We start from the raw sequence: 56,149 nt of genomic DNA on the forward strand, positions 1-56,149 counted from the left end.
CAACGCGGTCTGCAATAAGCTGAAAATGAAGTGCGTGTGGGTCGAAAATGCATTCGACGGATTGATCCCCGCGCTGCAGGCCCGCAAGTTCGACGTCATCAACTCGGCGATGAACATCACCGCCAAGCGCAAAGAGAGCATCACGTTCACACCGGCCATCTATGTCGTGCCGATCGTGATGATCGCCAAGCGCGGCTCGCCGCTCATGCCGGATACGAAGAGCTTGCAAGGCAAGCGCGTCGGCGTGCTGCAAGGTTCGTCGCAAGAAGATTTCCTCAAGGCCCATTGGGCGAACGCAGGCGTGACGGTCGTCTCGTATCAGGATCAGGACCAGGTGTACGCCGATCTCGTCGCGGGACGCCTCGACGCCGCCGTGCAGGAAGCGCAGACCGCCGAGGATGGCTTCCTGAAGAAGCCCGAGGGCCGCGATTACGCGATCGCGGGCGATGCGCTGAAAGACCCGGCCACGCTCGGCGAAGGCACGGGCTTCGGCATGCGCAAGGGCGACAAGGCGCTCCAAGCGAAGGTCGACGGCGCGCTCGATGCGCTGAAGAAAGACGGGACGCTCTCGGCGCTCTCGCAGAAGTACTTCCAGCGTGACATCATCGCGAAGTAAGCCGCGATCGCAACGCAATCGCCGAAGCAGCGGCCGGTCAGAACGGGTTGAAGGAGCCTATGGATTTCGACGTCATCGTGTTGGGCGCGGGCATTGTCGGCGTATCGTCCGCGCTGCATCTGCAGGACCGCGGACGGCGCGTCGCGCTCGTCGACCGGCGCGGTCCCGGCGAGGAAACCAGCTTCGGCAATGCCGGTCTGATCGAGCGCTCGTCGGTCGTGCCGTATGCGTTCCCGCGCAAGCTCGGCACGCTGCTGCGCTATGCACGCAATCACTCGACCGATCTCTACTGGGACTACAAAGCGCTGCCCTCGTTTGCGACGTGGCTCGCGCGCTTCTGGTGGGAGTCGTCGCCTGAGCGGCTTGCCGCCGCCGCGCGCGACATGCTGCCGTTGATTCGCCAAAGCGTGCTCGAGCACGATGCGCTGATCGCGCGTGCGGGTGTCGGCGAACTCGTGCGCGACAGCGGCTGGATCGAAGCGTTTCGCTCGCGCGAGGCGTTCGAAAGCGAAGCGCGGGCATTGGAGGCCGTCGCGCGCGAGCACGGCCTGAGAATGGTGCCGCTCGATGCGGCCGCGCTGCGCGCGAAAGAGCCCGCGATCGGCGAGGGCTTCTCTGGCGGGCTGCATTGGGAGGACCCGAAGAGCGTGCGGAATCCCGGCGCGTTGACGCAAGGCTATGCTCGCCTCTTCGTCGCCGAGGGCGGCACCTTGCTCAGAGGCGATGCGACGTCGCTGTGCGAGGGCGACCATGCTTGGACCGTCGACACGAACGAAGGCCGCGTCAGCGCGAAAGAGGTCGTCGTCGCGCTCGGCCCATGGTCGGACACCGTGTTCGCTCCGCTCGGCTACCGCATTCCGCTGCGCGCGAAGCGCGGGTATCACATGCATTACCGGCCGGCCCGGGCGATGCTGTCGCTGCCGGTCGTCGATATCGAACAGGGCTACGTGGTCGCACCGATGCAAGGGGGCCGGCTGCGCCTCACCACCGGCGTCGAAATCGCCAAGCGCGACGCGCCGCCGACCGGCATTCAGCTCGAACGCGCCGAGCGGCTCGCCAAACCGCTGTTCGGGCTTGGCGAGCGTATCGATCCCGAGCCATGGCTCGGCAGGCGGCCGTGTACGCCTGACATGCGGCCGGTCATTGGTCCGGCGCCGCGGCATCGGGGTCTATGGTTCGCGTTCGGCCACAATCATCATGGCTTGACGCTTGGGCCGGTGACGGGGCGCTTGCTCGCGGAGATGATGACTGGCGAAACGCCGTTTACCGACGCGCGCCCGTATCGGCCTGCGAGGTTTGCGTAGCGAAGACTGGGCGCTAAGCTGCCGGCAAATAGGCGCTGCGCCTCACATTCGCCGGACAGAAGATCCGAAACTCCACGGGCCCCTCGGGCGGCGCATCCTCGACCACCCCGCACGCGCGCAACAGATGTTGCAGCGCCGATATCACCTGCCCGTCCGGGTCCTGATCGATCGCGACATCCATCAGCCCCTCCTCGATATACGCGCGGTGCGTGTCGAGCATTTCATGGCCGACCCACACCACGTCGCCGCGCGCGCCGAATTGGCGTAGCGCCGCCTCCACGCCCGGCGACCCATAGCCGCTGTTGTAGATGCCCGTGAGCCCGCCCTGCTTGAGCGCGGCCGCCACCGCGCGATAGCAGCGGTCCGCATCGTCGTACATCTCGATGGCGAGCGGGGTGCACTCCAGCTCGGGGAACGCCTCGAGCGCCGCACGGCAGCCGCCGATGCGGTCGATGTGCGCGCGATAGTCCATGCGGCTCGCCAGCAGCAGCACGCGTCCGGGACGTTTCGCGAGACGTCCCACGAAATAGCCCGCTGTGCGGCCCGCCGCGATATTGTCGATGCCCGCGTAGTGGAGGCGTCCGGGTGTCGCGACGTCCGTCACCATCGTCACCACCTGCTCGCCGCGCTCGATCACGGCGGCGAGCGCATCGCGCACGGGCACCGTATCGTGCGTCGTCACGATCAGCCCCGCGCGCTTGTGGCGAGGCGCGAGAATCGCGGCGGCGATCACGTCGTCGTCGCCCTCGGGAAGCTGCGATCGATGCACGACGATGCGCCTGTCGAGCATCTGCATCGAACGCTGCAGCGCGAGCGTCAGGCGCTGAAAGAACGGCGAGCTGTTGTTCGGCAGCAGCACGTCGATGTGCAGCAACCCATGCCGGGTGTCCGGCAGGATGCGCGGCACCGCGAGCCGTTTCGCCGCGGCGACGACCCTTGCACGCGTCGCCGCCGATACACTGCCGCGCTCGTTGAGCACGCGGTCGACCGTCGCGATGCTCACGCCCGCCTCCGCTGCGATCTCCTCGAAACGCGCACTGCGCTTGCGCCGCGCGGGCGCGCGCAAACTGCTCTCGCTGGCTTTCGTCACACTTGTCTCCCGTCGACCAGAGTTGGCGCTTTAGAGCCTAGTCCCATCCCGCTCAAAGCTTTCGCCTTTATTCCAGCGCTTCGTGATGCGGCACACCGACCTCGCCGCGTTTATTCGTGACGCTAAGAGCTTGACGAAAAAACGTCAACTTTTCGTTGAGCCGGCCGCCTGCCGAAGCGTGGTGTGCGGGCGATGCGTGACGGCGCGCCCTAAGCGTGCCATTCCGCTGGCGCGGATGGTTTCAACGGCACAAGCTCTCCCAAACATTGGGAGAGCTCAGTCAATCCGCTGCAACGAAGTCAAAACTTATGGCGAATGCCCGCGATCACCAGATTTTGGCTCCGACTGGTTGACGGGGCATTGAGGAAAATGTCCGCCACGGCGAGCGGACCGCTGACACGCTGGTAGTCGTCGAACACGTAGACATCGGTGCGCTTCGACAATGCGTAGTCAATCGTGATCTGCCCTGTGTTCCAGTGAGGGTTGGCGTCGATCCCGCCATACGTGCCGTGTGTATAAACGTAGGACGCCGCAACCGACAACGCCGGCGTCAGCAAGTACGAAAACGAGACGTCGTAGTTGTTGAGGTGAAGACTGGAGTGGTCGAGATAGTCATACCGGATGTCGTCCACAAACGCGCTTAGCGTGGCCTTGTCTGTAATTCGGTAATTTCCGCCCGCACCGATATTCCGCTGTCGCTGAACACCCACCGCACTGTTGATCGGGCTCGTGCGGAACAGCCAGAACGGCGCGCCCGCATAGTCGTTCGTTACAGCACCGTTGGCGTTGGTCGTACCGGGGTACTGGAGGTCCACGTATGCCGCCGCGACGCTGAATCGATTTCCTGTGTACCGCACGCCCACACTCCATGCTCTGTTGAGGGCGAAGTCGGTCGAATTGCTCATGGCGTAAAGCGCTTCCGCTGAGAAGCCGTTCCAGATCGGCGTCGCGTATTTGATGCTGTTGTTATAGCGCCAGCTTCCCATCAGGTTGTCGGAGTCTCCCGGATGCGCTGCAAGCCCACCTGAGGCATAGGGCGCCGAGAACAAGGCGATATAGTCGAAAAACGCATCGTACTGCCGCCCGAACGTCACTGTTCCCAAGGTGTTGCTTTGCAGTCCAACCCAGGCCTGCCGGCCGAACATGCGCCCGTTCTGGCCCAGGCCGCCCGTTGTAATGTCGAAGCCGTTTTCGAGTTGAGCCACCGTCGCAAGACCGCCGCCGAGGTCTTCCCTGATCTTGAAGCCCCATCGATTGTTCTGGTTGGTTCCGGAGTAGAGGGCATATTCCTTGGCGCCGCCGGCGTTGCTCACATAGCCAACCCCCGTACTAATGAGGCCGTATATCGTTACGCTCGACTGCGCATGTGCCGAGAGCACGCTGCAAACGCCCATCGCTGCAACAGCACCGGAAATAAAGGTCTTTTTCATCAAAATTTCCAAACCAAGAGAAAGTACGAACGTGTAATTAGGATGACGATGCGGGTGTAGCACTTGCCACGCTTATATCGGGCGGCGTTTTTGCCGATGGTGATGCTTCGCGTTCGAGACTTGCGCGATAGTGGCGGCATCCGATATAGAGCAATGCAAAGGCGAGCACCGTCGCGATCGCATTGACCACGGCCATCGAATTTCCCACCGCGAGCGGAGAACCAAAAATCTTGTCGGTCACGAGGGCGACGAGTGTGGTTCCCAAGCCGAGTCCGATCAGATTGGAAACGAGCAGGAAAATGGCTGAGACCTGAGCGCGCATCTGGTTGGGCGCGAGATTCTGCATCGCCACGGCAGACGTGGGGAGTGGGAAGGAGGCGAAAAACATCGCGAGCACGAGCCACACCAGCGAGCCGCCCACCTCTTCCGCTTGCGTCATCACGACCGATGGAACGATCAGGAATAGCGCCCCGAGCCACGCGGCGCGCATCGGTGCATCCCGGTAGCCGCGACGCAGAAACCAGTCATTGAGCCATCCGCCGCAAAAAACCCCTGCCGTATTGGCGACGAGCAAGACGGCCCCGAGCTTGTAGCCGGCCTCGACCGGCGATAGCCCGAAGTGGCGCATGTAGAACGCGGGCGACCATGACATGAGGCAATAGAGCGTCATCGCGTAAAACGAAAACCCGACGAAGTGGCAGAAGAACGTCGCTCGATGTTTTCCGATGAAGCGCAAGGTATCCGGCAACGACACCTTCATGGCTTGACCGTTGATATCGCTGGCAAGACCCTTGCGCTGCGGATCGCGAATAGTCGCGAAAAACAAAAGCGCGATCAGGAGACCCGGCAAGCCCACGATGAAGAACGTGATCTGCCAGGCATGCACTTCGCCCAGGATGGGTAGCGAGAAAGCGGTCGCGTGCTTCAGCAGAGCGATGACATAGCCGCCGACCAGGAAGGCCATCCCGCCTCCGATGAACGAACCCAGCGAGTAAATGCCGAGCGCACGTCCAAGCCTTTCTTTAGGAAAGTAATCGGAGAGCATCGAATACGTGCTTGGGGATAAGGCGGCCTCTCCGACTCCGACGCTCAAGCGAGCGGCGAACATCTGCACAAACGTGTGAGCGGTGCCGCACCCTGCTGTGGCGATGCTCCATAACGCGATGCCGATCGCGATGATTCGCGGACGAGCGAAGCGATCCGCGAGGTAGGCGATCGGCATCCCCATGATTGCGTAGAACAGCGAGAAGGCGAACCCCTGCAACAAGCTGAACTGCGTATCGCTGAGATGAAGATCGTGCTTGATGGGCTCGATCATCAATGCCAACACTTGCCGGTCGACGAAAGAAAATATGTACGCAAGCATGCACACGATGACCACATACCACTCATATGTGTACCGCTTGACCGACTTGGGTTTTGTCGACGAAGACATCTTAGGTCTCCAATTCCGATGGTTATTAATGTTGCGATTACTGAGCGCACTTCCAGTCGCGATGTAAAGCGGAAATTTACTAAGGTGTCCGCACGACGGAGTGTCGAGCGGTCATATATTCACGTCAAATCTGCCTAAAAGGGGTAGGCATATCAGCATCGCAAATTTTGGAGCTAAGCCGCATTGTGTTGTCAGGAAATCCTGATAAAGAGGCCGCATCAAGGTAAGCAGAAACGCATCCATCAATTCAACAAATTGGAATGCGAATAAACAGATATGGACTACGATTGATTCGTGCTGGATTGAAGATTGCGCGGTCAGTCCGCGCCGGATCGGAGACGGTCGATACACAGAACCGGTGGTCGGTATGTGCTCGCCGGAAGAAGAGATTGGATGAGGATGTCGAGATGGGCGCACGCGCCGTTCGACGCTGCAGCCCAGCCGGTTTGTTATTTGCCTAGTGATGCCTTCGATTGGGAAAGACTGGATTCACGCCGCAAGCGCGGCCGGCAGGCGATGAAAATGTCTGTTGAAGTAGATCAGGCTATCGCCTCCGTTTTGAACACGGATTCTGGTGGCCTCGACAAACATGACCGAATGCGAGCCTACATTCTTGTAGTCGACGATCGCGCCTTCCAGACTTGCGAGCGCGTCCCGCAGAACGGGGACGCCGTGCTCACCATCGTCCCATGCGTTTAATTCAAAGCGCTTGTCCATGGGCATTTCGGTGAACCCCGCGAAATGCCGAGCCAGCAGTTCGTGATGCCCGGTGAGCACGTTGATGCAGACATTCCGATTCTTCTCGAAGACCGCGTGCAAGGCGCTCGACCGGTTAAGGCAGACCAGCAAGGTCGGCGGCGCATCGGTTACGGAGCAGACTGCGCTTGCAGTGATCCCGCAGCGTCCCGAAAGCCCCGATGTGGTGATGATGTTCACCGCCGCGCCCAGATGGGCCATGGCGTTCCGAAATAGTAGGCGCGCTTCATCGTTCGTTGCATTGGGGAGGTTGTGCTTGGCCATAGTAGTGAAGTTCCGACGCTGGATGGGACGTTAGGATGTAGCGTAGTCCACGGTATCGGCTGGCGAAATCGGCATCAACGCCACAAACATTGAAGCAGTTCCCTACGCATCTAAAGATTTCCCTAGGTCAGCCAACTGAAATCAATTTATTTGCGGTTGCGAGTTGGCCGCGATGCGCTCAAACTTGAGCCAACGCTGCAAGAACGGATACGGATTGGACTCGATATGACCTCGCCATCTGCCATCGTTTATATCGTCGACGACGACAATGGTCTGCGTACGTCGCTGTCCTGGCTGCTCGAGTCGGTCGGAATTGCTTCGAAAGGATTCGCGACCGCGTCCGCCTTCCTCGATGCATTCGATGAAAAGAATCCCGCGTGCCTTGTTCTGGATGTCAGGATGCCGGAAACGAGCGGCTTTGAGGTGCAGGCGGAATTGAACAGGCGTGGATCGACGCTGCCGATTATTTTTGTCAGCGGACATGGGGATATCCCGATGTCCGTCCGCGCGTTGCAGAGTGGCGCGATCGATTTCGTGGAAAAGCCGTACAACTCTCAACAGATGCTGGAACGCATCCAGCGCGCTTTGAAGCTGGCTACGCAGCGCCATGCGGCCGGCATGCGGCGCAGGGAACTTCAGCAGCGTATCGAATCGCTTACCACGCGCGAAAGGGAAGTGCTGATGCCGGTGCTTGACGGGAAGGGAAGCAAGAAGATCGCGTCAGACCTTGGGATCAGCGTCAAGACCGTGGATGTCCATCGGGCCAGCATCAAGGAAAAGCTCGGGGTGACGTCGATCGCCGAATTGGTCCGGGACGCCGGCATGATTCTGGGTGGCGAAAGGGGCGGAAGGGAATAGATTGCGACTGAGGTACCCAGGCGCGCGCGCAAATCGAAAACGGCTGTGGTGCACCGCTCAATGCATGGGCGCACTAGAGGTTGAGGCAAAGAACTGCATGGTGCGCGCAAGCCTTGCGGCATCGTCGCGCAACGAGGCCGCAGCCGCGGACGCTTGCTCCACGAGGGCTGCATTCCGCTGAGTGGTTTGCTCGATCTGGTCGAGCGCGGATTGGGTACGGATGATGTCATCGTTCTGAGCCGACGACACTTCCGCGATTTCCCGCATGATCCCGCTCGTTTCACGCACCGCGTCGGAAATCTGCGCCATCTTCAGCCCGGCAGCCTGAACCCGCTGACTACCGCGATCGATCTCGTTCGACGAGGTGCGGATCATCTCGCCGATCTCTCGCGCGGCGAGCGCCGACCTCTTAGCGAGGCTGCGCACCTCGGCGGCCACGACGGCAAAGCCCCTGCCATGCTCACCCGCACGGGCCGATTCGACCGCCGCATTGAGCGCCAGGATATTGGTCTGAAACGAGAGTGATTCGATCGTTCCGATGATTTCGTTCATCCGCCGCGAACTCTTTACGATGAGATCCATCGTCGAGACGACGGAGTCCATCTCCGATCGACCGCCAATCGCAATGCCTTCCACCTCGGAGGCAAAGCGCAATGCTTTGGTCGCTTCGAGCGAATTCCTCTGCGCCCGTCCGGCAAACTCGTTGAGGTCGGCCACGATCGCTTCTATCGACGCCGCCTGCTCTTCCGTGCGCTGCGAGAGGTCAACGTTGCCCGCGACGATCTGAGCCGTGGCGCCGGCAACCGATTCGCTGCCGCTGCGAACATCGCCGACAATGTCGCGCAAGATCGACTGCATGCGCTCGAATGCGTCGAACAGCCGTCCAATTTCTCCGCTATGGCTTTCTTGTGGCCGCACGGTCTCGAGATTTCCGGCCGCAATCCGCTCGCAATCCTCGGCGGCGGTCGTGAGCGGAACGATGACCTTGCGCGTAAGGGATACATAACTGACAAGTGCAACGATCATGCTGCACAGCCCCAGCGCGGCAAGCAGGACGATGTGGTGTTGAATCCCTGTCTTGCTGTCGTTGAAGCGTAGATTGGCATCGCGCCGCTGATCGTCGATCAGCGTTTCGAGCGATTGATGAAAAGCGTTGTATGCCGCCTTTCCTTCGCCCATCTTTTGCGCTCGCGACGCCGGATCCGTTATGGCCTGAATGGTTTGCAGATTATCGAGAAACGCGCGAAACCGGTCGAGACGATCGGAAAACGCGGCTGCCTGCTCCCTTCTTTGTGAACCATTTGCGATCGCGAGATATTGGTCACGGTTCCGATCGACAGCCTTCAAGGCGACTGCAACCTTGCGAAGCCTCGCAGGCCGCTCCGACTCCGCGAACGTTGCCAGCGAGCTCAGGATCGCAATCACGTCGAGAGAATCGGCTTTGATCTGCAGTAGCAGTTCGGTTCCCGATGCGTCGGTCAGGTAGATCTTCTGCATGGCGGCCAGGTCGCGATACTCGCCCCAGATACCCAGCATGCTGCCGCAGAGCATGAGGAACGACAGCGATGCAAGGGTCTGCAGCATGCGGCCTCGTACTGTTTTTCTGACGATCATGTTGGGTCCCCTATGGAGTGCGTTGCCCCCTGTGAAAAACCTCAGCGCATATACAGGCCGCCATTCACGTCCCAGCAAGCGCCGTTCGCGAAATATGCGTCAGGCGACGCCAGCAATACGGCAACATCGGCGACATACTGTGCGGAGCCCAGGCGCCCGACTGGGATGCCCGCTATCACCGTTTTCAGTTTGTCGGCCGGGACGCTCTCGTGGACGATCGGAAGATCGAGCGGCCCTGGGGAAATGGCATTGACCGTCACCCCGCGCGCCGCGAGGTCGCGAGCGAAGACTTTGGTCAGCGTGATTGCGCCACCCTTGGCTGCCGCATAGTGTGCGCCGGTCGCAGAGCCGCCGTTCTGTCCGGCCAGCGATGCCACATTGACGATGCGTCCTTCGCCACGCTCTGCGAAGTACTGGCCGAACACTTGACAGCCGAACAGCACGCTTCGCAGATTCACGTCGATGACCTGGTCGAACTGCTCGGCGGTTATTTCCATGACCGGCACGACTTTCGATGCGCCGGCGTTGTTCACCAGCACGTCCACGCAGCCCCATCGCTGGACGAGCGTATCGAGCGCGGCGGCGAAGTCAGCTTTCGAGGTGACGTCGAGGCGGATCGCGCAGGCAGTGCCGCCGCTTGCGTCGAGTTCACGCGCGCCGCCCTGCACTTCGTCGAAAGCAATGTCCGCCAAGCCCACGAGATAGCCCGCCTGGTGAAATTTGCGTGCGATCACTGCGCCGAGGCCCCGGGCCGCGCCAGTTATCAGAACGATTCTCTTCGACATGTTCATGCTCCTCGTTGTTATCGCGCAAGCGCCTCTTCAAAGTGCGCGGCGAAGGCACATACGGTTTCATCGGCGCCTTTCCGGCCGACAATCTGCAGCGCCGCTTTTATTTTCGATCCCTTGATCGGCAACGGCAAACTCAAGGCAGGATGACCGCTCAGATTGAACGGCCTGATCAACGACGACATGGCCATCACTGACTCGCCCGCGCGTGCCGCCTCCAAAGTGATGGGCAGTGACGGAAGCGTCGGCAAGACGAGGACGTCGGCATGCTCGAGAGCATCGTCCACGGCCTTCGTGAACGCGCTGCGAACCCGTTCGGCCGCTTCGACTTGTTTGTGTGTCGTGTTGGCGGCCGTGCGCAGGCGCTTGTCGAGATCGGCGCCAAGCTTGCCAGTTTCGATCAGATGACCGAAGGCAGCCGACGTCTCCCTGTTGATGATGGCGAGGCCGGCCTCGAACGCTTCCTGCATCGCGTGCAGCTCGACGAGCGTCTCGGCGAATCCCGCGCTCTTCACTGCGTGCCGGACAGCGGTTTCGATCGAAGCGTCGGCATCTGTCTTGACGATTGCCACACGCGCGCCATCCACATCTCGGCGTGCCGCGGCGGCGTCGAAGGTCGGATCGATGACGGCCATCGTCGCGACGAGCATGCGCATATCGCGTGCGAAGGGGCCGACGCAATCCAGGCTAGTGCGCCCGGGCAAGACGCCGGCACGCGATACGCGATCGAACGTCGGCTTGAGCCCGATCACCCCGCAACAGGCGGCCGGACCGCGGATGGAGCCGCCGGTGTCGGTTCCGAGCGCCGCGTCCACGAGCTCGAGTCCGACCGCCGATGCCGATCCGCTCGACGAGCCTCCCGGGATGCGCAAGGGATCTTGGGGGTTGAGCGGCGTTCCCGTGAAGTCGTTGATGCCTGTCATGCCGAAGGCGAGCTCGTGCATGTTCGCCTTTCCGTGAATCCGCCATCCGGCGTCGAGCAGGCGCCGCACGACTTCGGCATGCGCCGTTGCGGGCGCCGAGCCGGATAGCGCTGCGCTCGCGCCGGTCGTCGGATAGCCCGCGATATCGATCGAATCCTTGATCGCGATGGTGGGGCCATTCGCACTAGCGCTTGCACGTAGCGCGATTTCATCGATGAATGCGGGATTCATGCGGTCGTATCCTTGCGAGGGTTGACTTGCCAAGGCGCATCGAAGAGACGTTCGGTGCGGAAATGGCGGATCAGCCAAGCGCTGCCGTCGGGAATGGGCGAGAAGTCGATCTCCAGCCGCGCAGCGATGAGCTCAGCCTTCGAATCGACATAGCCGGAGGCTTGCAGCATGATCCAGCGTCCTTTGGCATGGCCGCCGTTCACCTCGATATGCTCGGACGTCACGAAATGAACGTTGGTCGTGAAGTGAGGCGCTGGCGGGAGATATCGCTGCAGCATCTCCAGAATAGGGCCGCGGCCCCGCAGGCGGCCGAACCGCTCCGCGTATTGCGGGCCGATGCCTTCCCAGACGGCGTCGCCGGTAAAGAGTGCGGCGAGCGATTCGCCGGCGAGCGGGTGGCACGGCACGTCGCATAGCGCCATATAGCGAGCGATCGTCTTGCGGATCGCGTTCTCCGCTTCGAGAGCGGCTAGCCGTGTCTCGAGCGCGGAAAGCGAGGGCCTTCGAGTGCCGGAGTCTCTCATGCGTGTGCGATCTAGAGCAGGAAGCCGATCGCGCTCAGCGCTTCGGTCGAATCGATCAGGCGGATCACCTTTTCGGCAAGCTTCAACTCGCCGTTCGCGAAGGCGATCTGGTGCGTGAGATCGGCGGCAAAGAGCGTCGCTACGCCGCGCTTGTACGCGACCAGCACCTGCGCCGACTTCACCACCACCCTGCCCGGCGCGTCGCTCGACAGCGTGAAGCGGGACACGGTGCGAACCGTGCGTGCGGCATCGGACGCCGAAGCCGAAAACCCTGACGTCATGCGCTGCACGCGCTTCTCGCGCATGTCGTGATCGTCATAGGCGTAGTTCAGCGACGCTGCGTAGTCGGTGGCATTCGGATCGATCGGCACTACGTAATGACCGGCAGGATCCCACAGGTCGAGCCACGCCTGATAGTCGCGACGGTCGAGCAATTCCGCTTCCTGCCAGATGAACTCGATCGCACGGGCGAAAGTGGATTGTGAAAAGAGTGCGTTGCGATCGTCCATCATGCCTGCTCCATCATGACACGCCATTGCTTGTACGCTTCACGCATGCCGGTTTCGTCGGTTGCATGCGCTGTTTTTTCGCCGTTAGCCGCGGTGCGTTCGCGGTTCAGGCCGCGATTCACCAGAATCGGGACGTCCGGACCGGCGTAAGAACCGCGCTGGACTCGCTCCCACGCTTCCGCATCGTCAGGGCTGCCGAACCCGAACGGACCTTGGAAGTGCTCGTGCATGCGAAGACGCTCGCGGTTGGCTTCCTCCGGGCCGCCGTCCATCGCCAAAGCGACGTGGCGGATTTCCGTTTCTTCCGCGGAGATCGGCCGCAGCACGCGGAAGAATGCCATCGACAGCGCAAGGTTGGGAAACAGGTTCAGATTGAAGCCGACACCCATCAGCGACCGCACGATGCGCCGCACTTCTTCCGGCGAATGTTTCTCCGCGAGCTTGGCGGCGAGCTTGTCGAAACGCTCGGGCAACGGCCTGCCGTCGTCCTTGTCGAGATCGACGAGCTCGGGCATCAGCACGGCGAGACTGTGGCCGTTGCCAAGCGAGCGGCAGAAGGCGTCGTCACGGGTCATGAAGCCGGTGATCACTTGAGCCGTCTCGTCGTCGACGGATTTCAGCCACGACTTGTGCACCACCGGGAAGTGATAGAGGTCGGTGGTGTTTTCGAGCTGAATCTTCCAGTTGCCTTTGAATTTGAACTTGTGTTCGCCGTTGGTGCGAACCGGATAGCCCGCGCCCTGCTTCATGAAGAGGTCGATCCACGGTTTGGCGCCGCCGAGAAAATCTTCGAGCGATTCGATCGACTCGTTGAAGCTCGCGAAGACAAGCCCTTGATAGATCCCGACGCGCAGCTTCTTCAGCGGCAGATCGCCTTTCTCGCACACGCCTTCATAGCCGTCCCCATAGGGCAGCGCGCGGAGCGTGCCGTCGAGCGCATACGACCAACTGTGATAGGGGCATGTGAATCCCTTGGCGTTGCCTTTGTGCTCTTCGCACACGCTCGCGCCGCGATGGCGGCAACGGTTTTGCAACACGTTCACCGTTCCCGTCTTGTCGCGAACCACGATCACCGGCTGTCGGCCGATGGTCGTCGTGACGAAATCGCCGTGCTTGGGCAATTCGCTTTCGTGGGCGACCCAGATCCACGTCTTGTAGAAGATGTGCTCGAGCTCGGCTTCGAACAACGCCGGGTCGTAGTAAAGCGAAGGCGCGATGCGATCGGCCTCCGCGCGCGTATGCAGCGCACTCGTGTCGATAGGCTGATAGGAAATGTCGCTCATCTGAATCTCTAAGGTGGGGCGCGATGGGTATCGCGTTGACGATGAATTGCGTGTCGACAGTCTCGCGGCCTTGACCTAAATCAGTCAAATCCATCTAAAATGCCCATGTCGATAAACCCCGCAAATAAGAGAAGGCAGATGACGTCGCTCGATAACATTGATCTCAATCTGCTGCGGGTCTTTCATGCCATCGTGGAGGAGCGGAGCCTGACGCGTGCGGGGGAACGGCTCGCGCTATCGCAGCCGGCAGTCAGCTATGCGCTGGGCCGTCTGCGGGCGCTGTTCGACGATCCACTCTTTGTTCGCACGCGTTCAGGCATGCAGCCGACGCCGGTCGCCATGGAGGTCGCGGAGATCGTGGGGCGGGCGCTCGATACGGTGCGCGAGGCCCTGCGGTACGCCGAATCGTTCGAGCCTGCCGTGAGCACGCGCACGTTCCGGCTATCGTTGTCGGACGCGGGTGAAATGGCCTACTTGCCCGCCATTTGCGCGGCGCTGCACGCGCAGGCGCCGCGCATTCGTCTGAGTGTTCGGCCCATGCCGGTCGAAGCCATCGAGGACGCGCTGCGCTCCAGCCGCCTCGACTTCGCGATTGGCAATCATCCTGAGCTTCTAGCGTCGACCAAGCATTGTCTTCTGTTCGAGGAAGACTATGTGTGCATGACGCGGTGGCGAGCCGAGCTGCCGCCCGGCGAAAAACTGGGCCTCGAAGATTTCCTGAAGGCTTCGCACATCAAGGTGCAATCGCAGGAGCACAGCCATCACGCGCTCGACGACGCGCTGCGCGCGCAGGGTATCGGCCGCGACATTGCATTGGAAGTCCCACATTTCGTCGCCTTGCCGAGCATCCTGACCGTGACGGACCTATACGCGACGTTGCCGCGACGGCTCGCGCATATCCTCAATCGCGCGGGCGCCTTCCGCATCTATGACCTTCCGGTCACGCTGCCGCCTGCACCCGTCACGATGCATTGGCACGAGCACTTCCACAAAGAGGAAGGCATTGTCTGGATGCGCGAGCTGCTTGCCGGCATTGTCGGACGATTCGATCAGATGACGTGAAGCAGGCCGTTGCGCCGGGCCGGGGCCTGCGGCAGGTCGAAGTCAAAGATCCAGTACCAGCAGCGGCGTGCGCGAACGCGATACGCAGCAGCAAATGACGGCGTTGCTCGCGCGTTCGGCTTTGCTCAGGCAGTGATCCCGATGATCCGGTGTTCCTTCGACGACGTCGACCATGCAGGTCCCGCACACGCCTTCACCGCAGGACGTTTCGATCTCGACACCGATCGCCGCGAGTGCATCGACGACGCTTTGTCCTTTTTCAACGGTGACGCGCCGGCCCGATTGCGAAAGTCGTACCTCGAAGGTCTCGCATGCATCCGCGCTCGGCGCAGATTCGACTGGCGCGCCGAAGCGCTCGAGATGGATGGCGTCTTCGGGCACGAAGCGGCTTGCGGTCTGGGTGACGCGGTCCATGAAAGGCGCGGGGCCGCAAGTATAGACGTGCGTGCCTGCGCCGGCTTCCGCAAAACAGGCTTCGAGCTTCGCATCGAGGGCATCGCGCTCGATCTGCAGATGAAACTGCACGCAACCGGCAAACGGCGGCTCCGATAGCAGTGGAGCAAAGGCTGCGTGGTCGCCGCTGCGAGCGAAGTAGTGCAGCACAAAGCTTGCGTTGTTCTGTGCCAGCCGATACGCCATCGACAGAAGCGGCGTGATGCCGATTCCCGCAGCGATCAAGATTGTCCGATCTGCGTCATAAGCGAGCTGAAACAGATTGCGAGGCGCGCTGACCCAGAGTTCGCTGCCCACCGCGACATCGTCGTGCAGTGAGCGGGAGCCTCCCCGCGAGTCCTTTTCCTTCTTGACCGCGAAGAGTTGAGCCAACGTATGATCAGGATCGCCGCACAAAGAGTACTGGCGGGTAACGCCGGCTGGACTCGTCACGTCGATGTGGGCGCCGGGTTCATACGCGTCAAACGGATAGCCATCGACGCGCGATATACGGTAAGAGCGGATGTCCACCGCTTCGTCGCGAACGGCATCGACGCGGACTTTGAGAGAAGAAGCATTCATGATGAGGGGGTTCTGCAGTGAGACGATTGAGGGCGATTGCAATCCAGGCGCCCCACAATACGAAACATCACCTCATCAATCAAATAGATGGAAATCGATATAGGAAATTTGTGCGGTCTATAAATCAGCCGCCGTGATTCCTCCAAGCTGCAGCGGTAACGAGAATCTGCAATCCAGCCCGCCTGAGCGCGCTTCTTGCGCCCAGATCCGGCCTTTGTGCCTCGATATGATGTTTTTGCAAAGCGACAAGCCAATCCCATTGCCGCCCGCTTTCGACGACGAAAATCCGTCGAAGAGGCGTTCGTGCCTCCCCGCCTCGACGCCCCGCCCGTTATCGATCACGCGCAACTCCGCGCTTTCATTCTGTCGCACTGCCTCGATCGTCACGCACCCGCCGACGACTGAGTCGGCCACCAGCGCTTCCGCGGCGTTGAATGCCAGATTGAGGATCACCTGCCCGATCAAGACGCGTTCGCACACGACGGGTAGCGGCTCGCTGCTCTGCCTGATATGAACGGTGACGCCGGCTTCCGCCGCCCGAAGTTCGATGAAGTATGAAACGTCGGCGAGGATGTCCCTGAGATCGACGTGGGTCGTGGCCTGCTCGCGCTTGACGATGTACTCGCGTACGCTCTTGAGTATCAACGCCGCATGCTCCGCTTGGCGATCGGCACTGCGCAATCCCCAGAGGACCGAGTCCATGCCTTCGGATTGATTCAACCGCTGGATTGCACCTTCGATGAAGTTGCGGACTGCGGCAAGAGGCTGGCTCAACTCGTGGGCGATGGCGGTCGCCATTTCGCCCATCGCGTTGTACCTGCCGGCGTGCTCGAGCATGCGCGCTTCGGCGCGTCGCAGTTCTTCGACCTCGACTTCGCTGCTGATGTCGCGAAAGTGGACGACGAGACTGTCCGGATCGCCGTCGATATTCACGCGGCGGCACGTGACGCGCAGCCACCGTTCCTCTCCATCGCGACGCACGATCTGGTAGCGCTGCGGTTCGGACGTACGCTCCGAATTCGCGCGATCGAGTTGCAAGCCAAGACGCTCCCGATCGGCGAGCGCGCAGTAGTCCTGCATGCTTCCATGGCTCGGCAGCGCTTCGAGGCCCAGCACGCGAAGTCCGGATTCGCTGATGTATTCGAATGTGCCTTGTCGGGTCAGCAATGCCACCCCTTCACTGAGGTCATGCATCAGTTCTCTGAGCCGGGTTTCATACCCGCGCAGCCTTTGCCGCATCGACTCCTCGGCACTGATGTCGCGGAACTGGACCATGACGATCGCGCGCTCCTGCAGCTGGACGAATGTCGCGATCGCTTCGGACAACATGTCGACATTCGTACGCGATCGATAGCACCACTCGTAGACCTGCGGCCCCTCCGTTTCGGCGCGGTCCATAGCGGCAACCGCAATCTCGCGCCGATACTTCGTGTCGGGCCGGGTCATGTCCGCGGCTTTGAGGGGCAGCAGCTCTTCAAGGGAAAACCCTAGCGCCGAACATGCGGCGCGGTTTGCCCATACGATCGCTTTCGATTTCGCGTCGTGAACAAGGACGCACAGCGTCAGTGCGTCGAGAAGGCGATGGAAGTCTTCTTCCGCAGGGAAATTCATGGCGTGGAGTCAGGCTATGGGCTGTCCCGCAACATACCAACTATAAGCCTCGTGTGTGACTAAAGAATTCTTTAGGGACGCTGGCGTCCCTACGTAAGGCCGGAGGCAGCGCCCCAATTGATCGCGTTCTTTTGCCTTTCTAGACTGGTATCGCAGTGCATCGCCCAGCACAAACAGACAAATCGAGTAACGAGGAGCGCATACCATGTCCGACGCGGCAACCGTCAATCAATCCACCAACGCCCCATTTTCACAAACCGACGGGTTTGACCGTGAGGCAATCGCGTTGGATCGCGTGATCGCAGAGATCGCCACCCGAAGGGAAGAGTTCGAGCAAAACTCCCACGTGCCTCGCGACATGATCGCAAAGCTGAAACAAGCAGGCGTCTACCGCGCCGCAACGCCTAGGCGCTTTGGCGGCGATGCGCTTCCTCCAGCGAAGTTTCTGTCGATGATCGAAAGAATCGCCGTTGCCGATGGATCCGCCGCGTGGGTGGCCAGCTTCGGCTCGGCAAACGTCTATCTGGCCGCGTTGCCGGTCGAAACGCAGGCCATCATCTATGCGGATGGACCCGACCAGGCTTTTGCCGGAGGGCTGTTCCCGATGCAGCCGGCGCAGCCGGTGGAAGGCGGCTTCATCGTCGACGGCACCTGGAAGTTCGCGAGCGGGTGCAAGGGCGCGGACTGGCTTGGCGTGGGCATTGGCGTTGCCAAGGACGGGAGCCATGCCGGCAAGCCGCGGACGGCGGTCTTTGCACCGTCCGAGGTTGACATCGTGGAGAACTGGGACGTCGTCGGGATGCAGGGCACCGGCAGCCACGACCTGCGTGTCGACAGCAAGCTCGTTGACGAGGCGTGGACCTTCATACGCGGTGGCACCCCCACGATCGACGAGCCTCTCTTTCGCTACCCCACGATGGCATACGCGTCACAGGTGCTTGCGGTCGTGAATCTCGGCCTCGCGCGTGCCGCGCTCGACGTCGCGAACAACATGTCGGGCGGCAGGAAGACCACCACCGGTGCGCCTCAGCTTGCAGACCGGGCGTACTACCGCATCGAGCTTGCAAAGGCGGAAGCCCAGTTGCGATCGGCTCGCGCGTTCTTTTACGACTCGACCGAAAGCGTATGGGAGTCGATCCTGGCGGGCGACGAAGTCACGCCCGAGCAAATCAGCCTGCTGCGTTTGTCCGCGACGCAGGTTGCCCACCAGGGGGCCGATGTCGTCACTCGCGCATATCGGCTCGCCGGGACAATGGCGATTTATCGAACTCATCCATTGCAGCGCCTTGTTCGCGATTCCATGGTCGTCACCCAGCATGCTTTTCTAGGTCATGGAAACTACGACGGCGCCGGCGCCGTGTTCGTGGGCGTTCCTCCGATTCCTGGATATCTGTAAGCCCATTCGAATCGAACCTTGACCACTACATTTGGAGTCGATATGACGGCCGATACTCGCAATCTCCCCTTGCGCGTGCTGTTTTGCTGCGGCGTGACGCAGAATTTTTTCGATCTGCCCAGGGATCAAATTGGAGAGGTCTGGCAGGCATACGCAACGATGCTGGATGCGGTGCAAGCCATGGAGACGGTTCGCGTGCTCGGCATCATGGATGACGATCGCTTGACCGTCGGACAGTCGGACGGCGCGCCGTGGACCTTTTACATCATGGCGGATGTTTCCGACCTCGACGCTGCCGTGGCCGTTTGCAACCTGTATCGGACTACCGCGGTGGGCCAATACAACCTCTGGCGCTACGGAAAGATCGAAGCGCGTGTGGGAAGGCCGTTGACAGTCCCGCCGGCAGCTGCCGTCGCCGCGAAGCCAGACTTGGCGCTTTAGCGCCTAGTCCCATCCCATTCAAAGCTTTCGCCTTCATTTCAGCGCTCCGTGATGCGGCGCACCGGCCTCGCCGCATTTTTCCGTGACGCCAAGAGCTTGACGAAAAATCGTCAATCTTTTCGTTGAGACGGCCGCCCGGTGGACCTACGCTGCACACATCGGAATTCGAAAATTCCAGGAGACAGGGGCGATGAGCACACCACACAGCGCCGCGGCACCCGGCGGCACGGCCCGTACCGCCGAACCAGCGCCCTCCTCGCGCATCGACGGCGGCGAAGAAGTCTGGTTTCGCCCACTCATTCCCCGTCAAACGCTCAAGCAGCTGATGAAGCGCAGCGACGCCGAAAGCCTCAAGAACTTCGGCCTGTGGCTCGCACTGCTCGCCGCCTCGGGCGCGGTAGCCGCCTATAGCTGGGGCACGTGGTGGGCGCTTCCGGCGTTCTTCGTCTACGGCACGATCTATTGTTCGAGCGACGCGCGCTGGCACGAACTCGGCCACGGCACGCCGTTCAAGACGTCCTGGCTCAATCAGGCCTTCTATCAACTGTGCTCGTTCATGACGATCCGCGAAGCGACGCTGTGGAAATGGAGCCATGCGCGCCATCACACCCATACCATCATCAGTGGCCGCGACCCCGAGATTCAAGTCGAGCGCCCGCCACGCCTTCACGAAATCGCGCTCGACTTCTTCTATCTCGTGGGCGGCACCAAGGAAATCATCAAGATCGTCCGGCACGCATGCGGCTCGATCGCGCCGGAGATCGCAGACTTCGTGCCGGCAAGCGAGCGCCGAAAGATGATTTGGATAAGCCGCGCTTACGTCGTCGTCATCGTCGCGTTGATCGCTTGGTGCGTATCGATCCAAAGCATCCTGCCGCTCCTCTTCGTCTGGACGCCGCGCTTCTATTGCGGCTGGTTCCATCAGACGCTTGGGCTCACGCAACACGCCGGCCTCGCGATGAACGTCACCGACCATCGCCTCAATACGCGCACCGTCTATCTCAATCCGGTGTTCCGTTTTCTCTACATGAACATGAATTACCACGTCGAGCATCACATGCTGCCGATGGTGCCGTACCACGCGCTGCCGCGCTTGCATGAAGCGATCCGCTCGCAGACGCCGACGCCGTATCCGAACCTGTGGTCCGCGTATCGCGAGATGGTGCCCGCATTGATCAGGCAAACGCGCGACCGCTCGTATTTCATTCGCCGCGAAGTGACAGAAGGCGACCCGCTGCGCCACAACGGATAACGATCAAGGAGCCACACCATGCTCGAACAACGTGAATGGGTCGTCGCGTGCAGCACGGACGACATCGAGGAAGAAGACGTGATCCGCTTCGACCACGGCAGCGCGACGTTCGCCGTCTATCGCATCGACGGCAACTTCCACGCCACCGACGGCTGGTGCACGCACGAACAAGCGCATCTCGCCGACGGATTCGTGCTCGGCAACGAGATCGAATGTCCGCGCCATCAGGGGCGTTTCGATATCGCGACCGGCAAGCCGCTATGCGCGCCCGTTTGCGAGCCGTTGCGGACGCATCCGGTGCGCATCGAGGGCGGCTCGGTGCTGATCGGCATTCCGGCCGACGACGCGTGACGACGCACGATACTTCCAATTGGCGTGCTGAACGCGATGGCTCGCTTAGCAGTAAGCTTGATCTCCACGCGTCGGCCTGGAGAGTCGAAGATGAGCGAGCGCCTCGAACACGCACTAACGGACGTATTGGACATCGCCTATGAAATCGCCGGGCCCGACGACGGCCCGCCCGTGATCCTGCTGCACGGCTGGCCGGACGCGGCGCGCGCTTGGAGTCCCGTTGCGGCCCGGCTGAATCGAGCCGGCTTCAAGACCATCACGCCGAGCCTGCGCGGCAGCGGGCGGACGTCGTTCCTGTCGCCCGATACGGTGCGTGACGGCTCGGGCGTCGCGCTCGCTCAGGATGCGCTCGAATTGGCCGATACGCTCGGCCTCGCTCAATTCCAAGTGGTCGGCCACGATTGGGGCGCACGCGCGGCATACACGATAGCCGCTCTTTTCCCCGATCGCGTCCGGCGCATCGCCGCGATCGCGCTGGCGTTTCAGCCGAAGGGCGCTTTCGTTCTGCCCGATTTCTCCCAGGCGCGGCGTTTCTGGTATCAGTGGTTCATGTCGCTCGACGGCGGCCCGGATGCGGTGCGTAGCGACCCCAAAGGCTTCGCGCGGATTCAATGGGACACGTGGTCGCCAGCCGGATGGTTCGACGAGGACGAATTCGCTCGCACCGCCGAGAGCTTCGACAATCCCGACTGGGTGGCGATCACGCTGAACGGCTATCGGCGCAGATGGCGCCAAGACGAGCTGTCCGATCCGCGTTACGACGCGCTGCATGCGAAGCTGCGCAAAATCGACAAGGTCCATGTGCCCACGCTGATGATTCAAGGCGGCTCGGATCTATGCGACGAGCCGGCCACGTCGGAAGGCCAGGACCGTTATTTCGGCGCGGGGTATCGGCGCATCGTCATCGAAGGCGTCGGGCATTTCCCGCTAAGGGAGGCGCCGGACGCGGTGGCCGACGCCGTCATCGAACACCTTTGGAAGCCTTGAATCCAACGAGGGCTCCCCGCATCAAATATCGAAGTACAAGTAAAACTCCCATGGATGCGGGCGCAATTTGATCGGGTCGATTTCGCGTTTGCGCTTGTAGTCGATCCAGGTCTCGACGATGTCTTCGGTAAAGACGTCGCCCTTTCGCAAGAACGCGTTATCGGCTTCGAGCGCCGCAAGCGATGCCTCAAGCGAGCCTGGAACCTGACGAATGTTTTTCGCTTCCTCCGGCGGCAAGTCGTAGATGTTCCGGTCCAGCGGAGGCCCTGGGTCGATCTTGTTTTCGATGCCGTCGATTCCCGCCATCAGCATTGCGGCAAACGCCAGGTACGCATTCGCCGACGGGTCCGGACAACGGAACTCGACGCGCCGCGCGCTCGGCGAATCCGAATACATCGGAATGCGCGCGGCGGCCGAGCGATTGCGCTGCGACATCGCGAGGTTCACCGGCGCCTCATAGCCAGGAACCAAACGCTTGTACGAATTCGTCGACGGCGCGCAAAACGCCATGAGCGCGGGCGCATGCTGCAACAGCCCGCCGATATACCAGCGGCAAGTCTCCGATGTCAGCGCCCAGCCGCCCGCGTCGTAGAAGAGATTCTGCTCGTCGTTCCAGAGGCTCTGGTGGCAGTGCATGCCGCTGGCGTTGTCCGCAAAGAGCGGCTTCGGCATGAAGGTCGCGACTTTGCCGTGCCGCCGCGCGATGTTCTTGCAGATGTACTTGTAGATCATCACGTTGTCGGCCATGCGCGTGAGCGTCGCAAAGCGCATGTCGATCTCGTTCTGTCCCGCGGTCGCCACTTCGTGGTGGTGCACCTCAACCTGCACACCGGCGTGTTGAAGCGTCAGCGCGATTTCCGAGCGGATTTCCTGCAGGGTGTCCTGCGGCGGCACCGGAAAATAGCCCTCTTTGTAGCGTGCCTTGTAGCCGAGATTGCCGCCGCCGTATGCCCCTTCGTCCCGGCCCGTCGTCCAGTCGCCTTCGGCCGATTCGACGTAGTAAAAGCCGCAATGCTGCTCTTGTCCGAAGCGGATCGAATCGAAAATGAAGAACTCCAATTCCGGGCCGAAATAACAGGTGGTCGCGATGCCCGTTTGGCGCAGATAGTTTTCGGCTTTCTTCGCGACGTAGCGCGGATCGCGCGAGTACGGCTGGCGCAGCACGGGGTCGACGACGTCGCAGATCATCGAGAGCGTCGGCGTGCCGCAAATCGGATCGACAAACGCAGTGGCAGGGTCGGGCCTCAGCAGCATGTCCGATTCGTGGATCTCCTGAAAGCCGCGAATCGATGAGCCGTCAAAGCCGATGCCGGCATCGAAGAGCCCCGGGTGGACTTCGGGGAGCGTGATCGAGAAATGCTGCCAAAGCCCGGGCAGATCCGTGAACTTCAGGTCGACGATCTGGATGCCGCGCTTCCCCAGCAACTCGATGACGTCGCCCGCGCTTTGCGGCCGGCTCACGCGAAAACTGCCCGCTTCGACCGACGCGCCAAAAGCGGAATCCGAAGTTCGTTGCGCGGAGGACATGACCGTCTCCTCTTTCCGACCCTTATACGGTGAAACTTAGTATGTTGTGGCGCAAAAACAAGTCTGCGTTATGCATGCGCTGTGCGATCGGCCGTCAGCGCGGCGAGTCGTGCCACGCCCGCATCTTTTGCGGCGGCGGCCGTCGAATACGATTCATCCGACACAAGCGTGCGCCGGAGTTCTCGCGCGGTAAAGTCGACCAGCGCGATTACCCAGACGAATCCACCCGTTTGCTCGGCCGTTTGCACGAACGCCTTTACGTCTGCTTGAGTGTCTGCATTCATCGTGACCTCCATAACAGAAATGCCGCGCGGGAAAAGCGGCGCGGCAAAGAAAATGGTTGAGATGGGCTGACGCCTTACGGCAGCTTGGCAAGGATCGCGCCAATTTCGTCCTTCGTGAATGCGCGCAGCGTCTGAGTTTTGACGTTGCCTAACGAGCCGATTGCGAGGCCGAATGCGCACAGGCTCTGATCGTCCGGCGCGGTGACGGTCAAGACGACGTCATAGTCGCCGAGCGTCCAATAGACGTTCGTTAATTCACAACCGAAGCTCTTGGCCATTTCGGCCGCTTGAGCGGCCCGTTGCGAAGTGTTTTTGACGGCGCGGATGCCCTGATCCGTGAATTTGGAAAGGATCACATAGGTCGCCATGGCAGCCCTCCTTGCGATGGGAACGGAAGACGCAAAGCGGACCCGCCATTACCACCGTGTTGCTTACGAAACCGCCGTGCGCGTGAATTGATTGTAGGCAATCCATTCACGCGCAACAGACACGTTATGCGCATTTTTTGCCCATCACCGACACAGATTTAAAGCGGGAACTTCGTCGTCGAGAGAATTTCCTTGAGCACCATGAAGGTGCGAATTTGGCGCACGCCCGGCAAATACAGCAGTTGCTCCGCGTGCAGACGATTGAAACTCTCGCTGTCGCGCGTGCGCACGAGCATGAAGTAATCGAACTCTCCGGTCACGACATGGCACTCCATGCAGCCGGACACCTTTTGCGCCGCCTTCTCGAACTCCGCGAACGACTCCGGTGTCGAGCGGTCGAGCACCACGCCGATCACGACGAGCATGCCCGCGCCGAGCGCCTTCGGATCGAGCAGCGCGACCACGCTGCGTATCAGCCCCATCTCCTTCAAGCGCTCCACCCGCCGCAAGCATGCGGGCGGACTGAGCTTGACCTTCGCGGCGAGGCTGACATTGGAGATCGACGCGTCGGTTTGGAGCTGCTTGAGGATCGCGCGGTCGATACGGTCGAGTTGCTGGAGCGTGTTGGTCTCGCTCTTCGGTTCATGACTTCGTTTTGTTGCGCACATAGCTTCCTTCGAAGAATTTCATTAGGCAAATGCGACATCGATACCAGTAAAAGTACGCGGCTTGCATTTATTTCGCAACCTCATTTCTCGACGCCTTCCCTATCATTTCCTCATTCCCACCCTAGCGAGTTCCGCCATGAACCTGCAACGATTTCCGCGCTATCCGCTGACTTTCGGCCCGACGCCCATTCAGCCGTTGAAACGCCTTAGCGATCACCTGGGAGGCAAGGTCCAGTTGTTTGCCAAACGCGAAGACTGCAACAGCGGCCTCGCCTTCGGCGGCAACAAGACCCGCAAGCTCGAATACCTGATTCCCGAGGCGCTCGCGCAAGGCTGCGACACGCTCGTCTCGATCGGCGGCATTCAATCGAACCAGACCCGGCAGGTCGCGGCCGTCGCCGCGCATCTCGGCATGAAATGCGTGCTCGTGCAGGAGAACTGGGTCAACTACTACGACGCCGTGTACGACCGCGTCGGCAACATCCAGATGTCGCGCATGATGGGCGCGGACGTGCGCCTCGTGCCCGACGGTTTCGACATCGGCTTTCGCAAGAGTTGGGAAGACGCGTTGGAGAGCGTCCGCCAAGCGGGCGGCAAGCCCTACGCGATTCCGGCCGGCTGCTCCGACCACCCGCTGGGCGGCCTCGGCTTCGTCGGCTTCGCGGAGGAAGTGCGCCAGCAGGAAGCGGAGCTTGGCTTCAAGTTCGACTATGTCGTCGTCTGCTCGGTGACGGGCAGCACACAGGCCGGCATGATCGTCGGCTTCGCGGACGACGGACGCGCCAACCGCGTGATCGGCATCGACGCATCCGCCAAGCCCGCGGCGACGCGCGAGCAGATCATGCGGATTGCCAAGCGCACGGCCGAGGCGGTCGACCTCAAGCGCGATATCACCGAGCGCGATGTCGTACTCGATACGCGTTACGGCGGCCCGGAATATGGCTTGCCGAACGAAGGTACGCTCGAAGCCATCAGGCTATGCGCACGGTTCGAAGGCATGCTGACGGACCCGGTCTATGAAGGCAAGTCGATGCACGGGATGATCGACATGGTGCGCAACGGCGAATTTCCGGCGGGCTCGAAGGTACTGTATGCCCACCTCGGCGGGGTTCCCGCTCTGAGCGCCTACAGCTTCATCTTCCGCGACGGCTAAGCGAAAATCAGCTGCAAACAAGCGTGAATTCGAGCAGCCGGCTCTACGTGAACCAAGGGCCGGCTGCCTCCATCAAACCGCGGCACTCCACTGCCGAATCAGACTGGCCCCGAACAGCTGCGTCAGCGCCGTCTGATTCTTCAACGCATTCTCCAGATTGCGGTGTGCGATACGCGCATGCTCTCGCATCAGGGCTTCGGCGCGCGCCCCTTCGCGACGCTCGATCGCATCGAGCACCGCGCGGTGCTGCGCTTGCGCGACGACGAGCACCTGGTACGCATCCGGTGCGACGGCCTGCACTTTGACGAACCCGCTCGGCGACGCGAACGGCAGCGCCATCGCCTTCGCGAGCTGGCGCTCGACGACGCTGCTGTTGCACGCCGACGCCAGCAAGCGATGAAACCGCTCGTTGAGCTCGACGTATTGCGAAAACTTGGCTTCGGTCATCGGAGGATCTTCGAGCAGGATGTCGATGTCCGACACGCATTCACGCAACGACGCCATCAACCCCGCTTCGACGCCCCGCTCCGCCGCGAGCCGCGCGGCCATGCCTTCCATCGTGCCGCGCAATTCGATTGCATCGTAGATCTCGGCGCTGCTGAACGAGCGCACCGCGTACCCGCCCGACGGCACCGGATCCAGCAGCCCTTCGTCCTGCAAGCGCATCAGCGCGGCGCGCACCGGCGTGCGCGACATGCCGAGCCGCTCCACCGCCCACAGTTCCGTGATGCGCGCGCCGGGCGCGACTTCGCCCGCGAGAATCAGCTCGCGCAGGCCCAACTGCGCCTTGACCGTTTGCGACGATGCTGCCGATGTCCCTGCGTCGCCCGGCATCCCTTCGTGTTGCTCCATCGAAATCCTCGATCGTCGTGTGACTCTGTGCGCGCTCCATCGAGCCTCATTAGGCTCGCACCGTCACAGATCCAGCACCAGCACCGGCGACCTCGAGCGCGAACAACATGGCAGGAATTGATCGTTCGCGGCCCGCTCTTCGTCGGTCAGATAACAATCGCGATGCTCGGGCTCACCGGCGAGCACGCGGGTGAGGCACGTGCCGCAGACGCCCTGCTCGCACGAGGTCGGCAAATCGATGCCGGCCGCCACGAGCGCGGAGGCCGCCGACTCGTCGTGCGCAACGTCGATCACGCGCCCGTTGCTCGACAGCTTGATCTGAAACGCGCCATGGCTGCCTTCCTGCGGCGCTGCCGCGAAGAACTCGCGATGCACGCGCGCATCGTCCCATCCCGCGGCTTTTGCGGCCTCGATCACGGCGCCGATGAAGCCGGATGGACCGCAGACGTAGAGGTGCGTATCCGGTGCGGGCTTGGCAAGCAAGGCGTCGAGATCGAGACGGGCGTCGTCGCGAGCGTCGTCGAAGTATAGATGAACGCGGTCAGCAAACCGTGCATCGGCGAGCCGGTCGCGAAACGCGGTGCGCGCGGCATTGCGCGTGCAATAGTGCATCTCGAACGAAGCGCCCGCCTGAGCGAGGGCCTCCGCCATGCACAGGATCGGCGTCACGCCGATGCCGCCCGCGAGGAGCAGCGAATGCCCCGCGGTCGCGCTCAGCGGAAAGTGATTCTTCGGTTCGCCGATATCGAGCACACCCCCCTCCTCCAACGCGTGCATCGCGAGAGATCCGCCGCGCGAATTCGCATCGCGCAGCACGGCGATCAGATAGCGATGCGTCTCGCCGGGGCGATTGCACAGCGAATACTGGCGAACGATTCCGCCGCCGAGCTGCACGTCGATGTGCGCGCCCGCCGAGAATGCCGGCAGAGCGGCGCCATCGGGACGCGCGAGTTCGAACGCGCAGATATCGATGGCGACCGGGAATTTACGAGCGATTCTGACTTGCATGCCCGCTCCTCACGAAACGGCTTGAACCGCTTGAGCCGCCTGCCGCTCCTCCGCGATCAACCGGTCGAGCACGCGGCGCGACTGCACCCCGCCGGCATCGATATTGAGCTTCAGCAGATTACGCGTAGGGTTCGCGAGCACATTGCGCTGCTGCGCTTCGAGCATCTCGAGATCCTCGCCGAAGATCTTGCCCTGGCCCTCGCGGATCGTCTCCGTGAGCTGAGCGTCCCGCGGCTTGAAGTTGCGCGCCATGCCCCAGAAATACCAGATCGACGTATCCGTTTCCGGCGTGATGAAATCGACGACGATGCTCGACGCCTTGTGCTGCGCATCGGCGTGATAACCACCGCGCCCCGCATGCGCGACGCCGACTTCGATCATCACGTGGCTCGGCGGCGTGAAGCGGCAGATCTGCCAGCGGTCGCACGGGACATTGTCCGCGAGGCCGTTGCCGCGCAGCGCGGCGGCCCAGAACGGCGGCGGCATGATGTTCTCCATGAAGCGGCTCGTGACGACGCTGTCGCCCTCCACCTTCGTCTGCGGCGCGGCTTCCTCGATTTCGGCTTGACCGATGCTCGAAGCGTGCACATAGGTCTCGTGCGTGAGGTCCATCAGGTTGTCGATCATCAGGCGGTAGTCGCAATGGATGTGATAAAGGCCGCCGCCGTGCGCCCATTCCGGGCTGTCGGCCCATTCGAGGTGATGGATCGTCGCGGGATCGGCGAGCGCCGGATCGCCCGGCCAGACCCAGATGAAACCGTAGCGCTCGACCGCGGGAAAGCGCCGGATCGAAGGAAACCCGCCCACGCGCTGGCCGGGCATCGACGCGCATTTGCCTTCGGCACCCATCACGAGGCCGTGGTAGCCGCACACCAGTTGACCGTCGCGGACGAAGCCGAGCGAGAGCGGCGCGCCGCGATGCGGGCAAAAATCCTCGAGCGCGGCGACCGCGCCGTCCGGGCCGCGGAAAAACACCATCCTCTCGTTGCAGATCCGGCGGCCGAGCGGCTTGTCCGCGATTTCGTCCGGGGTACAGGCGACGTACCACGTGTTTCTCAGGAACATCTCTCCTCCAATGTATACAATTTTGATCGTGACGCTCGCACAGGCGCGCACGCGGTCACTGACCAACGGCCATAAACATACGTAAATTGCGTGCTTTTCTTACTCAGCCTGGATTTCGCATCACTAGCCAAGCGCTATTACTGGTTTAGATTGTATACATTTATACAGGCTTGGCTACCGATTTGAATTCGAATCCGGGTAAACAAGTACGTATTCGGATTCGACGCCAAACGCCTCACGTTCAACCCGCTCCGCCGCGCTTCTTGATCCGATAGGCGAACTGCGCACGCGTGAGGCCGACCATTCGCGCCGCCGCCGAAACGTTGCCGCGCGTGCGCGCGAGCGCTTCGGCCAGGACCTGCTCTTCGAGCGCATCGATCGAGATCGGCGCGGGCAGCGCCGCCGCGGCAACCGCGGGCGCGACCGGCACGGCGCTTCGCTCCGCTTCGTGCGCGAAGGGGTCGATCTTCAACGCACCGCCGCTGACGGAATACAACTCCGCAACCGGCAGCGGCTCGTGACGAAACAGATGCGGCAGATCGATCGGCTGGCCGTCGTCGACCGCGATCACGCCGCGCTCCATCATGTTGCGCAATTCGCGAATGTTGCCCGGGAACGCGTAGTTCAAGAGCACTCGGCGCGCGCGCGGGGTGAGGCCCGGCGTCGAGCGGCCATGTTCGTTGCAGAACTGATGCAGGAAACTGTCGATCAGAAGGCCGATATCGTCGCGCCGTTCGCGCAGCGGCGGAATCAGGATCGGGAACACGTTGAGCCGGAAAAACAAGTCCTCCCGAAAACGCCCGCAACGCACGGCTTCGCGAAGATCGACGTTGGTCGCGGCGATCACGCGAACGTCGACCGGCAGGGTCTGCCCGCCGCCCACCCGCTCGATCTCGCGCTCCTGCAGCGCGCGCAGCAGCTTGCCTTGCGCGGGATACGGCAGGCTGCCGATTTCGTCGAGAAACAGCGTGCCGTCCGATGCACGCTCGAAACGTCCCGCGCGCGCCTGCGACGCGCCCGTGAAGGCGCCGCGCTCGACGCCGAACAATTCGGCCTCGACCAGCGTCTCCGGCAGCGCCGCGCAGTTCACGGCGACGAAGGCACCCGCCGCGCGCCGGCTCTGCCGGTGCAGCGTCGCAGCGAACAGTTCTTTGCCGACGCCCGATTCGCCGGTCAGCAGCACGGCCGTGCCGGTCGGGGCGACACGCATCAGTGCATCGCACGATGCGGCAAAGGCCGCGGAGCGGCCGACCAGGCCCGAGCGTGCGGCGGCCTCCGTGCGGTATGGCTCGCGCGCCGTAGCGGCTGCGGCCGGTTGAGGCGGCAGCGTGGAACGCGGAACGCTCGCGGAATCGTCGTCAGACCTCGCTAACCGCTCACGCCACGATTCGTTCGAGTGCTTGGCCTCATCGGCCGTCTGAGTCTGATCGCCCGCATTCACCGCCGGCAGATCGAGATAGCGCAGATCGTTCGCGACATCCCCCCATCGCACGGCGTTGCGGCCGATCACTCGGCACACCGCGCTACCCATCGCGCGGCACTCGACCTCCCGGAAGATCACGAGTGTCCCCGTCAGACCGGTGACGTAGCCCATCGCGTAGCCAAGCTCCATCCAGCACGCAGGCTCAGTGCCGATGCCGTATGCGGCGATGTGCTCGTCCGCCTCCGACGAGTGATGCCACAGGAACTCGCCGTCGTAGCGGCCGCTTGCCGCATCGAACGAGAAATGCACCGGTTCGACCTTGACGACGCCTTCGAGCGCATGAAGACGCGTGCCCGCGGCAAGAATCGACGCGCCATCGGCCTTCGGCCAGCGTTGCCGCACCAGCTCCGCATCGCGAGCGCCCGACGCGTAGCCTGCGCGCGTCAAGAGCCGCCGTGCACGTTCCGCGCCGACGCAATCGATCAGCTCGCGCCGCAACGTGCCGATCGCAGCGGCATGCAACAGCAGCATCCGCTGATCGTTGAGCCAGATGCGCCCATCGCCGGGCGAGAAGAACAGGCATTCGGCCAGATCGCCAAGCGTCGGCGCAGCGCCGGTATCGAACTCGGCGCTGTCCCCGCGTTGCAAGAGCGCGCCCGACAGACGCGCAACATCGGCGAGCGAGACTCGCGACGGATCGGAATACGGTGGTGGGGGCGTGCTGCGCATCGCGTCTTGGGTCCCTTGGTAAGTTTTGGCGTTGCCGTCTTTCGGCAGATCGTTATTCGATGAAATGATCAAATTCAATATTGATTATTTGATATAACTTTTATCAATTGCGCAAGCCACGAATCGCTTCTGGAGGTCGCTGCAAAGCAGCATCCAGCGTGTGCGCTGCTCGCTGGAAAGTCCCCGCCTCCCTTGCCTGCCGCAGTCGCCGGCGTTACGGCGCACTACAGCAACCCCACTCGCGCCACGCGCATGGCACGTCCATTGCAAAGACAGACGCCGTGCGCGCGGCTACCCCCGGCACTTAACGACACCTCAAAGACGGAGACAAAAACATGGCAGACAGGCAGGCGAACCCGCTCATCGATCACGACACCTGGGCCGGCCGCCTTTTTGGCGGCACCGATGGCATTTGGTATACCGCATGCGAAATACGGGATGTCATCGAACCGGCCACGGGCGAACGGCTCACGCAAGTCGGCCTGGCGCGAGCCGCGGACGTCGCGCGCGCCGCCCAAGCCGCGGCGGCCGCCCAGCCGGCGTGGGCGGCGCTCGCACCGCGCGAACGCGCCGCGATTCTGCGCCGCGCCGCCGCCGCGCTCGAGCGCGACTTGGAGCCCGCCGCGCGCTACATCGCCCGCGAAACCGGCGGCATTCTCGCGAAAGCCCAGCTCGAAGTGGCCGAGGCCGCGACGCAACTGCATATCGCCGCGAGCCTTCCGCTGCAGCCACACGGGCTCGTGCTGCCCTCGGTCGCGGGACGCTTGAGCTACGCGCGGCGCGTGCCGCATGGCGTGGTCGGCGTGATCTCGCCGTTCAACTTTCCGCTGATCCTGGCGATGCGCTCGGTCGCGCCCGCGCTCGCCACCGGCAACGCCGTCGTGCTCAAGCCCGATCCTCAGACGCCGGTCAGCGGCGGCTTTCTGATTGCGCGCGCGTTCGAGGAAGCCGGCTTGCCGCCCGGCGTGCTGCAAGTGCTGCCGGGCGACGCCGAAGCGGGCGCGGCAGTCGTCGAAGCGCCCGAGGTTCGCATGATCGCCTTCACCGGCTCGACGGCCGCCGGCCGCAAGGTCGGCGAACTCGCCGGGCGCTTGTTGAAGAAGGTGTCGCTCGAACTCGGCGGTAAGAACACGCTGATCGTGCTCGACGACGCCGACCTCGACATCGCCGCCAGCAACGCCGCGTTCGGCGCATTCTTTCACCAAGGGCAGATCTGCATGGCAACGGGCCGCATCGTCGCGCATCGCAAGATCGCCGCCGAGCTGACGCGGCGCCTCGTCGACAAGGCCAATACGCTGCCTGTGGGCGATCCGGCGAGCGGCACCGTCGCGCTCGGGCCGCTGATCAACGCGCGGCAACTGCAGAACGTCGATGCGATCGTCCGGGCGTCGATCGAGGCCGGAGCGGTGCTCGAAGCCGGCGGCACGCACGAGCGCCTGTTCTATCAGCCGACCGTGCTCTCGAACGTGCAGCCCGGCATGCGTGCGTTCGACGAGGAAATCTTCGGCCCCGTTGCCGCGATCACGCCATTCGACAGCGACGACGAAGCGATCGCACTGGCCAACCGCACGGAATACGGGCTTTCTTGCGCGGTGATCGGCGCATCGGTCCAGCGTGCGAGCGCCATCGGCGAGCGGCTCAAATGCGGTCTCCTGCACATCAACGGCCAAACCGTCGCCGACGAGTGCGTGAACCCGTTCGGCGGACGCGGCGACTCCGGCAACGGCAGCAGCATGGGCGGCCCCGCCGATTTCGACGAATACACGCAATGGCAATGGGTAACGGTCAAGGAAGCTGCCGAGCGCACGCCGTTTTGAACCGCAATTACGAGCTTTGCACAGGAGACAAAAAATGAAGATCAAAGCCGCGGTGGTCCACGAAAAAGGCGGGCCGCTGACGATTGAAACGCTGGAGCTGGAGGAACCGCGCGATGACGAGATTCTCGTGCGCGTCGTCGCGACGGGGGTGTGCCATACCGACGTCGTGGTGCGCGACGGACTGCTGCCGACGCCGCATCCGGTCGTGCTCGGCCATGAGGGCGCGGGCATCGTCGAGCGCGTCGGGCGCAACGTCACGAAGGTCGCGCCGGGCGATGCGATCGTGATGACCTACGATTCGTGCGGCACCTGCCCCGCTTGCGCCGCGCATGCGCAAAGCTATTGCCACGCGTTTTTTCCGCGCAACTTCTTTGCGACGCGCCCCGACGGAAGCAGCGCGCTATCGAAGGACGGCGCGCGGATTCACGGCAACTTCTTCGGGCAATCGTCGTTCGCGACGCATGCGCTTTGCCGCGCAAGCAATGTCGTCAAAGTGCCCGCCGACGCGCCGCTCGAATTGCTCGGGCCGCTCGCGTGCGGGGTGCAGACCGGCGCGGGCGCCGTGATGAACGCACTGCGCGTGCCGGCGGGGGCCACCTTTGCGGTATTCGGCGCGGGGTCGGTCGGGTTGTCAGCGGTCATGGCGGCACGTGTCGTCGGCGCGACGACGATCGTCGCGATCGATCTGCACGACGAGCGGCTGGATTTCGCGCGCAGCGTGGGAGCGACGCATACGCTGAATCCCGCGCGTGACGACGTGGTGGCCGCGCTGATCGCATTGACGGGGTATGGCATCGACTACGCGCTCGATACGACCGGTGCCGCCAAAGTCATTCGGCAAGCGGCCGATAGTCTCGCGCCTCGCGGCACGTGTGGCGTGCTCGGCGCTTCCGCGCCGGGGACGGAGATCGTGCTCGACGAAGTGCATTTCATGAGCGGCGGCAGGCGGCTGATGGGTATCGTGGAGGGGGAGTCCACGCCCGATACGTTCATTCCCACGCTGATCAAGCTGCACGCGCTCGGGATGTTCCCGTTTGAGCGGATGGTGAAGTTCTATCCGCTCGAGGACATCAATCTCGCTATCGCGGATTCGCTCGAAGGAAAAACGATTAAGCCGATTGTGAGGATGTGATGCTTGAACGCCCGCCGGACCGGTCCTGGTACGGCGGGCGGCGAGCGGCGGGTATCCGCGCAACGCGTGCGCTGCGCTCGAACGAATTCACCGCGGCGGAAGCCGCAAAGCCCCATCGAGTCGAATCACCTCCCCATTCAACGCCGTGTTGCCGATCACATGCAACGCGAGATCCGCAAACTCTTCCGGTTTGCCCAATCGTTTCGGAAACGGAATCGAAGCCGCGAGCGATTGCTGCACCTCCTCGGGCAGCGCGTAAAGCAACGGCGTCAGGAACAAGCCCGGCGCAATCGTCACGACGCGCACGCCGAACTGCGCCAGGTCGCGCGCCAGGGGCAGCGTCAGAGATACGAGTCCGCCCTTCGACGCGGCATACGCAGCCTGCCCCACTTGCCCGTCGTACGCCGCGACCGACGCCGTGCAGACAATCACCCCGCGCTCGCCGTCTTCCAGCGGGAGCGCCCGTGTCATTCGCGCCGCCGCCAAGCGGATCACGTTGAACGTGCCGAGCAAATTCACATTGATGATCCGGGCGAAATCGTCCTGCGGCATCGCCGCGCCGTCCCGCCCGACGAGCCGCCTGGCGCCGCCGATGCCCGCGCAATTCACAAGGATGCGCGCCGCGCCGTGCGCGCGCTCGCCCGCGTCCAATGCCGCTTCGATGGACGCCGCGTCGGTGATGTCGCATCGCCGCACGAGCGCCACGCTGCGCCCCAGTTCTTCGGCAAGCGCCTCCAGCGCAGCCTCATTCACGTCGAGCAGCGTCACGCGCGCGCCCGCGGCCACCAATGCGCGCGCCGTCTGCGCGCCCAATCCCGATGCCGCGCCCGTGACGAGCGCGGCCTGTCCTTTTGCTTGCATGGATTGACCTCAACAGTAAGTCGATCAGGTGACGATCATGAAGCCGGTGCCGAAGGTGCTTGACTCAGCCCCAGCAATCGCACTGCGTTTTCCTTTAAAAGCAGCGGGTGCACCTCCGGCTTGAAGCCCGCTTTCTGAAAGTCGTCGAGCCATCTATCAGGGCGAATCAACGGAAAGTCCGAGGCGAACAACATCCGCTCTTTCAACAGCGAGTTCGCGTACTGAACGAGCTGCGGCGGAAAATACTTCGGCGACCACCCCGACAAATCGATGTACACGTTCGGCTTATGCAAGCAGATCGACAGCGCCTCGTCCTGCCAGGGCCACGACGGATGCGCGATCACCACCTTCATGTCAGGGAAGTCCGCAGCTACGTCGTCGAGATGGATCGGCTCCGAATACTTGAGCCGCAACCCGCCGCCGCCCGGCATTCCGCTGCCGATACCGGAATGTCCGCTATGAAATACCGCGGGCAATCCGTATTCGGCGATCACCTCGTAAAGCGGGTACGCCATGCGATCGTTGGCGTAAAAGCCCTGCACGGTCGGATGAAACTTGAAGCCGCGCACGCCGTATTCCTCGATCAAACGCCGCGCCTCGCGCGCGCCCATCTTGCCCTTGTGCGGATCGATGCTCGCGAACGCGATCATGATGTCGCGGTTATTCGCGGCGAATTCGGCGATCTCTTCGTTCGGTATCCGCCGGCGCCCCATCTGGCTTTCGGCGTCGACCGTAAACATCACGAAGCCGATCTTGCGCTCGCGGTAATACTCGATCGTCTCGGGGATCGTCGGGCGCCGCCCTTGGCGCAGCACGGTACCGAAGTATTTGTCCGCCGCGTCGTCGAACTCCTTGCCGAACAGGTCCGGCGGCTGGCAGCACGAAACTTCCGCGTGCACGTGAGTATCGATCGCGATCAGGTTTTCGATGTCCATTTCATCGACTCCTTATTTTGCATTCCTACATAACTATTACACGGCAGCATTTTCAAAAGCGATGACTTTACCGGCGTGGCAGCCAGACGGTCAGGGCGCCGCCGCCGCGATGCAGCGCGTCGACAGTCGCCGCGCGCTGCGTGAGCACGGCGCGCTGGTTGATCGAGCCTTTGTCGGTCACCTCGCCGGTCGCGAGCGACGGCGGAGGGTCGAGCAGCGCCGCTCGCGCGACGCGGTTCGCGCTGCCGGTGCCCCCGGCGTGAAGCGTATCGAGCATCGTCTGAAAAGCCTCGGCGACGGACGGGTGCGCCAACACTTCCACGGCACTCGCGTCCGGCAGGCTGGCCAATGCTCGGCACGCAGCCAGATTCGGCACGATCAGCACGCCGATTTCGTCTCGATCGTGCCCGGTGACGATCACATCGGCCACATACGGGCTGCCTGCCGCAATCACGCGTTGCCGCAGCGGCCCAACGCTGACCCAGGTGCCCGTGCTGAGCTTGAAATCCTCCGCGACGCGTCCGTCGAACGCAAAGCCGCGATTCGGTTGCGACGCATCGAGCCAGCGCACCGCGTCGCCCGAGCGAAAAAAGCCTTCTTCGTCGAACGCCTCGGCGCTTTGCTCGGGCGCGCGCCAATAGCCAGGCGTCACGTTCGGGCCGCGATAGCGCACTTCGAGCTTGCGGCTCGCCCCGTCGCCGACCGGCACGAGCTTGAGCTCCATGCCCGGCAGCGGCACGCCGATCTGGCCCGCCATCACGTCGGTCTCGACCACCATCAGCGCGGACGGCGCCGTTTCCGTCATGCCAAGGCCCGTGTTCATCACGATCCGCTCGCCACAGTGCGCGACGGCGCTTGCGTGAAGACGGTCCCATACCGGCTGCTCGAGCGCCGCGCCCGCATAGAACTGCATGCGCAAACGGCGGTAGAAGCTCTCGCGCAGCACGGCGTCGTCTTCCAGCGCGCGCGCAATGTCTTCCCAGCCCTTCGGAACGTTGAAATAAACGGTCGGCGAAATCTCACGCAGGTTCGCAAGCGTGGTGGCGATGCCGTCGGCAGTGGGCTTGCCGTCGTCGATATAGAGCGAGCCACCGTGAAAAAGCGTCAGCCCGAAGTTCTGGTTGCCGCCGAACGTGTGATGCCACGGCAGCCAGTCGAGAAAGACCGGCGGCTCGTCCGCGAGGAACGGCCAAGCCGCGGTTTCCATCACGAGGTTGCTCGCCCACATCCGGTTCGTATTGATGACCGCCTTCGGCATCTTCGTCGAACCCGACGTGCAGAGGAATTTGACGATCGTGTCGGCATCGGTCGCTGAACGCGCCGCATCGATCCTGCCGGTCGGTTGCGTCGCGAGCAATGCGGCAAGCGGCGTACTCTCGCGCTCGGCAAGGGGCGCATCGGCGATCACGACTTCGACGCCGGCCGGCACCGCTTCGACGATGGCCGCGGCGAAGCGGCCGCCGTCGTCGGCGAACACCAGGCCCGGCGTGAGCAGCGAAAGGATATGCCGCAGCTTGCCGTAGCTCTTGTCGAGCAGCGAATACGCGGGCGAAACCGGCGCATAGGGCACGCCTGCACACAAGCAGCCGAGCGCGACGAGCGCATGTTCGATCGAATTGCCCGAAAGAATCGCCACTGGCCGCTCGGCGCTCAGTCCGCGCGACAGCAGCGCCTCGCCGATGCCGCGCGCCGCGCGCGCCGCTTGCTCGTAGCTCACGCGTTGCCACTGTCCGTCGGCGCCGCGGCGCGCGATAAAGGTGCGTTCGGGAGCCACCGCCGCGTGCTCGAACAGAAGATCGATCACGCGTGCCGGAAAAGCGCCGAGCGGTGTCGTCGAACGAACGCGCAACGTGCCGTCGCGGTTCTCGGTCACTTCAAGGGGGCCGACGCCGAAATCCACGCGTCGATAAGGGTGTGCTGGCATCGATTGTCTCCGTCTTCCTTGCTGATAGCTGCGGTCTTGCTTGCCGTCTTGTTCAGTGCGCAACGTTTGAAGCCGAGTCACCTATTACTTCGGCCACACGCGACCCGACTTGTGCTCGAGAAACGCGGCGAGCCGGTCCTGCGTCTGCGGATCGCTGAGCGCGACCGATGCCATCAGCGATTCTGTCAGCAAGCCGTCCTGAATCGATTGATCGGCGATGCGCGGCAACACATGCGTCACCGCATAGTTGGTGGTCGGTGAATTCTGCGCGATGCGTTCGGCGAGTTCGCGGGCCTTTGCCAACCCCTCGCCGTTACCCACCCGATATTGGGCGATGCCGGCGTCGTAGCCTTCGCGCGAGTCGTACACGCGGCCGGTCAGCATCATGTCGGCCATCCGCGCGACGCCGATCAGGCGCGGCACGCGGACCGACGCGCCACCGCCGACGAAGAGGCCGCGGCTGCCCTCGGGAAGCGCGAAGAACGCCGATTCCTCGGCGACACGCACATGGCACGCCGACGCTAATTCGAGCCCGCCGCCGATCGTCGCTCCTTTCAGCACAGCGACGACGGGCGCCCGGCCGAACTGGATCTGTTCGAACGCCGCATGCCACATCCGCGAATGGTGCATAGCTTCGACGGTGCCGCGCTCGCGCATCTCGGAGAGATCGAGCCCCGCGCAAAAATGCTCGCCTTCGGCGTGCAGGACGATTGCGCGGACCGTGTCCGGCATCGTTTCGAACGCGCGCCGCAATTCGGCGACGAGAGGATCGCTGATCGCGTTGCGTTTTGCAGGGCGGTTCAGGCAAACGAACGCCAAAGGTTCGGCGTATTCGACCTTCAAAAATTCGTAGGAGGGTTGCGTCATGTTCACCACCAATCAAGTATCGATTACCATGCATATAGTTATATCACATAACTATTTCAGCAACAAGCAATCGGCGATTTTCGGCACGCCTTGGCACGCTTGGCTTTTAGGGCCGCGTGTTATGATCGGCGCGACCTATTCCATGCTTTTTTGTCAACGCGACCATTTACATGCCCTCGATGCTGCCCTCCTCCGGCGACGATGCCGGCGAGCAAGCCGACCAGTCCGAATTGCTCGATCTCGTCGGCTACAACATTCGACGCGCCTACATCGTGATCCAGGCGTTGTTCGACAAGGAGATGGAAAAGCATGAGCTGCGGCAGGCGGAGTTCAGCGTGCTGTCGGTCCTCAAGGGTAATCCCGGTATCAATCAGAGGGCGCTCGCCGAAGCGCTCGCCGTGGCGCCGCCGAACCTCGCGACACTGCTCGATCGCCTCGAAGCGCGCGGACTCCTGACCCGGCAGCGCAGCGTCGACGACAAACGCGTCCAGCATGTTGAATTGACCACGCAAGGTGCACGGCTGTATGGGCGCGCGCTGAAGTCCGCGGCGAACGCGGACAGCGCGGCAATAGAAAAGCTGAGCGATAGCGAACGCGCGCAATTGAAAGCCCTGCTGCGCAAGATCTTCACTGAATAATCCACCGCGCCGCGTTCGAGAACCCGCCGTTCGACAATCGCTTGCGATCGACTGCCGCCTAGCGAGGCTAGCTTGGCGTCGCTTGGCAGAGGGCACTGCGCAGTGCCTGCGCCAGCTGCTGCTGAGCGAGGCGCGCGGCTTGCACCGCCCCGCCCATACTGATGAATCCGTGCGCGAGTCCGTGGTACTCGACCACCATCGCATCGTTTCCGGCTTCCAACAAGCGCTGCCCGTAAGCCAGCGCTTCGTCGCGAAGCGGGTCGTACGCGGCGATCTGCACCAGCGCCGGCGGCAAACCCGATAAATCCTCCGCGAAAAGCGGCGCCGCCCGTAGATCGTTGGGCGGTTCGCCACCGAAATAGTGATGGTTGAAGTAGCCGATTGCGCGCGCGGTCAGCGTGGGGCCGCTCGCGTGCAGCCTGCGCGAAGGAAAATCGCCGAGCGCGCCGGCGGCGGCCGGGGGATACACCAGCGCCTGGAATACGATGGCCGGTCCGCCTCGGTCCCGCGACAGCATGCACGTCACAGCGGCCAGCAACGCACCGGCGCTGTCGCCCGCCACGGCGACCCTGGCTTCGCTTGACGCCAAGGTTCCCACGTTGCCCGCCGCCCACTGCAGCGCCGTCCAGGCGTCTTCAATCGCGGCGGGAAATGGATGCTCAGGAGCAAGCCGGTAATCGACCGACACGACCGCTGCGCCGGCGTCTTCGCAAAGCCGGCGGCAGACGTTGTCGTATCCGTCGAGGTCGCCAAGCACAAATCCGCCCCCGTGGTAGTAGACGACAACGCCGTGGGCCGATTCGCGTCGCGGACGATAGATGCGGACACGCAGCTTGCCGCCGGGTCCGTCGATCTCCTGGTCTGTCACGGCGACATCCGCGGGATTCACGTCTGCTGCCGCAAGAATATGGCGATACAGCTCGCGAGCGGCGTTCGGCGGCAGATCGGCCAAGTCGGGCGCACCGGCTGCTTTAGCCTGAGCAACGATATGTTCCAGTGTCTTATCGAGTGGCATTGGGAGAGGTATCCGATTCCTGTGTTGACGCACGCATCGTCCGACTCGCTTAGAAGCGCGTTTGCAAGCCAATGCGCCCTATGAATTGCGACGCCGAGCTCGACGCGACCATCACGTCGTTGATCTGCGCGTTCGCTCCTTGGTTGGCCCGCTGATAGACGGCCGCGACATACACGTTGGTGCGCTTCGAGAAGTTGTACTGCACCTCGGCGGTCAACTGGTGCGCGTGGTTATCGTCGACAACGCTGTTGCCTTTCATGTACGAATACACGCCGCTGATCAGCCACGGACTGTCGAACGAATACGCGGCGCCCACTTCGGCCTGCCAGACGCCCGCGCCGTTCAAGTTGTTGTGCACCGTCGTGAAGAGCGCGGTCGTGACGACATTGCCAATGTGATAGTGCGCGCCGACGCCCCAGTTGCGCACGCTGTCTTGCACACCGGCGACGGCCGTCTTCGTGAGGGTGTACGCCGCGTTGGCGCCAAACGGGCCGTTCACGTAGTTGAGGCCGAAGCTTTGCGCGTTGCCCGCGCCGATCGATCCGGCCACGTTGCCGAAGCCATACATCGCGCCCGCCGAAAAGCCGTCGATGGTCGGGCTCAGGTATTTCACCGAGTTCTGCACGCGCTCGCCGGCCATACGGTCCCAGTCGAATGCGCCGGTCGGGTTGTTCGGCAGCGCGAGCTTCGCGAATGGGCCATTGCGGAAGTCGTAAACCCCTTGCGCGTAGAACGCCGCGTCGTCCAAACCGAAAAACAGCGAATCGACCATGAAGTCGTATTGATTGCCGAGCGTAATGCGCCCCCACTGCTGATCGTCGAGACCGACGTAGGCGTTGCGCCCGAAAAGACTTTGCCCCGGCATGAACGAGCCGGTGCCGAGTGTGAACTGATTCGTCAAATCGAATACCGCTTTCAAGCCCCCGCCCAAATCTTCCCTGCCGTCGATCTTGAGCAGATTCGGCACTTCGATGCCGTCGTCGAACTTCACGACACGGCTTCCGCCTTGATTGCTGACGTAGGAAACACCGCCATCGATCAAGCCGCTCAAGGTCACGCTGCTCTGCGCGAACGCGTGGCACGCGAACAGCGCACAGGCCGCCGCACAGACCGCTTTCAACTTCATCGGATTCTCCTAACCTGATATGAAAGTCCGGCAGTCGTTTGCCGCCGGTTTGCTTAATGCTTGAGGGCCGTTTCGATGGAACGAGACGGCCCGTACGGACGCGCGAACGCACCGTAGTCCGGCCGTGAGGCCGCTCCGTTTGCTTGCTTGGAAAGCCGTGTAGATCGCTATCGCTGCGCAGACCGGGCTATCGATTGCCCGGCACGCGATGCATTGCGCGAATACGCCTAACGCTCAAACCGTATCGCGCGATACGCCCAGCGTTTCGGCAACGCGGTTTTCGCGCTTGCGCGGCGCCGTTTCGACGAGAAACACCGACACCACCGCGCCGCCGATGAGCCCGGCGAGCGCAAAGTCGAGCGTGAACGCAAGCCCGAAATGCTGAGCGATATAACCCGCGATCACAGGCGCCAGACCGCCGCCAAAGATCTCCCCGGTACCGGAAACGAAACCGACCGACGACGCGACGAGCCCAAGTGGCGCCGCTTCCGTCGCAATGGGTCCGCTCAGCAGCCCCAGCAGGCCGAGCGCGAACACCGAGATGCCGAACAAGAGCGCAAACAAAAGCTGCGGATTCGCGCCGGTCTGCGAAAAGACGTAGAGCAGAAACGCGGCGCCGACGAACGCGATGAACGCCGCGGCGCGGCGCCCGATGAAGTCCGAAACGCCCGCTACGCCAAACGAGCCGATAAAGCCGCCGAAACCGATTGCCGATACGACAAAGCCCATGCTTTGCGTGTCGAGATGAAGCACTTCCACGAGGTACGTGGGCACCATCGCGCTAACGACGAAAATGCCGGCCATCGCGCAGAGAATCGCGAGCGTCGCGAGCAGAACGTTGCGGCTGCCGAACAGCGCGGTCCAGCGCGCCTTCACATGCCCCGCATCCGATCCCGGCAACTCGCTCTTCGGATGGTCACGCAGCATGGCTGCAATCAGCGCAGCGACGATCAGCCCCGGGATCGCCGAAATCATGAATACCCAATGCCACGACGGCACGACGCGCAAGAGCTGCGTCGCGATGATCGGCGCAAAGCCCAGACCCAGCAGCGAGAACATGCTCAATTGCAAGCCCTGGTTGAAACCGCGCCGCGACGGCAGCGACGCCTCGCCGGTAGCCGCCACGCTTGCGGGCGTGAACGCGCCTTCGGCGACCCCCATGATTGCGCGGATCAGCATGAGGCTCCCGAAGCTGGCGGCGAGGCCCGACAGGCTCGACAGCAGCGAAAACGCGATCATCGTGACGACGAGAATCTTCTTGCGGCCGATGCGATCCGACACCGGCCCCATCGCGATCGCCCATACGCCCCATGCGACGCTGAGAATGCCGATCAGGCTGCCGAGCTGCTGAAAGTCGAGCCCCAGGTCGCGCATCATGTGCGGAAACAGCGGCGCGACGATCCAGCGGTCGAGGCCGACGAGGCCGAAGCCCAGCGCCAGCAGGATGAGCGTTTTGCGCTCATAGGCCGTGTCGTGGTGGGGATTAAGGTTCATGTAAGCGTCTCCAATCGTTGTTCCTGGCGATATAGTTATTTTACATATTCGTTATAGATCATAAGTTGTTTACGTGCGAAAGCAAGCGCGCTGCGCTAAGGGAAAACGCTGAACGGGTTCCGGGGCCAGGTTCGGTCGCAAGGAAGGCCATGGAGATCGCGTCAGGAAGCAACGCGTGGAGACGTCGCTGCCCCGGTGCCGGGATCGGTGTCGTGAAGATGAACGGCTGGGGATTGACGGGGAGGCGCGTCAGACGCGCGAATCGCGACACCCGGCTAAAGCATCGTGGTCAACGATCTTCGTGGCGAGCCGGATGGTGGCTCAGAGCGCTGCGCGCTGCGGACCGCCTGTCGCTTCACGGCCGCCACGCCGCCGCTCGCGCAAGATCAAGACAAGCGAGATCAAAGCGAAGGTGGCGAGGCACACGGCGGGAATCAACATCGGCGCCTTGGTGCTTCCGCTGATTTGACGCACCCACGGCACGAGATTCTGCGCAGCAAACCCACCGATATTGCCCAGCGAATTGATCGCGGCGATGCCCGCCGCCGCGCGTGCGCCGGTCAGGAATTTCGGCGGCAGCGTCCAAAAGCATGGCAAGAGCAGGTACATGCACGGTGCGCCAAGGCACAGCGCGACGAAACGCAGCGTGTTGGTCGGCAAAAATACGCTGCAAAGAAAGAACACCGTTCCCAAGAGCGCGATGCACAGCATCGCGACGATCGTGCGATGACCGGCGCGCAGCTTCGACGGCAGCCACGCGAGCATGATCGTCGCCGCGAGCCAAGGCAGCGTGTTGAGCAAACCGTTGGTCGTGTTGCTGACGCCGAAGCCTTTGACGAGCGTCGGCAGCCAGTAGCTCACGCCGTACACGGAGATCGACAGCATCATGTAGAAGAACGCCATGCCGAGCACTCGCCGCTCGATCAGTACGGAGAGCGGAGTCGAGTGAACCGTGCTTGTCTTCTGCGCGAGAGAGCGCTCGGCATCGAGCGTCTCCGCAAGCCAGGTTCGTTCGTGGTCGGCAAGAAACCGCGCTTTCGCAGGCGAGGCCGGCAGCCAGCGCAGCACGACCCCTGTCAGCAGCAACGACGGCAGACCCGTCACGATGAACACGAGCTGCCAGCCTTGCAACCCGAAGAGCCCGCCCTTGTCGAGCAGAAAACCGCAGATCGGCGCGCCAAGCATATTGCCGAGACTGCTGCCGACCGTGAAGTAGCCGAGCATCCGCACGCGGTGCCGCGCCGGGAACCACAGCGTGAGGTAATAGATGACACCGGGATACAGGCCGGCTTCGGAGGCCCCTAGCAGGAAACGCAGCGTATAGAACATCGCCGTGTTCTTCGTAAATGCGAGCAAGATCGTGACGGTGCCCCACGTCAGCATGATCCGCGCGATCCAGCGCGGTGCGCCGTATTTATGCAGCATCACGTTGCTCGGCACTTCGAACAGCAGGTAGCCGATAAAGAATAGCGACGCGCCGAGGCCGTAGGCCGTCTCGCTCAAGCCGAGACTGTCGAGCATCTGCAGCTTGGCGAAGCTGATGTTCGCGCGATCGATATAAGCGACGAGGTACAGCAGGCCCACCAACGGCATCAATCTGAGCGCAAGGCGGTTGATCAGCCTTGCTTCGTCGTTTGCCTGCGTATCGGTGTTCACGATGTCTCCTGCACTCGCGCGGTTGCGCGAGTGATAGTGTTCGAACCGCGTGACGCCTTGCTGAACTTCTTCTGCCGATCTAGCGTGCCTAATTCAGTACCTAAGCGCTTACGTTTTGTTCGCACGCCATTGCGCGTAAGCGGCAAGCGTCGCCTCGTCGGGCGGATAGGTCCCCCGCAGCGGCGCCCCCGCTTCGATCCGCTCGGCGATGAAGGCTTCCAGCCGTTCCTGCTCCGTCGCATCGCGCGCCACGTCTTCTGCGAGATGGCGCGGCACGATCACGACACCGTCGCCATCGCCGACGACAATGTCGCCCGGATACACCGCCACGCCGCCACAAGCGATCGGCACGTTCATATCGACGGCGTGATGTTTAGCGAGATTGAGTGGCGCGCTTGCGCCTGCGCAAAAAATCGGCAGGCCGAGCCCGGCGATGGTGCTGCTGTCGCGCACCGGGCCGTCCGACACCATGCCCGCGACGCCGCGCTGCTTGAGCCGTGCCGCGAGAATCGAACCGACCGACGCCACGCTGCGCTCGCCTCGGCAATCCTGCACGAGCACGCTGCCGGCGGGCGCCGTCTCTACCGCTTTGCGCTGCGGGTGATCGGGGTTCTGAAACACGCCCAAATGATCGAGATCTTCGCGCGCTGGAATATTGCGCAGCGTAAAGGCCGGGCCGACCAGATTCGGCGTGCCGGCGGCCGGCTTGACAAGCGGCGCGACGCCTTGCAAAAAAACGTTGCGCAAGCCGCGCTTGAACAATTGCGTCGTGAGCGTCGCGGTGCTGACGTGGCGCAGTTGCTCGAGCGCAGCATCGCTCACCGCAATATCGGATGCGTTCATGAACAGGTCCTGATCGAGTGGAGGAATCGCAGGCTTGCTGCGGCCTTGAACGCCGCAAAGCAACTGCGCTCGCCGAGCGAAAGCGTCGCAACGCTCAAAAAGGTACCGGTACCATTCGCAATCGTCTGCTTAGGGATTACACGGAGAAAGAGGCGCAAACGCGCCCGCACAGGCCGCGGCGCGAGAACCACATCGATCGATCACGAAGCCCGCTCGACGCAGGCTTCGTGTGCGCCAAGAAGCGGCAGTCAAGAAGCAAAGAGAATGAACGGCAACGTCGCCATGAGATAGACGGTAAGGCCAATCATCGGCAAGCCGAACGCGATAGCGATAGCGGCCAGGGCCGCCCCCGCCAAGACGAGCACTCTCAGTTTCTGCTGACGCCGGTGCTTCGCTGCGAGCGGGTTCGGCGGCACCGGCAAACCGCCGCCGTTTTTATCGTTCTTCTCTTCGCTCGCGTGCTTCCAAAACGTCAGGCCAAGCATGACTTTCTCCTACGACATGCAAACCATTTTCGCGCGGAACGAGCGGAGAAAGGCGTTAAGACTCGCGAACCGGGCGTAAACCCGGTGTAAATAATGCCGCCTCGCGTTCGAATCTTTATGCAATTTTTGCGGACGACGGCCGCCTTTTTCTGAAATCGATCGGCATCGGCGGGTAATGTTTTCGTCAGTTACATCGACGAAAACGCTAACAACCATGAACAACAATTTCGGCGATCGGCTGAGCGCGCGTTCGCGCAGCCTTCGCAGTTTTGTTCTTGCGGCAATCGTAGCCGTCGGCTTGAGTCACGGAATCAGTTACGGCGCGGATGCTTCGGGCGCCGCTGCTTCCGATATCGCGCCGCCCTCGAGCTCACCGCTCGCTCCCGCGTCCGATGCGGCGCAAGACCGCACTCCCACAGCGGAAGACATCGCGACGGTACTCAACGTCCGCTTTCATATCGGCCTGCAAGAGTCGCTGAAAATCGGGCATGCCGTGCTGAATGCGGCGAAACGCGACACGATATCGCCGTTGTTGCTGCTCGCGGTGATTGCGGTCGAATCCAATTTCGACCGCTTCGCGGTGAGCGTGGTCGGCGCGAAGGGCCTCATGCAAGTGCTGCCGTCGCAGCACCGGGACCGCGTGCAGCGCACCGCCGATCTCACCGACGCGGGCATCAACGTCAGCATCGGGTCCGCGATCCTGCATGACTATATCGAGGCATCGGACGGCGATGTCCACGACGCGCTGGCCCGCTATAGCGGCGGCGCGCGAGGCTACGCCAGGCGGGTGACCGATCGCATGAACGTGATTAAGACAGCCTTCAGCAATACCGCACACAACAACGCCTTCGCATCGCCGGCGGCGTTGAAGTATTGACCAGGGCGGCACCGCATTTTTCCATGCACCGGCCGCTTTTTTGCACGACGTTTATGCGGCTGTGCGTACTCTGGAATCAAGCTGATCAACCCGGGCGCTTTCGCTTCATACCATGGCTTCCACTCAATGGCTCAAGGTCGTGCACGCCGAATCCAGCGCGCCGGCACAATCGGTTTCGCGCAACAACGTCATTCGGTTTCCTTCCTCTCAGCGGATCTTGCTGCCGGTAAGCCTCCACTATGCGTCGCCCGAGCAATCGCGTGCGCAAATCCGGGCGCTGCTGCACTGCCCGCTCGGCGTGTACGTAGCCGGCATCGAAGCCGTACGCGGCGACGTGCGCGTGCTATTCGACATCGCCGCCGAAGACTTCGACTTCACCTTGCACACGTTGATCGCCACGCTGCCGCAAGCGACGATCGGACGGCTCTCGCGGCGCAGTGTCAAAGCCGCAAGCAGCCGCGCTTGACTCGTCCTGCTTTGCGCCAAGACGCACCTTGCCGTTCTCAGGGACTGCCTTTAGGCGCACCACGAGATTTGGCAAGCGATTCCAGTAACGCGTTGGCTTGAAGCGCCACCGTCTCTTCGAAATCCGCCGAGACCGGCCGGTCGTCCTGCATCGAAAGCAGGATGTCGACAGCGTGCTTGAATACTTGCGCGACTTGCGCCGTCTGATTCGAATTTTCGGCAAGCGCTTGAGCAAATGCAGCCTGTACCGCCAGACAAGCCGCCAAATGCTCGATACCTCGTTCGAGGCGGGAGATTCGAGCTTCCATTTTGCCGATGGGCATGTGAGTTCTCCGGCTGCCCGGGAAGGGGCGGGCCAGCAAGGTTCAGCTAATCAGAATGCTGCAAACGTAGGGTGATGTGCCCGCCTCCGTAAGCAGAAGGCGGGCCTGGTAAACAAAATCGACGCCTTGCCGAGCGCAAACGCGTCAGCCCGTGGTCCCGGTTCCGCCCGTACCGCCCGTGCCACCCGTCGCGCTGCCCGAGCCCGTCGTACCGCCGCTGGAACCGCCGCCGAGCGGCGATGACGCGCCGGCGGAAACAGCAGCGCTCGACAAGCTCGATGCCGGCTGCCCGTTGCTCGTGATCGCGCCCTTCGTTTGCAGCGTGTCGAGATCCGAGTCGGCGCCCGTTTGGCCCGGCGTGAACGACACCGTGAGGAATGAGCTCGTCGAGAGCGTCACGCCGTACTGGCTCTTGATAAGCTGCGCGACGCTGTTCTGCGCGTTAGCGATCGCGGTGCTGTTCGTCAAAGCGCCTTGATACGTCGTATTCGTCGTGATCGCACCGAGCAGACCGTTGAGCGTCGTGCCGAGTGACCCGGCCATATAGCTCAACAGCAGCTCCGTAAGCGGCGTGACGTTGTACGTTCCCGCGCCGGAGGCGAACGAATGGACCGTGGCCGTACCGTTCGTCGCGGTGATCACGCACGGACCGTCGAACGCAAACGTTGCCGAATACGCACCGCTTGCGTTGGCCGTCGTGCTCGACGAACCGCTCTTGCAACTCAGCGTGATCGAGGCATTGGCCATGGCCGCACCCACCGCGGCCGTACCGCTCACCGTACCGGACGGCGCGCTTCCGCTGCTGCCGCCGCCGCACGCGGCGAGCAAACTGGTTGCGAGCGCAACGGCTCCGAGCTGCAGCGAGCGCTGCTTAGCCGCATGAAAAAGCTTCATCGTTTCTCTCCCAGGAAGAAATTACTTGCAACTGGCAGGCACCCGCGCCTGCTCCTCGCCTACACCCTGCAAACCGCCACTGCAGTCGCGCGTCGACGCGTCTGCCGCCGTTCCATCGACCACCGCCGGATGCACATCCGGTTTCGGTGCGTCGCCATCTGGCGCGGCGTAGCGCAAATACGCGTCGCGCATCCGGTATAGCTGCGTGCTGAAATAGGCGCCGCTGAAGCGCCCTTGATTGAGCAAGTTCTGTTGCGTGCTGTAAGCGAAGCCCAGGTTCTCCGCCGCGTTGGCGCTCAGATAGTTGGTCGAGCCGACCCGCGTGCGGAAGTCCAGTGAGAACTGTTCGTCTCCGGATACCTGTGTGATGCCCGGCTTCATGCCCTGGCGTGGCGTGAGCGGGAAGCTGATCGTCGCGCCGACGAAGCTGCCCTGACCGCTGTGCTCGCCATGCACGCTGATCGCGACGTCGTCGAACCAGCGCGTGAGCGTAATGAGCGGCCCTTTGTCTCCGCCGACGTAGCGCGCGACGCCCGCCTCCACCCAGACGTTCCATGAAGGCTGGACCCAGCGGTAGGTGAGCTCGGCATTCTTCACGCTCGGCAGCGTGTCATGGCCGGGCTCGTGATGCAGATACGCGAGGCGCAGGCGCACGAGATCGGGACGTCCCGGCACGAACGCCGTCGTCTCGTTCTCCACGCCGACGTAGCTGTAGTCGAATTTGCCGAGCGCCGCCACGTTGAAGATCCGCGGCATCACCCAGAAGCTTTGCGCCAAGGCAGCCGACTCGAGCCCGCCTTTCAAGCGGTATGCGCTAAAGACGCGGCCAGCGTCCATGTTCTTCGTGTTGTAAAGCGGCGCAACGTAATTCGCGTAAAGCTCCGCGCCGCGCCAAAGCGGCACGAACCCTTCGATGTTCGCGCCAAGCGACAAGTCGAAATTGCCGTACTCGGTGCCGTACAGATAGCTCGCAATCGGCGAAATGCGAATGCGCGTCAGTCCGTGAGCATGCTCGTTGCCGTACCACGCAATCGAGTCGGCGTCGTAGGTCAGGCGGGTCGTCATCGTCATCGATGTACTGGCCGGACCCGGCGCGCCGCCTGCAATGAATTGCGCGAATGCGGCGCGGTCCACGATCACTTCGCCTAGCGGTTCGTTGGCCTTCTTGATCACGGCGTGAATCCGCTCGATGCCATTCGGCGCGTTGGCGCTCGCCACGCCCAGCACGATACCGAGCGCATCGGCTTCGTTCTGGTTATAGCGGTGATTTTCGTATTCGACGATCAGGTCCTTGCCGCTGACGCCGACGCGCACACGCTCTAATCCGGCGCCCGTCAGCTTGCGGAAGATCACGTCGAACGCAGAGGTCTCCAGCGCGTCGGGAATGGCCGATGTGTGAAGGTCCGCAACCGCCGGCGTTGCGTCGTTGACGACGGTCGATGCATAAGATTGCGGCGTGGGTACAGGCGGCCGTATGTCTTGCGCAAGCTTGCCCGTATCGGCCGTGACCGTCGGCGCAGCGGGGAGTGGCAGTTTCCCGAGCTTCTGCGCCTCCTCTCGATACGAGTCGGACACGTCGACATTCGGCAGAGCCTGCGTCTCCTTGCAAAGACCGTCCCCGCAGCCTTGTGCGGTAAACCGCTTACCCAGCGGGATCTGAATGCCGATCGATACCGATGTGCGAGGCGATACGCCGTCGGTTTTTCTGAGCGATCGCATGACCGTACCGATCACACTCGCGTCCGCGAGCCAACGGATCGCCGGAGACTGATAGCGCACGCCGGCATAGGGCGTCTTCGAGTCGTCTTCCGCAAGCAGCGACAAGCCGGTGTTCCAAAGCGACAGTTGCGCGCCGCCGAACAGGCCGTTTAGGCGATCGCCCGTGCCGTAGCCGATCGTCAGCGTCGCAGGCCCGAAGCTTTGCGACACGACGCCATACGTCGAGCGGAAATAGTGCGTTTGTCCGCCGATATCCGTCATGCCGAACGCGATTGCCGGCTGGTACTCGAACAGCTTGGGCACCTCGAGCTTGACGTTCGCCATCAGGTGCCGAAAGATGAAGTGGTCGGCGCCCGGAAAATGCGCAGGCACATTGCCCGGATAGTTCGCCAATCCGCCGGACGCTTCGACATAGGGCAGCAAGCCAACCGCGCCCCAGTACACCTGCGAGCCCGTAGCCTGTTGCCCGAAGCGCGGATCGATATAGTTGTTGTACTGCCCCTCCACAACCCCCTCGGGCAAGGCAAACGCGTATGGAATAACCAGTCCGCCGGCTTGACCGAAGGCATTCAGCGCCGGATCGGAAGCATGTGCCGACGCCGAAAGCGCTAACGCCGCGCCGAGCGTCAATGCTTTCGGTGTCGAGGGCGGTCGTTGTGCGCGCAATCTATTGGGCATTTATCCTGGGAGTTGCTTACGTTGATCGACCGCCGCCCCTCGTTCCGAACCGGCAAAGCGAAACCACGCGGCCGTCGTGCCGCCGACAAACGGAATGGGGAACTATCTGGAGTTCATCGTGCCCGCCGACGAACGCTCCGCCATTCAGCGGCAGCCAATTCACGCGGACACGCTTTAAGGTTTCAGTCAATCCGCCGCATTGGCATTCGCATGAGCACATCGAATGAGCGCCTGAAATAGGCGTATGCCAGACCTCGCGTACAACAATTGATGCGTTGCACGAAAATGCGGATAACGGTTCGCATGGTAAAAGGCGAGATAGGGCCTATTCAGTCAAACAGTTGGCGCAATCCGTCATATGCGGTGTTCATGACGTTTTCCGCCATGCGTTCGTCTAGCGATCCCTCGATCGCTAAACGAAACGGGAGCAACTCACAGGGTTGACCTGGTTGCTCGATCTATCTGGACTCCTTGGCGATTTGATCAACGGCCGATATCGGCCGCTAAGACACGACACGCCGCGAATGTCGTCAAACTAGAATGGCGAGTTAGCGACGGCACGCACGGCGCATCGTTCGATTGCGAGAGCAGCCCGTCATGCCGTGTCTGGTTGCTCCGCGTCGCTCGCGCCCGCGTTGGCGGCGCGATACTCGGTCGGCGTTAGCGAGAACCGGCGTCTGAAAACGCGCGACAACCGCTCGCCGCCGCCCATTCCGCAGCGACGCGCAATCTTGTCCACCGGCAAGGTGGTCTCGATCAGCAAGCGGCACACCGCCTCGAGACGAATGCCTAGCAAATATTCCGAAGGCGTCATTGAAGTCTCAGCCTTGAAACGCCGCAAGAAGGTGCGCTCGCTCATGCCAGCGCCTTCCGCCGCTTGCGCGATCGAAATGGACCGCTTGTAGTTTTCGCGCAGCCACTTCGCACCAGCCCGTATCCGGTCCGTCCAATCCGATTCGTCGCGTTCACCCTGGCCGGCCTCGCCCACCCCGACGTGCAGCGATTTCATTCGCTGCAGCATCTGCGATTCGATTTGCTTTCTCAGATCGCCCTTGACGAGCGACAGCGCAACGGCCAGAGAACTCTCGACGTCGCCGCCAAAGGGAAAGGTCCGTCCGCCCGTGCGGCTGCGCACGCGCTTCGCAGGCGGGCCGACGGGCGCTGCCGCGTTCGTCGTCACCGCCTCCGCAGACGTCACCGCCGCATGCAGTTTCCCGTCGCGGTCCCACTTGACGACACCAGCCTTCGCCAAGAATCGGCGCAAAGATTCGATGACGTGCGGGTCCTCGGCCGCGCGCGACGCATTGCCGCCTCCGATCACAAAGACGCCATCCAGCTTCTCCGCCGACCAGTCGCGGATCGACTCGGTCCATACTTGAATCGATAACGAATCGATCACGTATCCGCCCCTGACGGACAACACCGTAACCGAGAACTGCTTGTCTCCCCGTCGCATCGACATGGCCTCGCTGGCCCGGTTTGCTCGATGAAAAACCTCGACGACCAGGCCAGCTTCCATCACCGAAAACCCATCGAATACGACTACAGCGATTTTCGACTCGGTCTCTGGGGCAAGAGGTGCCGAGGATTGCGATATCGCTTGGCGATATCTCATATGGTTTGTCTGTGGTTGCATACTGCCCCCGTGGCGCAATCGATCTGCTTCTTCTTTTCTTGTGAAGCGCATCTTACCTACCCCGCCAATGCGGTCGATTGCAGCTGGCGACAATTGGCAAGGTTTTGTCCGAATAGGCAAAATCTTCGATTTCGAAAGAAACCGTAATTAAATTAACCGCCTTATTGAATTTCAGGCGCGGCCTCGCTTTCGCATTGCATGGCGATGAGAACCGGTGCCGTTCGCGCGAAGCACTGTATTCGGCGCAACGTGGCACCTCGGCCAGGCGGACCGGTGCGGCACCGGCCGCATCGGAAAAAGCGGCGCGCCAATGTCAAGGCTTCGATTCGATACCGCAGGAAAAAACGGCAACAATTTGTCTGAATAAGGCAATTGCTTTGGTTTACCCTAAATTGACCCAAAAAAAGTATGACGCTCGCCATTCAACTTCTCGCGCGCGTCAGATTCCTTTTTACATATCGGCAAACAATACGCAACTGCTCTGTTGCGGAATTGGTAAAGTGGAACTCACCGTGATTGCTCCAACAATACTGATTGAACCGGTGGCACGCGGCGTTCGTCTTGAAATCCTCTCCAATGCCATATTCGCGCTGCGCAAACGTTCAACTAGTCCGGTTTACATCGTTACTCGCGCGGATTACGCAACGGCCGAATTGACGAAATGGCTGGATTCGGCCTGCCCTAATCTGTATTTCGTACCGTCGAGTGTCGATCTAAGCACCAATACGGGCCCCCTTGGACTCGAACAGTTCGCATCGTTGCTTGACACTTGCGCGGAAATCGTCGGTCCCGACGACCTCGCCAATCTCATCTTCCTAAGTGCGGACGACTACTTCGATGCCTTCATCGCCCATGCCGTGGCGCTGAAGCTGCGATTTGCAAAAGCTCGCTGCTTCGCCGTCAGACACCGCAGCGAGGACCTCTTTGCGCCGCGGTGCGCGCCCGCAGAGTCGAGATGCATCGCTAAGGACGCGATCGCGTCGCTTGCCGAAGCCGACGTCACGTTGATTGCCTTTCACGAGTGCCTGGAAGGACGCACAATCGGACACCGCCCCATCATCGTGCTTCCAGACCCATGGTACGGACACCTCGCGCCCGAACAGCGCAATCGCGCACGCCGGCTGTTCGGTTTTACCGACGAGACGCTGGTCATGGTCACATTTACCGAATCGTCTCCGAGCGTCAATGCGGCTCAATGGGTCCCCGCAGCTCGAATACTCGCCAGATCGCCGCATACGCATCTCGCGCTCGTCGGCCGCGTCGAGAAGGCCCATCAACCGATGCTCGAACGCTTCGGCAGCCGGGTCACGCAAATGGGCCCGCTATCGGACGATGCCAAGCAACGTTGGCTCTTGGCAGCTGCAGACGTCGTACTCATTCCGCGCACTGTTGCGCTCGATGGCGCACGGCTCAACGATTCCACACATGCCAAGCCGCCCTCGTCACTCGCCCTGCATGCCCGCACCGCCGGTTTTGGCGTTGCCTTCGATAGAGAAGCCATGCGCCAGATAACGAATAGCGTGGAGTTCCTCCATCGCTTTTCGACCCACGAAATGACCATGCTAAGAGGCACCCTTGAGCGCCTCGCTCATGATCGCCTGCTTAGCGTATTCCGCAAGCGCTTCCTTTCGGCCATTTTGCTTGCAGACCAGGCCTAAGGCTCGCTCGCTTACCGATTCTTTCTCGCGCTCAATCTGCGTTGTGCCGGTTTCCGTCAAAATCGGCGTGCTTTCCGCCACATGCAGCACGAGTCCCCATTGAGCGTTCTATGCTCACCCCGGCTCTTACGGCAAGCGTGTGAACATCGATCGCTTGACCGAGGCATTCCCGGAATCCCGGCTTGCCATGGCTTAGGCACTCGCAAGCGCGCTTCCGGTTTCAATCACGGTGACGACATTCGGGAACTCGTATGTTCAAGGTTAAGAAAGCCGTATTTCCTGTAGCTGGACTCGGTACCCGCTTCCTCCCTGCGACCAAGGCGAGCCCGAAAGAGATGCTGCCGGTCGTCGACAAGCCGCTGATCCAATACGCGGTCGAAGAAGCGATGGCCGCCGGCATCACCGAAATGATCTTCGTGACGGGCCGCAGCAAGCGCGCGATCGAAGACCACTTCGACAAGTCGTACGAGATCGAAGCGGAGCTCGAAGCGCGCGGCAAGGACAAGCTCCTCGAGCTCGTGCGCAGCATCAAGCCGAGCCATGTCGACTGCTTCTACGTGCGCCAGCCGGAAGCGCTCGGCCTTGGCCACGCGGTGCTGTGCGCCGAGAAGCTCGTCGGAGACCACCCGTTCGCGGTGATCCTCGCAGACGACTTGCTGTATGGCGAGCCGCCCGTGATGCAGCAGATGATCGAAATGTTCGACCACTATCACAGCTCGGTGATCGGGGTCGAAGAGATCCCGCCATCGGACACGAAATCGTACGGGATCGTGGCGGGTAAGAAATGGGAAGACTCGATCATCAAAATGACCGGCATTGTCGAAAAGCCGGCACCGGAAGTCGCGCCGTCTAACCTGGGCGTGGTGGGCCGCTATGTCCTGAAGCCTCGCATCTTCGATCACCTGCGCGCGCTAAAGCCCGGCGCTGGCGGCGAGCTGCAGTTGACCGATGCGATCCAGTCGCTGCTCGCCGACGAGCAAGTGCTTGCGTACAAGTACCACGGCACGCGCTTCGATTGCGGCAGCAAGCTCGGCTATTTGAAGGCAACGGTCGAGTTTGCGCTAAGAGGTGTTAACAAAATGAGTTTTGCAACTGTCGCCAGCAGATGATGCAGCAGGCCAGCTTCAGGAAAGCTTCATGAATAAACGCCAGGCGCTCGAAGCGGATGCGCAGTCGTCGGAAGTTGTGAAGCCACGAGATAGTGCGCTCGACGACCCAGCGGGTTTTGCCCAGACCGCTGCCGTGAGGCTGGCCCCGCCGCGCTATCTCAGTTGCAATGCCGGCGGCATGTAACGGACGTCGGTATTTGTCGTGGTCGTAGCCCCTGTCACCTTGAACGATTTGGGGCTTCGATAGCGGCCTTCCACGTTTGCCGCCGATCGGCGGGATTGCATCGACCAGTGCCTGGAGCTGGGTGACGTCGTTGCGGTTGGCGCCCGTCAGGATGACCGCGAGCGGGATGCCCTGCGCTTCGGTGATGAGGTGGTGCTTTGAACCAGGTCGCGCGCGGTCGGCGGGATTGGGTCCCGTTTTTGACCAGCGCCGACCGCACGGATTGAAGAGGAGTCGACGATGACCCGGGACCAGTCGATCTGGTCGGCTGCGCGTAACCGCGCGAGCAGCACTTCGTGTAGCCGGTCCCATACGCCGGCTTCCTGCCAGTCGCGCAGGCGCCGCCAGCAACTCATGCCACTGCCGCAGCCCATCTCGCGTGGCAGCATGTCCCAGCGCAGACCGCTCTGGAGGATGAATAGGATGCCGGTGAGCACCGCGCGATTGTCCAGCGGTTTGCGCCCGGGATACCGCGAGCGCCGGGGTTTGGGCGGCGGCAGCAACGGTTCGATGAGTGCCCAGAGGTCGTCGTCGAGTATGGGTCTGGCCATGTCCTTTTCGCCGTCGAAACAACGAAAAGGTTAACAGGAACGATCGAAAGTAAACAGCCCCAAGCGTCATTTTGTTAAGGCTTCTAAGGCATCCGGAGGTGAGCGCCGAGTTCAATGCTTACCTATATGACTATCTGGCTGGCCTGCAGGAATCGGTGCGCTCCTTCATCGCACCATCGCTCTGCGCTTCCAAAGAGACGACGTTCGATTAGCAGTTCTAAAGCGGCATAAAGCCGTAAATACAGCTTTACGAATCGTTACGAAAACGTTTGCGCGCAATTTTCAATATTACTTATGCGCGTTGATTTACGAGGCCAATTTTCATTTCTTTAGGGATTGACGCTATCCGACAACATGTTGGCAATTTCGGCCATTAAATATTGATAAGGGCTATCCCTAGGTACGAT

Annotated in this window: 51 protein-coding genes and 1 pseudogene (1 of these 52 only partly in view); 17 read left to right on the plus strand and 35 right to left on the minus strand. The window is 62.1% G+C overall.

Going from position 1 to position 56,149, the window contains the following annotated elements:
* Together FAZ95_RS34325 and FAZ95_RS34330 are read left to right on the plus strand one after the other, a co-directional pair.
* Positions 1-616: the 3' portion of an ABC transporter substrate-binding protein gene (locus FAZ95_RS34325; RefSeq protein WP_137336834.1), read on the plus strand. The gene continues 167 nt to the left of window position 1, outside the view; only the last 616 of its 783 coding nucleotides appear in the window; the start codon falls outside the window, past its left edge; the stop codon is at positions 614-616.
* Between the two features lie 59 nt (positions 617-675).
* Entirely contained in the window at positions 676-1,920 is a 1,245-nt protein-coding gene (locus FAZ95_RS34330; RefSeq protein WP_137336835.1) for an NAD(P)/FAD-dependent oxidoreductase, read from the plus strand.
* A gap of 13 nt (positions 1,921-1,933) precedes the next feature.
* On the opposite strand, the gene FAZ95_RS34335 is transcribed toward FAZ95_RS34330, so the two are convergent.
* The 4 genes from FAZ95_RS34335 to hpaC all read right to left on the minus strand — a co-directional run bounded on the left by FAZ95_RS34335 (position 1,934) and on the right by hpaC (position 6,895).
* Positions 1,934-3,010, minus strand: coding sequence for a LacI family DNA-binding transcriptional regulator (locus FAZ95_RS34335; RefSeq protein ID WP_254700092.1), 1,077 nt, complete (start codon positions 3,008-3,010; stop codon positions 1,934-1,936).
* 299 nt (positions 3,011-3,309) lie between these two features.
* Positions 3,310-4,440, minus strand: a complete 1,131-nt coding sequence (locus tag FAZ95_RS34340) for a porin (protein ID WP_254700094.1) — start codon at positions 4,438-4,440, stop codon at positions 3,310-3,312.
* Between the two features lie 37 nt (positions 4,441-4,477).
* A complete protein-coding gene (locus FAZ95_RS34345) occupies positions 4,478-5,875 on the minus strand; it encodes a spinster family MFS transporter (protein ID WP_137336836.1) in 1,398 nt (465 codons plus the stop codon).
* Positions 5,876-6,364: 489 nt separating this feature from the next.
* Positions 6,365-6,895 carry a 4-hydroxyphenylacetate 3-monooxygenase, reductase component gene (gene hpaC / locus FAZ95_RS34350; protein ID WP_137336837.1) on the minus strand — a complete coding sequence of 177 codons (531 nt, stop codon included), beginning with the start codon at positions 6,893-6,895 and terminating at the stop codon, positions 6,365-6,367.
* Positions 6,896-7,120: 225 nt separating this feature from the next.
* On the opposite strand from hpaC, the gene FAZ95_RS34355 reads away from it, so the two are divergent.
* The gene (locus FAZ95_RS34355) at positions 7,121-7,753 is read left to right on the plus strand and encodes a response regulator transcription factor (protein ID WP_137336838.1); all 633 of its coding nucleotides are present in this window, start codon (positions 7,121-7,123) and stop codon (positions 7,751-7,753) included.
* Between the two features lie 57 nt (positions 7,754-7,810).
* On the opposite strand, the gene FAZ95_RS34360 is transcribed toward FAZ95_RS34355, so the two are convergent.
* From FAZ95_RS34360 to FAZ95_RS34385, 6 genes are read right to left on the minus strand one after another with little or no spacing between them, the layout of a single operon-like run.
* Complete coding sequence (locus FAZ95_RS34360) at positions 7,811-9,367, minus strand: methyl-accepting chemotaxis protein (protein ID WP_137336839.1); 1,557 nt, start codon at positions 9,365-9,367, stop codon at positions 7,811-7,813.
* Positions 9,368-9,408: 41 nt separating this feature from the next.
* A complete protein-coding gene (locus FAZ95_RS34365) occupies positions 9,409-10,152 on the minus strand; it encodes an SDR family NAD(P)-dependent oxidoreductase (protein WP_137336840.1) in 744 nt (247 codons plus the stop codon).
* Between the two features lie 17 nt (positions 10,153-10,169).
* The gene (locus FAZ95_RS34370; protein ID WP_137336841.1) at positions 10,170-11,309 is read right to left on the minus strand and encodes an amidase; all 1,140 of its coding nucleotides are present in this window, start codon (positions 11,307-11,309) and stop codon (positions 10,170-10,172) included.
* Positions 11,306-11,833 (minus strand): nuclear transport factor 2 family protein, encoded by a 528-nt coding sequence (locus tag FAZ95_RS34375; protein WP_137336842.1) that lies wholly within the window; start codon positions 11,831-11,833, stop codon positions 11,306-11,308. Before FAZ95_RS34375 ends, FAZ95_RS34370 begins: the two co-directional genes overlap by 4 nt.
* Positions 11,834-11,844: 11 nt before the next feature.
* Positions 11,845-12,345 carry an aromatic-ring-hydroxylating dioxygenase subunit beta gene (locus FAZ95_RS34380; RefSeq protein WP_137336843.1) on the minus strand — a complete coding sequence of 167 codons (501 nt, stop codon included), beginning with the start codon at positions 12,343-12,345 and terminating at the stop codon, positions 11,845-11,847.
* Positions 12,342-13,625 carry an aromatic ring-hydroxylating oxygenase subunit alpha gene (locus FAZ95_RS34385; protein WP_137336844.1) on the minus strand — a complete coding sequence of 428 codons (1,284 nt, stop codon included), beginning with the start codon at positions 13,623-13,625 and terminating at the stop codon, positions 12,342-12,344. Before FAZ95_RS34385 ends, FAZ95_RS34380 begins: the two co-directional genes overlap by 4 nt.
* 138 nt (positions 13,626-13,763) lie before the next feature.
* Between FAZ95_RS34385 and FAZ95_RS34390 the strand changes: the two genes are divergently transcribed.
* The gene (locus FAZ95_RS34390; protein ID WP_137336845.1) at positions 13,764-14,687 is read left to right on the plus strand and encodes a LysR family transcriptional regulator; all 924 of its coding nucleotides are present in this window, start codon (positions 13,764-13,766) and stop codon (positions 14,685-14,687) included.
* A 42-nt stretch (positions 14,688-14,729) separates the two neighbouring features.
* On the opposite strand, the gene FAZ95_RS34395 is transcribed toward FAZ95_RS34390, so the two are convergent.
* Together FAZ95_RS34395 and FAZ95_RS34400 are read right to left on the minus strand one after the other, a co-directional pair.
* Positions 14,730-15,701, minus strand: coding sequence for a PDR/VanB family oxidoreductase (locus FAZ95_RS34395; RefSeq protein WP_137336846.1), 972 nt, complete (start codon positions 15,699-15,701; stop codon positions 14,730-14,732).
* Positions 15,702-15,818: 117 nt separating this feature from the next.
* On the minus strand, positions 15,819-17,312 hold the full coding sequence (locus FAZ95_RS34400) for an ATP-binding protein (protein ID WP_137336847.1): 1,494 nt from the start codon (positions 17,310-17,312) through the stop codon (positions 15,819-15,821).
* Between the two features lie 205 nt (positions 17,313-17,517).
* Between FAZ95_RS34400 and FAZ95_RS34405 the strand changes: the two genes are divergently transcribed.
* The 5 genes from FAZ95_RS34405 to FAZ95_RS34425 all read left to right on the plus strand — a co-directional run bounded on the left by FAZ95_RS34405 (position 17,518) and on the right by FAZ95_RS34425 (position 21,739).
* The gene (locus FAZ95_RS34405; RefSeq protein WP_137336848.1) at positions 17,518-18,708 is read left to right on the plus strand and encodes an acyl-CoA dehydrogenase family protein; all 1,191 of its coding nucleotides are present in this window, start codon (positions 17,518-17,520) and stop codon (positions 18,706-18,708) included.
* Between the two features lie 42 nt (positions 18,709-18,750).
* The gene (locus FAZ95_RS34410; RefSeq protein WP_137336849.1) at positions 18,751-19,149 is read left to right on the plus strand and encodes a hypothetical protein; all 399 of its coding nucleotides are present in this window, start codon (positions 18,751-18,753) and stop codon (positions 19,147-19,149) included.
* A gap of 190 nt (positions 19,150-19,339) precedes the next feature.
* The gene (locus FAZ95_RS34415; RefSeq protein WP_137336850.1) at positions 19,340-20,401 is read left to right on the plus strand and encodes a fatty acid desaturase family protein; all 1,062 of its coding nucleotides are present in this window, start codon (positions 19,340-19,342) and stop codon (positions 20,399-20,401) included.
* Positions 20,402-20,419: 18 nt separating this feature from the next.
* The gene (locus FAZ95_RS34420) at positions 20,420-20,752 is read left to right on the plus strand and encodes a non-heme iron oxygenase ferredoxin subunit (RefSeq protein WP_137336851.1); all 333 of its coding nucleotides are present in this window, start codon (positions 20,420-20,422) and stop codon (positions 20,750-20,752) included.
* Between the two features lie 90 nt (positions 20,753-20,842).
* Positions 20,843-21,739, plus strand: a complete 897-nt coding sequence (locus tag FAZ95_RS34425) for an alpha/beta fold hydrolase (protein WP_137336852.1) — start codon at positions 20,843-20,845, stop codon at positions 21,737-21,739.
* A 21-nt stretch (positions 21,740-21,760) separates the two neighbouring features.
* On the opposite strand, the gene glnA is transcribed toward FAZ95_RS34425, so the two are convergent.
* The 4 genes from glnA to FAZ95_RS34445 all read right to left on the minus strand — a co-directional run bounded on the left by glnA (position 21,761) and on the right by FAZ95_RS34445 (position 24,586).
* Complete coding sequence (gene glnA, locus FAZ95_RS34430; RefSeq protein ID WP_137336853.1) at positions 21,761-23,266, minus strand: type I glutamate--ammonia ligase; 1,506 nt, start codon at positions 23,264-23,266, stop codon at positions 21,761-21,763.
* Between the two features lie 68 nt (positions 23,267-23,334).
* Entirely contained in the window at positions 23,335-23,550 is a 216-nt protein-coding gene (locus FAZ95_RS34435; protein ID WP_137336854.1) for a hypothetical protein, read from the minus strand.
* Positions 23,551-23,624: 74 nt separating this feature from the next.
* Positions 23,625-23,918 carry a GYD domain-containing protein gene (locus tag FAZ95_RS34440; RefSeq protein ID WP_137336855.1) on the minus strand — a complete coding sequence of 98 codons (294 nt, stop codon included), beginning with the start codon at positions 23,916-23,918 and terminating at the stop codon, positions 23,625-23,627.
* Between the two features lie 158 nt (positions 23,919-24,076).
* Complete coding sequence (locus FAZ95_RS34445; protein WP_137336856.1) at positions 24,077-24,586, minus strand: Lrp/AsnC family transcriptional regulator; 510 nt, start codon at positions 24,584-24,586, stop codon at positions 24,077-24,079.
* Between the two features lie 136 nt (positions 24,587-24,722).
* Here FAZ95_RS34445 and FAZ95_RS34450 point away from each other — a divergent pair, with 136 nt between their 5' ends.
* A complete protein-coding gene (locus tag FAZ95_RS34450; protein WP_137336857.1) occupies positions 24,723-25,739 on the plus strand; it encodes a 1-aminocyclopropane-1-carboxylate deaminase in 1,017 nt (338 codons plus the stop codon).
* A 72-nt stretch (positions 25,740-25,811) separates the two neighbouring features.
* Here FAZ95_RS34450 and FAZ95_RS34455 read toward each other — a convergent pair whose 3' ends face one another.
* From FAZ95_RS34455 to FAZ95_RS34470, 4 genes are all read right to left on the minus strand, one after another.
* The gene (locus FAZ95_RS34455; protein ID WP_137336858.1) at positions 25,812-26,591 is read right to left on the minus strand and encodes a GntR family transcriptional regulator; all 780 of its coding nucleotides are present in this window, start codon (positions 26,589-26,591) and stop codon (positions 25,812-25,814) included.
* A 63-nt stretch (positions 26,592-26,654) separates the two neighbouring features.
* The gene (locus FAZ95_RS34460; protein ID WP_137336859.1) at positions 26,655-27,599 is read right to left on the minus strand and encodes a PDR/VanB family oxidoreductase; all 945 of its coding nucleotides are present in this window, start codon (positions 27,597-27,599) and stop codon (positions 26,655-26,657) included.
* Positions 27,600-27,608: 9 nt separating this feature from the next.
* Positions 27,609-28,664: a Rieske 2Fe-2S domain-containing protein gene (locus tag FAZ95_RS34465; RefSeq protein WP_137336860.1), complete on the minus strand. Its 1,056-nt coding sequence runs from the start codon at positions 28,662-28,664 to the stop codon at positions 27,609-27,611.
* Between the two features lie 241 nt (positions 28,665-28,905).
* The gene (locus tag FAZ95_RS34470; protein WP_137336861.1) at positions 28,906-30,816 is read right to left on the minus strand and encodes a sigma-54-dependent Fis family transcriptional regulator; all 1,911 of its coding nucleotides are present in this window, start codon (positions 30,814-30,816) and stop codon (positions 28,906-28,908) included.
* A gap of 335 nt (positions 30,817-31,151) precedes the next feature.
* Between FAZ95_RS34470 and FAZ95_RS34475 the strand changes: the two genes are divergently transcribed.
* Together FAZ95_RS34475 and FAZ95_RS34480 are read left to right on the plus strand one after the other, a co-directional pair.
* Positions 31,152-32,633 carry a benzaldehyde dehydrogenase gene (locus tag FAZ95_RS34475; RefSeq protein WP_137336862.1) on the plus strand — a complete coding sequence of 494 codons (1,482 nt, stop codon included), beginning with the start codon at positions 31,152-31,154 and terminating at the stop codon, positions 32,631-32,633.
* Between the two features lie 34 nt (positions 32,634-32,667).
* Positions 32,668-33,765 (plus strand): NAD(P)-dependent alcohol dehydrogenase, encoded by a 1,098-nt coding sequence (locus FAZ95_RS34480; protein ID WP_137336863.1) that lies wholly within the window; start codon positions 32,668-32,670, stop codon positions 33,763-33,765.
* A gap of 87 nt (positions 33,766-33,852) precedes the next feature.
* On the opposite strand, the gene FAZ95_RS34485 is transcribed toward FAZ95_RS34480, so the two are convergent.
* The 4 genes from FAZ95_RS34485 to FAZ95_RS34500 all read right to left on the minus strand — a co-directional run bounded on the left by FAZ95_RS34485 (position 33,853) and on the right by FAZ95_RS34500 (position 38,352).
* On the minus strand, positions 33,853-34,626 hold the full coding sequence (locus FAZ95_RS34485) for an SDR family NAD(P)-dependent oxidoreductase (RefSeq protein ID WP_137336864.1): 774 nt from the start codon (positions 34,624-34,626) through the stop codon (positions 33,853-33,855).
* Positions 34,627-34,661: 35 nt separating this feature from the next.
* Complete coding sequence (locus FAZ95_RS34490) at positions 34,662-35,561, minus strand: amidohydrolase family protein (RefSeq protein ID WP_137336865.1); 900 nt, start codon at positions 35,559-35,561, stop codon at positions 34,662-34,664.
* Positions 35,562-35,628: 67 nt separating this feature from the next.
* Entirely contained in the window at positions 35,629-37,485 is a 1,857-nt protein-coding gene (locus tag FAZ95_RS34495; protein WP_137336866.1) for a feruloyl-CoA synthase, read from the minus strand.
* An 84-nt stretch (positions 37,486-37,569) separates the two neighbouring features.
* Positions 37,570-38,352: a crotonase/enoyl-CoA hydratase family protein gene (locus tag FAZ95_RS34500; RefSeq protein WP_137336867.1), complete on the minus strand. Its 783-nt coding sequence runs from the start codon at positions 38,350-38,352 to the stop codon at positions 37,570-37,572.
* A gap of 179 nt (positions 38,353-38,531) precedes the next feature.
* On the opposite strand from FAZ95_RS34500, the gene FAZ95_RS34505 reads away from it, so the two are divergent.
* Positions 38,532-38,990: a MarR family winged helix-turn-helix transcriptional regulator gene (locus FAZ95_RS34505; RefSeq protein ID WP_437437799.1), complete on the plus strand. Its 459-nt coding sequence runs from the start codon at positions 38,532-38,534 to the stop codon at positions 38,988-38,990.
* A 67-nt stretch (positions 38,991-39,057) separates the two neighbouring features.
* On the opposite strand, the gene FAZ95_RS34510 is transcribed toward FAZ95_RS34505, so the two are convergent.
* The 6 genes from FAZ95_RS34510 to FAZ95_RS34535 all read right to left on the minus strand — a co-directional run bounded on the left by FAZ95_RS34510 (position 39,058) and on the right by FAZ95_RS34535 (position 45,609).
* Positions 39,058-40,005, minus strand: a complete 948-nt coding sequence (locus tag FAZ95_RS34510; RefSeq protein ID WP_137336869.1) for an alpha/beta hydrolase — start codon at positions 40,003-40,005, stop codon at positions 39,058-39,060.
* Positions 40,006-40,054: 49 nt separating this feature from the next.
* On the minus strand, positions 40,055-41,131 hold the full coding sequence (locus FAZ95_RS34515; RefSeq protein WP_137336870.1) for a porin: 1,077 nt from the start codon (positions 41,129-41,131) through the stop codon (positions 40,055-40,057).
* 234 nt (positions 41,132-41,365) lie between these two features.
* Positions 41,366-42,625: an MFS transporter gene (locus tag FAZ95_RS34520; protein ID WP_137336871.1), complete on the minus strand. Its 1,260-nt coding sequence runs from the start codon at positions 42,623-42,625 to the stop codon at positions 41,366-41,368.
* 321 nt (positions 42,626-42,946) lie between these two features.
* Positions 42,947-44,281: an MFS transporter gene (locus tag FAZ95_RS34525; protein ID WP_137336872.1), complete on the minus strand. Its 1,335-nt coding sequence runs from the start codon at positions 44,279-44,281 to the stop codon at positions 42,947-42,949.
* Between the two features lie 108 nt (positions 44,282-44,389).
* The gene (locus tag FAZ95_RS34530; protein WP_137336873.1) at positions 44,390-45,124 is read right to left on the minus strand and encodes a ribonuclease activity regulator RraA; all 735 of its coding nucleotides are present in this window, start codon (positions 45,122-45,124) and stop codon (positions 44,390-44,392) included.
* 248 nt (positions 45,125-45,372) lie between these two features.
* A complete protein-coding gene (locus FAZ95_RS34535; RefSeq protein WP_137336874.1) occupies positions 45,373-45,609 on the minus strand; it encodes a hypothetical protein in 237 nt (78 codons plus the stop codon).
* Between the two features lie 214 nt (positions 45,610-45,823).
* Between FAZ95_RS34535 and FAZ95_RS34540 the strand changes: the two genes are divergently transcribed.
* Positions 45,824-46,486 (plus strand): lytic transglycosylase domain-containing protein, encoded by a 663-nt coding sequence (locus FAZ95_RS34540; RefSeq protein WP_137336875.1) that lies wholly within the window; start codon positions 45,824-45,826, stop codon positions 46,484-46,486.
* 112 nt (positions 46,487-46,598) lie between these two features.
* Complete coding sequence (locus FAZ95_RS34545; RefSeq protein ID WP_137336876.1) at positions 46,599-46,952, plus strand: hypothetical protein; 354 nt, start codon at positions 46,599-46,601, stop codon at positions 46,950-46,952.
* Positions 46,953-46,989: 37 nt separating this feature from the next.
* Here FAZ95_RS34545 and FAZ95_RS34550 read toward each other — a convergent pair whose 3' ends face one another.
* The 4 genes from FAZ95_RS34550 to FAZ95_RS34565 form a co-directional block, all read right to left on the minus strand.
* Entirely contained in the window at positions 46,990-47,274 is a 285-nt protein-coding gene (locus FAZ95_RS34550; protein ID WP_137336877.1) for a hypothetical protein, read from the minus strand.
* A gap of 144 nt (positions 47,275-47,418) precedes the next feature.
* Positions 47,419-48,168 carry a carboxypeptidase regulatory-like domain-containing protein gene (locus FAZ95_RS34555; protein WP_175425836.1) on the minus strand — a complete coding sequence of 250 codons (750 nt, stop codon included), beginning with the start codon at positions 48,166-48,168 and terminating at the stop codon, positions 47,419-47,421.
* A gap of 21 nt (positions 48,169-48,189) precedes the next feature.
* Entirely contained in the window at positions 48,190-50,565 is a 2,376-nt protein-coding gene (locus tag FAZ95_RS34560; RefSeq protein ID WP_137336878.1) for a YjbH domain-containing protein, read from the minus strand.
* 595 nt (positions 50,566-51,160) lie between these two features.
* On the minus strand, positions 51,161-52,294 hold the full coding sequence (locus FAZ95_RS34565; RefSeq protein WP_137336879.1) for a GlxA family transcriptional regulator: 1,134 nt from the start codon (positions 52,292-52,294) through the stop codon (positions 51,161-51,163).
* Between the two features lie 101 nt (positions 52,295-52,395).
* Here FAZ95_RS34565 and FAZ95_RS34570 point away from each other — a divergent pair, with 101 nt between their 5' ends.
* Positions 52,396-53,859, plus strand: a complete 1,464-nt coding sequence (locus FAZ95_RS34570; protein WP_137336880.1) for a glycosyltransferase family protein — start codon at positions 52,396-52,398, stop codon at positions 53,857-53,859.
* A 251-nt stretch (positions 53,860-54,110) separates the two neighbouring features.
* Positions 54,111-54,926, plus strand: a pseudogene (gene galU / locus FAZ95_RS34575) (UTP--glucose-1-phosphate uridylyltransferase GalU); the annotation flags it as partial.
* A gap of 4 nt (positions 54,927-54,930) precedes the next feature.
* On the opposite strand, the gene FAZ95_RS34580 reads toward galU, so the two are convergent.
* Positions 54,931-55,742 (minus strand): IS5 family transposase gene (locus FAZ95_RS34580; protein WP_137336882.1). Its coding sequence is split into 2 segments (ribosomal slippage): positions 54,931-55,394 and positions 55,394-55,742, totalling 813 coding nucleotides; the frame shifts between segments, so codons are not numbered across the junction.
* Between the last annotated feature and the right edge of the window lie 407 nt (positions 55,743-56,149).

Source organism: Trinickia violacea (assembly GCF_005280735.1).
GTDB lineage: Bacteria > Pseudomonadota > Gammaproteobacteria > Burkholderiales > Burkholderiaceae > Trinickia_A > Trinickia_A violacea.

What these genes read in the sequence shown, in the direction of transcription:
- FAZ95_RS34330 (WP_137336835.1), top strand. Translation starts at nt 676, where the DNA reads ATGGATTTCGACGTCATCGTGTTGGGCGCGGGCATTGTCGGCGTATCG.
- FAZ95_RS34340 (WP_254700094.1), bottom strand. Translation starts at nt 4,440, where the DNA reads ATGAAAAAGACCTTTATTTCCGGTGCTGTTGCAGCGATGGGCGTTTGC.
- FAZ95_RS34345 (WP_137336836.1), bottom strand. Translation starts at nt 5,875, where the DNA reads ATGTCTTCGTCGACAAAACCCAAGTCGGTCAAGCGGTACACATATGAG.
- hpaC (WP_137336837.1), bottom strand. Translation starts at nt 6,895, where the DNA reads ATGGCCAAGCACAACCTCCCCAATGCAACGAACGATGAAGCGCGCCTA.
- FAZ95_RS34355 (WP_137336838.1), top strand. Translation starts at nt 7,121, where the DNA reads ATGACCTCGCCATCTGCCATCGTTTATATCGTCGACGACGACAATGGT.
- FAZ95_RS34360 (WP_137336839.1), bottom strand. Translation starts at nt 9,367, where the DNA reads ATGATCGTCAGAAAAACAGTACGAGGCCGCATGCTGCAGACCCTTGCA.
- FAZ95_RS34365 (WP_137336840.1), bottom strand. Translation starts at nt 10,152, where the DNA reads ATGTCGAAGAGAATCGTTCTGATAACTGGCGCGGCCCGGGGCCTCGGC.
- FAZ95_RS34370 (WP_137336841.1), bottom strand. Translation starts at nt 11,309, where the DNA reads ATGAATCCCGCATTCATCGATGAAATCGCGCTACGTGCAAGCGCTAGT.
- FAZ95_RS34375 (WP_137336842.1), bottom strand. Translation starts at nt 11,833, where the DNA reads ATGAGAGACTCCGGCACTCGAAGGCCCTCGCTTTCCGCGCTCGAGACA.
- FAZ95_RS34380 (WP_137336843.1), bottom strand. Translation starts at nt 12,345, where the DNA reads ATGATGGACGATCGCAACGCACTCTTTTCACAATCCACTTTCGCCCGT.
- FAZ95_RS34385 (WP_137336844.1), bottom strand. Translation starts at nt 13,625, where the DNA reads ATGAGCGACATTTCCTATCAGCCTATCGACACGAGTGCGCTGCATACG.
- FAZ95_RS34390 (WP_137336845.1), top strand. Translation starts at nt 13,764, where the DNA reads ATGACGTCGCTCGATAACATTGATCTCAATCTGCTGCGGGTCTTTCAT.
- FAZ95_RS34395 (WP_137336846.1), bottom strand. Translation starts at nt 15,701, where the DNA reads ATGAATGCTTCTTCTCTCAAAGTCCGCGTCGATGCCGTTCGCGACGAA.
- FAZ95_RS34400 (WP_137336847.1), bottom strand. Translation starts at nt 17,312, where the DNA reads ATGAATTTCCCTGCGGAAGAAGACTTCCATCGCCTTCTCGACGCACTG.
- FAZ95_RS34405 (WP_137336848.1), top strand. Translation starts at nt 17,518, where the DNA reads ATGTCCGACGCGGCAACCGTCAATCAATCCACCAACGCCCCATTTTCA.
- FAZ95_RS34410 (WP_137336849.1), top strand. Translation starts at nt 18,751, where the DNA reads ATGACGGCCGATACTCGCAATCTCCCCTTGCGCGTGCTGTTTTGCTGC.
- FAZ95_RS34415 (WP_137336850.1), top strand. Translation starts at nt 19,340, where the DNA reads ATGAGCACACCACACAGCGCCGCGGCACCCGGCGGCACGGCCCGTACC.
- FAZ95_RS34420 (WP_137336851.1), top strand. Translation starts at nt 20,420, where the DNA reads ATGCTCGAACAACGTGAATGGGTCGTCGCGTGCAGCACGGACGACATC.
- FAZ95_RS34425 (WP_137336852.1), top strand. Translation starts at nt 20,843, where the DNA reads ATGAGCGAGCGCCTCGAACACGCACTAACGGACGTATTGGACATCGCC.
- glnA (WP_137336853.1), bottom strand. Translation starts at nt 23,266, where the DNA reads ATGTCCTCCGCGCAACGAACTTCGGATTCCGCTTTTGGCGCGTCGGTC.
- FAZ95_RS34435 (WP_137336854.1), bottom strand. Translation starts at nt 23,550, where the DNA reads ATGAATGCAGACACTCAAGCAGACGTAAAGGCGTTCGTGCAAACGGCC.
- FAZ95_RS34440 (WP_137336855.1), bottom strand. Translation starts at nt 23,918, where the DNA reads ATGGCGACCTATGTGATCCTTTCCAAATTCACGGATCAGGGCATCCGC.
- FAZ95_RS34445 (WP_137336856.1), bottom strand. Translation starts at nt 24,586, where the DNA reads ATGTGCGCAACAAAACGAAGTCATGAACCGAAGAGCGAGACCAACACG.
- FAZ95_RS34450 (WP_137336857.1), top strand. Translation starts at nt 24,723, where the DNA reads ATGAACCTGCAACGATTTCCGCGCTATCCGCTGACTTTCGGCCCGACG.
- FAZ95_RS34455 (WP_137336858.1), bottom strand. Translation starts at nt 26,591, where the DNA reads ATGGAGCAACACGAAGGGATGCCGGGCGACGCAGGGACATCGGCAGCA.
- FAZ95_RS34460 (WP_137336859.1), bottom strand. Translation starts at nt 27,599, where the DNA reads ATGCAAGTCAGAATCGCTCGTAAATTCCCGGTCGCCATCGATATCTGC.
- FAZ95_RS34465 (WP_137336860.1), bottom strand. Translation starts at nt 28,664, where the DNA reads ATGTTCCTGAGAAACACGTGGTACGTCGCCTGTACCCCGGACGAAATC.
- FAZ95_RS34470 (WP_137336861.1), bottom strand. Translation starts at nt 30,816, where the DNA reads ATGCGCAGCACGCCCCCACCACCGTATTCCGATCCGTCGCGAGTCTCG.
- FAZ95_RS34475 (WP_137336862.1), top strand. Translation starts at nt 31,152, where the DNA reads ATGGCAGACAGGCAGGCGAACCCGCTCATCGATCACGACACCTGGGCC.
- FAZ95_RS34480 (WP_137336863.1), top strand. Translation starts at nt 32,668, where the DNA reads ATGAAGATCAAAGCCGCGGTGGTCCACGAAAAAGGCGGGCCGCTGACG.
- FAZ95_RS34485 (WP_137336864.1), bottom strand. Translation starts at nt 34,626, where the DNA reads ATGCAAGCAAAAGGACAGGCCGCGCTCGTCACGGGCGCGGCATCGGGA.
- FAZ95_RS34490 (WP_137336865.1), bottom strand. Translation starts at nt 35,561, where the DNA reads ATGGACATCGAAAACCTGATCGCGATCGATACTCACGTGCACGCGGAA.
- FAZ95_RS34495 (WP_137336866.1), bottom strand. Translation starts at nt 37,485, where the DNA reads ATGCCAGCACACCCTTATCGACGCGTGGATTTCGGCGTCGGCCCCCTT.
- FAZ95_RS34500 (WP_137336867.1), bottom strand. Translation starts at nt 38,352, where the DNA reads ATGACGCAACCCTCCTACGAATTTTTGAAGGTCGAATACGCCGAACCT.
- FAZ95_RS34505 (WP_437437799.1), top strand. Translation starts at nt 38,532, where the DNA reads ATGCTGCCCTCCTCCGGCGACGATGCCGGCGAGCAAGCCGACCAGTCC.
- FAZ95_RS34510 (WP_137336869.1), bottom strand. Translation starts at nt 40,005, where the DNA reads ATGCCACTCGATAAGACACTGGAACATATCGTTGCTCAGGCTAAAGCA.
- FAZ95_RS34515 (WP_137336870.1), bottom strand. Translation starts at nt 41,131, where the DNA reads ATGAAGTTGAAAGCGGTCTGTGCGGCGGCCTGTGCGCTGTTCGCGTGC.
- FAZ95_RS34520 (WP_137336871.1), bottom strand. Translation starts at nt 42,625, where the DNA reads ATGAACCTTAATCCCCACCACGACACGGCCTATGAGCGCAAAACGCTC.
- FAZ95_RS34530 (WP_137336873.1), bottom strand. Translation starts at nt 45,124, where the DNA reads ATGAACGCATCCGATATTGCGGTGAGCGATGCTGCGCTCGAGCAACTG.
- FAZ95_RS34535 (WP_137336874.1), bottom strand. Translation starts at nt 45,609, where the DNA reads ATGCTTGGCCTGACGTTTTGGAAGCACGCGAGCGAAGAGAAGAACGAT.
- FAZ95_RS34540 (WP_137336875.1), top strand. Translation starts at nt 45,824, where the DNA reads ATGAACAACAATTTCGGCGATCGGCTGAGCGCGCGTTCGCGCAGCCTT.
- FAZ95_RS34545 (WP_137336876.1), top strand. Translation starts at nt 46,599, where the DNA reads ATGGCTTCCACTCAATGGCTCAAGGTCGTGCACGCCGAATCCAGCGCG.
- FAZ95_RS34550 (WP_137336877.1), bottom strand. Translation starts at nt 47,274, where the DNA reads ATGCCCATCGGCAAAATGGAAGCTCGAATCTCCCGCCTCGAACGAGGT.
- FAZ95_RS34555 (WP_175425836.1), bottom strand. Translation starts at nt 48,168, where the DNA reads ATGAAGCTTTTTCATGCGGCTAAGCAGCGCTCGCTGCAGCTCGGAGCC.
- FAZ95_RS34560 (WP_137336878.1), bottom strand. Translation starts at nt 50,565, where the DNA reads ATGCCCAATAGATTGCGCGCACAACGACCGCCCTCGACACCGAAAGCA.